General features: G+C 65.9%; 50 protein-coding genes and 1 pseudogene (1 of these 51 only partly in view). 25 read left to right on the top strand and 26 right to left on the bottom strand.

The window, feature by feature from the left end; translation table 11 throughout:
• On the bottom strand, positions 1–1,088 hold the start of the coding sequence (locus BM133_RS21960; RefSeq protein ID WP_093438392.1) for an autotransporter outer membrane beta-barrel domain-containing protein. 2,002 nt of this gene lie to the left of the window's left edge; only the first 1,088 of its 3,090 coding nucleotides appear in the window; its start codon is at positions 1,086–1,088; the stop codon falls past the left edge of the window.
• Between the two features lie 487 nt (positions 1,089–1,575).
• Between BM133_RS21960 and BM133_RS21955 the strand changes: the two genes are divergently transcribed.
• Positions 1,576–2,013, top strand: coding sequence for a JAB domain-containing protein (locus tag BM133_RS21955; protein ID WP_177224908.1), 438 nt, complete (start codon positions 1,576–1,578; stop codon positions 2,011–2,013).
• A gap of 61 nt (positions 2,014–2,074) precedes the next feature.
• Here the strand turns inward: BM133_RS21955 and BM133_RS21950 are convergent, their stop codons facing one another.
• The 7 genes from BM133_RS21950 to BM133_RS21925 all read right to left on the bottom strand — a co-directional run bounded on the left by BM133_RS21950 (position 2,075) and on the right by BM133_RS21925 (position 12,070).
• Positions 2,075–5,188, bottom strand: a complete 3,114-nt coding sequence (locus BM133_RS21950) for an AAA family ATPase (protein ID WP_093439336.1) — start codon at positions 5,186–5,188, stop codon at positions 2,075–2,077.
• Complete coding sequence (locus BM133_RS34720; RefSeq protein WP_143100178.1) at positions 5,185–7,035, bottom strand: hypothetical protein; 1,851 nt, start codon at positions 7,033–7,035, stop codon at positions 5,185–5,187. Before BM133_RS34720 ends, BM133_RS21950 begins: the two co-directional genes overlap by 4 nt.
• A gap of 343 nt (positions 7,036–7,378) precedes the next feature.
• Positions 7,379–8,389 (bottom strand): Bug family tripartite tricarboxylate transporter substrate binding protein, encoded by a 1,011-nt coding sequence (locus tag BM133_RS21945; protein ID WP_093438387.1) that lies wholly within the window; start codon positions 8,387–8,389, stop codon positions 7,379–7,381.
• An 87-nt stretch (positions 8,390–8,476) separates the two neighbouring features.
• Positions 8,477–9,466 carry a Bug family tripartite tricarboxylate transporter substrate binding protein gene (locus BM133_RS21940; RefSeq protein WP_093438384.1) on the bottom strand — a complete coding sequence of 330 codons (990 nt, stop codon included), beginning with the start codon at positions 9,464–9,466 and terminating at the stop codon, positions 8,477–8,479.
• On the bottom strand, positions 9,466–10,671 hold the full coding sequence (pcaF, locus tag BM133_RS21935; protein ID WP_093438382.1) for a 3-oxoadipyl-CoA thiolase: 1,206 nt from the start codon (positions 10,669–10,671) through the stop codon (positions 9,466–9,468). Before pcaF ends, BM133_RS21940 begins: the two co-directional genes overlap by 1 nt.
• Before the next feature lie 38 nt (positions 10,672–10,709).
• Positions 10,710–11,366 (bottom strand): 3-oxoacid CoA-transferase subunit B, encoded by a 657-nt coding sequence (locus BM133_RS21930; RefSeq protein WP_093438379.1) that lies wholly within the window; start codon positions 11,364–11,366, stop codon positions 10,710–10,712.
• Between the two features lie 2 nt (positions 11,367–11,368).
• Positions 11,369–12,070 (bottom strand): 3-oxoacid CoA-transferase subunit A, encoded by a 702-nt coding sequence (locus tag BM133_RS21925; RefSeq protein WP_093438377.1) that lies wholly within the window; start codon positions 12,068–12,070, stop codon positions 11,369–11,371.
• A 119-nt stretch (positions 12,071–12,189) separates the two neighbouring features.
• Between BM133_RS21925 and BM133_RS21920 the strand changes: the two genes are divergently transcribed.
• The gene (locus BM133_RS21920) at positions 12,190–12,975 is read left to right on the top strand and encodes an IclR family transcriptional regulator domain-containing protein (RefSeq protein WP_093438374.1); all 786 of its coding nucleotides are present in this window, start codon (positions 12,190–12,192) and stop codon (positions 12,973–12,975) included.
• Positions 12,976–12,984: 9 nt separating this feature from the next.
• On the opposite strand, the gene BM133_RS21915 is transcribed toward BM133_RS21920, so the two are convergent.
• Entirely contained in the window at positions 12,985–13,959 is a 975-nt protein-coding gene (locus BM133_RS21915; protein WP_256219310.1) for a LysR family transcriptional regulator, read from the bottom strand.
• A 74-nt stretch (positions 13,960–14,033) separates the two neighbouring features.
• Between BM133_RS21915 and BM133_RS21910 the strand changes: the two genes are divergently transcribed.
• Genes BM133_RS21910 through BM133_RS21880 form a run of 7 tightly spaced genes read left to right on the top strand, consistent with a single transcriptional unit; the run spans position 14,034 to position 20,311 of the window.
• A complete protein-coding gene (locus BM133_RS21910) occupies positions 14,034–14,615 on the top strand; it encodes a hypothetical protein (protein WP_093438369.1) in 582 nt (193 codons plus the stop codon).
• Positions 14,616–14,617: 2 nt separating this feature from the next.
• Complete coding sequence (locus BM133_RS21905) at positions 14,618–16,219, top strand: FAD-dependent monooxygenase (RefSeq protein WP_093438366.1); 1,602 nt, start codon at positions 14,618–14,620, stop codon at positions 16,217–16,219.
• Positions 16,220–16,233: 14 nt separating this feature from the next.
• Positions 16,234–16,647, top strand: coding sequence for a VOC family protein (locus BM133_RS21900; protein WP_143100177.1), 414 nt, complete (start codon positions 16,234–16,236; stop codon positions 16,645–16,647).
• Positions 16,644–17,435 carry an alpha/beta fold hydrolase gene (locus tag BM133_RS21895; protein ID WP_093438361.1) on the top strand — a complete coding sequence of 264 codons (792 nt, stop codon included), beginning with the start codon at positions 16,644–16,646 and terminating at the stop codon, positions 17,433–17,435. The genes BM133_RS21900 and BM133_RS21895 overlap by 4 nt, the downstream gene beginning before the upstream one ends.
• On the top strand, positions 17,432–18,250 hold the full coding sequence (locus BM133_RS21890; protein ID WP_093438359.1) for an ABC transporter ATP-binding protein: 819 nt from the start codon (positions 17,432–17,434) through the stop codon (positions 18,248–18,250). Before BM133_RS21895 ends, BM133_RS21890 begins: the two co-directional genes overlap by 4 nt.
• A gap of 13 nt (positions 18,251–18,263) precedes the next feature.
• Entirely contained in the window at positions 18,264–19,160 is an 897-nt protein-coding gene (locus tag BM133_RS21885; RefSeq protein ID WP_177224906.1) for an ABC transporter permease, read from the top strand.
• Positions 19,161–19,213: 53 nt separating this feature from the next.
• Positions 19,214–20,311, top strand: a complete 1,098-nt coding sequence (locus tag BM133_RS21880; RefSeq protein ID WP_093438353.1) for an ABC transporter substrate-binding protein — start codon at positions 19,214–19,216, stop codon at positions 20,309–20,311.
• Positions 20,312–20,344: 33 nt separating this feature from the next.
• Here the strand turns inward: BM133_RS21880 and BM133_RS21875 are convergent, their stop codons facing one another.
• The 10 genes from BM133_RS21875 to BM133_RS21830 all read right to left on the bottom strand — a co-directional run bounded on the left by BM133_RS21875 (position 20,345) and on the right by BM133_RS21830 (position 30,686).
• Entirely contained in the window at positions 20,345–21,349 is a 1,005-nt protein-coding gene (locus tag BM133_RS21875) for a Bug family tripartite tricarboxylate transporter substrate binding protein (protein WP_093438351.1), read from the bottom strand.
• Between the two features lie 343 nt (positions 21,350–21,692).
• Entirely contained in the window at positions 21,693–22,715 is a 1,023-nt protein-coding gene (locus BM133_RS21870) for a branched-chain amino acid ABC transporter permease (protein ID WP_256219309.1), read from the bottom strand.
• 5 nt (positions 22,716–22,720) lie between these two features.
• Complete coding sequence (locus BM133_RS21865; protein ID WP_093438346.1) at positions 22,721–23,584, bottom strand: branched-chain amino acid ABC transporter permease; 864 nt, start codon at positions 23,582–23,584, stop codon at positions 22,721–22,723.
• Positions 23,577–24,296 (bottom strand): ABC transporter ATP-binding protein, encoded by a 720-nt coding sequence (locus BM133_RS21860; protein WP_093438343.1) that lies wholly within the window; start codon positions 24,294–24,296, stop codon positions 23,577–23,579. The genes BM133_RS21865 and BM133_RS21860 overlap by 8 nt, the downstream gene beginning before the upstream one ends.
• On the bottom strand, positions 24,293–25,012 hold the full coding sequence (locus BM133_RS21855; RefSeq protein WP_093438340.1) for an ABC transporter ATP-binding protein: 720 nt from the start codon (positions 25,010–25,012) through the stop codon (positions 24,293–24,295). Before BM133_RS21855 ends, BM133_RS21860 begins: the two co-directional genes overlap by 4 nt.
• 1 nt (position 25,013) lies before the next feature.
• Positions 25,014–26,267 carry an ABC transporter substrate-binding protein gene (locus tag BM133_RS21850; protein ID WP_093438337.1) on the bottom strand — a complete coding sequence of 418 codons (1,254 nt, stop codon included), beginning with the start codon at positions 26,265–26,267 and terminating at the stop codon, positions 25,014–25,016.
• A gap of 54 nt (positions 26,268–26,321) precedes the next feature.
• Entirely contained in the window at positions 26,322–27,785 is a 1,464-nt protein-coding gene (locus tag BM133_RS21845) for an aldehyde dehydrogenase family protein (RefSeq protein WP_093439333.1), read from the bottom strand.
• A 133-nt stretch (positions 27,786–27,918) separates the two neighbouring features.
• Positions 27,919–28,926 (bottom strand): hydroxyquinol 1,2-dioxygenase, encoded by a 1,008-nt coding sequence (locus tag BM133_RS21840; RefSeq protein ID WP_093438335.1) that lies wholly within the window; start codon positions 28,924–28,926, stop codon positions 27,919–27,921.
• 29 nt (positions 28,927–28,955) lie between these two features.
• Positions 28,956–29,477 carry a cupin domain-containing protein gene (locus BM133_RS21835; RefSeq protein ID WP_093438332.1) on the bottom strand — a complete coding sequence of 174 codons (522 nt, stop codon included), beginning with the start codon at positions 29,475–29,477 and terminating at the stop codon, positions 28,956–28,958.
• Positions 29,478–29,723: 246 nt separating this feature from the next.
• Positions 29,724–30,686, bottom strand: a complete 963-nt coding sequence (locus BM133_RS21830) for a LysR family transcriptional regulator (protein ID WP_093439330.1) — start codon at positions 30,684–30,686, stop codon at positions 29,724–29,726.
• A 197-nt stretch (positions 30,687–30,883) separates the two neighbouring features.
• Here BM133_RS21830 and BM133_RS21825 point away from each other — a divergent pair, with 197 nt between their 5' ends.
• From BM133_RS21825 to BM133_RS21750, 16 genes are all read left to right on the top strand, one after another.
• Positions 30,884–31,981 (top strand): nuclear transport factor 2 family protein, encoded by a 1,098-nt coding sequence (locus BM133_RS21825; RefSeq protein WP_093438330.1) that lies wholly within the window; start codon positions 30,884–30,886, stop codon positions 31,979–31,981.
• The gene (locus tag BM133_RS21820) at positions 31,948–33,486 is read left to right on the top strand and encodes a L,D-transpeptidase family protein (RefSeq protein WP_093438327.1); all 1,539 of its coding nucleotides are present in this window, start codon (positions 31,948–31,950) and stop codon (positions 33,484–33,486) included. Before BM133_RS21825 ends, BM133_RS21820 begins: the two co-directional genes overlap by 34 nt.
• A gap of 424 nt (positions 33,487–33,910) precedes the next feature.
• Entirely contained in the window at positions 33,911–34,090 is a 180-nt protein-coding gene (locus BM133_RS21815) for a Flp family type IVb pilin (RefSeq protein ID WP_093438325.1), read from the top strand.
• An 11-nt stretch (positions 34,091–34,101) separates the two neighbouring features.
• Positions 34,102–34,599, top strand: coding sequence for an A24 family peptidase (locus tag BM133_RS21810; protein WP_093438322.1), 498 nt, complete (start codon positions 34,102–34,104; stop codon positions 34,597–34,599).
• A gap of 81 nt (positions 34,600–34,680) precedes the next feature.
• A complete protein-coding gene (gene cpaB, locus BM133_RS21805) occupies positions 34,681–35,676 on the top strand; it encodes a Flp pilus assembly protein CpaB (protein ID WP_093438319.1) in 996 nt (331 codons plus the stop codon).
• A 43-nt stretch (positions 35,677–35,719) separates the two neighbouring features.
• On the top strand, positions 35,720–37,156 hold the full coding sequence (locus tag BM133_RS21800; protein WP_093438317.1) for a type II and III secretion system protein family protein: 1,437 nt from the start codon (positions 35,720–35,722) through the stop codon (positions 37,154–37,156).
• Positions 37,157–37,188: 32 nt separating this feature from the next.
• The gene (locus BM133_RS21795; protein WP_093438314.1) at positions 37,189–38,481 is read left to right on the top strand and encodes a CpaE/TadZ family protein; all 1,293 of its coding nucleotides are present in this window, start codon (positions 37,189–37,191) and stop codon (positions 38,479–38,481) included.
• Positions 38,482–38,487: 6 nt separating this feature from the next.
• Positions 38,488–39,804 carry a TadA family conjugal transfer-associated ATPase gene (locus BM133_RS21790; RefSeq protein WP_093438312.1) on the top strand — a complete coding sequence of 439 codons (1,317 nt, stop codon included), beginning with the start codon at positions 38,488–38,490 and terminating at the stop codon, positions 39,802–39,804.
• Positions 39,791–40,789: a type II secretion system F family protein gene (locus BM133_RS21785; RefSeq protein WP_371286354.1), complete on the top strand. Its 999-nt coding sequence runs from the start codon at positions 39,791–39,793 to the stop codon at positions 40,787–40,789. Before BM133_RS21790 ends, BM133_RS21785 begins: the two co-directional genes overlap by 14 nt.
• On the top strand, positions 40,786–41,766 hold the full coding sequence (locus BM133_RS21780) for a type II secretion system F family protein (protein WP_093438309.1): 981 nt from the start codon (positions 40,786–40,788) through the stop codon (positions 41,764–41,766). Before BM133_RS21785 ends, BM133_RS21780 begins: the two co-directional genes overlap by 4 nt.
• A 17-nt stretch (positions 41,767–41,783) precedes the next feature.
• The gene (locus tag BM133_RS21775) at positions 41,784–42,716 is read left to right on the top strand and encodes a tetratricopeptide repeat protein (RefSeq protein ID WP_093439324.1); all 933 of its coding nucleotides are present in this window, start codon (positions 41,784–41,786) and stop codon (positions 42,714–42,716) included.
• Positions 42,713–43,150, top strand: coding sequence for a DUF3613 domain-containing protein (locus BM133_RS21770; RefSeq protein WP_093438306.1), 438 nt, complete (start codon positions 42,713–42,715; stop codon positions 43,148–43,150). Before BM133_RS21775 ends, BM133_RS21770 begins: the two co-directional genes overlap by 4 nt.
• A gap of 81 nt (positions 43,151–43,231) precedes the next feature.
• Positions 43,232–43,660: a TadE/TadG family type IV pilus assembly protein gene (locus BM133_RS21765; RefSeq protein WP_256219306.1), complete on the top strand. Its 429-nt coding sequence runs from the start codon at positions 43,232–43,234 to the stop codon at positions 43,658–43,660.
• Positions 43,657–44,130 (top strand): TadE/TadG family type IV pilus assembly protein, encoded by a 474-nt coding sequence (locus tag BM133_RS21760; protein ID WP_177224905.1) that lies wholly within the window; start codon positions 43,657–43,659, stop codon positions 44,128–44,130. Before BM133_RS21765 ends, BM133_RS21760 begins: the two co-directional genes overlap by 4 nt.
• A gap of 16 nt (positions 44,131–44,146) precedes the next feature.
• Entirely contained in the window at positions 44,147–46,177 is a 2,031-nt protein-coding gene (locus BM133_RS21755) for a pilus assembly protein TadG-related protein (protein WP_093438301.1), read from the top strand.
• An 18-nt stretch (positions 46,178–46,195) separates the two neighbouring features.
• The gene (locus BM133_RS21750; RefSeq protein ID WP_093438298.1) at positions 46,196–47,626 is read left to right on the top strand and encodes a sigma 54-interacting transcriptional regulator; all 1,431 of its coding nucleotides are present in this window, start codon (positions 46,196–46,198) and stop codon (positions 47,624–47,626) included.
• Between the two features lie 214 nt (positions 47,627–47,840).
• Here the strand turns inward: BM133_RS21750 and BM133_RS21745 are convergent, their stop codons facing one another.
• The 7 genes and pseudogenes from BM133_RS21745 to BM133_RS21715 all read right to left on the bottom strand — a co-directional run.
• Complete coding sequence (locus tag BM133_RS21745) at positions 47,841–49,433, bottom strand: TolC family protein (protein WP_093438295.1); 1,593 nt, start codon at positions 49,431–49,433, stop codon at positions 47,841–47,843.
• Entirely contained in the window at positions 49,430–50,752 is a 1,323-nt protein-coding gene (locus BM133_RS21740) for an HlyD family type I secretion periplasmic adaptor subunit (protein ID WP_256219305.1), read from the bottom strand. The genes BM133_RS21745 and BM133_RS21740 overlap by 4 nt, the downstream gene beginning before the upstream one ends.
• A gap of 30 nt (positions 50,753–50,782) precedes the next feature.
• Positions 50,783–52,597 carry a peptidase domain-containing ABC transporter gene (locus tag BM133_RS21735; RefSeq protein WP_093438293.1) on the bottom strand — a complete coding sequence of 605 codons (1,815 nt, stop codon included), beginning with the start codon at positions 52,595–52,597 and terminating at the stop codon, positions 50,783–50,785.
• A gap of 91 nt (positions 52,598–52,688) precedes the next feature.
• Positions 52,689–52,967: a hypothetical protein gene (locus BM133_RS21730; protein WP_093438290.1), complete on the bottom strand. Its 279-nt coding sequence runs from the start codon at positions 52,965–52,967 to the stop codon at positions 52,689–52,691.
• A complete protein-coding gene (locus BM133_RS21725) occupies positions 52,964–56,047 on the bottom strand; it encodes a glutamate ligase domain-containing protein (protein WP_093438288.1) in 3,084 nt (1,027 codons plus the stop codon). Before BM133_RS21725 ends, BM133_RS21730 begins: the two co-directional genes overlap by 4 nt.
• A gap of 109 nt (positions 56,048–56,156) precedes the next feature.
• Positions 56,157–56,660 carry a peptidoglycan-associated lipoprotein Pal gene (gene pal / locus BM133_RS21720; protein ID WP_093438284.1) on the bottom strand — a complete coding sequence of 168 codons (504 nt, stop codon included), beginning with the start codon at positions 56,658–56,660 and terminating at the stop codon, positions 56,157–56,159.
• A gap of 89 nt (positions 56,661–56,749) precedes the next feature.
• Positions 56,750–57,468: pseudogene (locus tag BM133_RS21715) on the bottom strand (hypothetical protein); the annotation flags it as partial.

Below are 57,468 nucleotides of genomic sequence, written 5' to 3'. Positions count from 1 at the left end.
CCGCCCGTCCCACCGGCGATCGAGCCCGTGTTGGTGATGCTCGCGCCCGTGCCGGTCGATGCGAGGCCCGCCCCGCCATCGCCGCCGCTGCCCGGCGAACCGGTGCCGCCCGCGCCGCCGCCGGCCGCGCCGCCAGCGCCCCCGGCGCCGCCCGCGATCGCGCTGCTGTTGCCGAAGGTGACGGCCACGCCCGCGAGCGTCGCGCCGATGCCGCCCGCGCCGCCGCCGCCGCCCGAGGCGTTCGCGCGCGAGCCCGGCAGTTCGGACCCGCCGGCGCCGCCCGCACCGCCCGCGATGGGGCCGGTGCTGTTCACGGTGAGCCCCGCGCTGGTCGAGTTCAGGTAGAACCCGCCGCCCCCGCTGCCGCCCCCGCCGCCCTGCGAAAAGCCGTTGCCGCCCTGCCCGCCCGCGCCGCCCGTGGAAGCGCCCGTGGCCGTGTAGTTGCCGAGCGGGCCGCTGAGGATCGAGCCATACCCGCCCGCGCCGCCGCCGCCGGCTGCCCAGTAACCGTCGCCGCCCGCGCCACCGGCGCCGCCCGTGTAGCTGTCGGCCGAGTTGGAAATGTTGTTCGCGACGGACGCGCCCTGGAAGCCCCCGCCCCCGCCGCCGCCGTAGCCGTCGCCCACGCCCGGCCCGCCGGTCTGCGCCTGGCCCGCGCCGCCGGCGTCGCCCTGGAACGCACCCGGCCCGGCCGGCGTGCTCGCCGCGCCCGCCGCGCCGCCGGTGCCCGGCGTGGCGCCGCCGAAGCCGCCGATGGTGGCGTTGGCTCCCGCCGTGACGCCGCCCGGCGTCGACGCCCCACCCGCGCCGCCGAACGCGTTGACCGAGGTGTCGTTGAACCCGCCGACGCCCCCCGTGCCGTCGCTGCCGCCGGCGCCCGCATTCAGCGTCGTATCGCCGACCGGCTGGCCACCCGCGCCGCCGGCCGCGAGCACCGGCACGACACAGGCCAGCAGCGCCGCCGCCGCTGCCACGGCGCGCACGCCGCCCGTGCTGGACGAGCGCGAATGGCCGCGCGAGATTTCCGGCGCCGCCACCCAGGTGGCCAGCGCGGGATTCCAAAGGGTCCGGAAGATCTTGTTGTTCATGGCTTCAACGTGTTTTGCGGTCATTGATCGGGCCGGGCGCCCGAATACAGCAGCAATTGCTTGCTCCTCCACCGCACGCCGTTGATTTCTCACTTGCAAGTCAAAAATGTAAGTACGCGTACCGGTTACGCATATACCCGGGCGGGAGTACCCCAAATGCGCCGGATTTTTGTGGCGTGGTACCGCTTTGCCTCTTGGGGGAGCGGGTTGGGGATGGGGTACCCAGCAGCGGCGTCGGGAAGTAACAAGTGCTTCTGCGGGCTTGCAGTCGCGCGGCCTTGGGAAGCTGGCCCTGTGACGCAGGCAGCAGTTCTTTCAGACCTGCTCGTTGGGCTCGAAACGCTCAACTGTGTCGAGAAAAATCCGGGAACCGCGCGGGTGCCGCTCGCCCGCTCGGACCAGCGTCCGATGCGCTTGGTTTTGGGTGGTGTGCATCACAATCTCGCGCACTATCAAACGCGGACACCGCACGACGGAGGAAATGACGATGGCTTATCTGAAAGAACTCAAGGTCACGTTCACGAGGAAGCGCGTGGACGACGACCTGCTGAACAAACCCGTCGAGAGCCCCGGGCAGGTGTTCGCGTTGTTCAAGGACATGCAGGACGAGACCAAGGAGAAGGTCGTCGTGCTGCATTTGAATCCGCAACTGGAGATTCTTTCTTATGAGGTGGCGGCTATTGGGTCGGCCACTGCGACGCTGATGGAGCCGGTGGAGCTGTATCGCAACGCAATGCTCGCGCGAGCCAGCTCGCTAATCGTTGTACACAACCACCCCTCGGGGAACAGCAAACCCTCTCCCGCCGACATCAGCATCGCCGCGCGACTCCACGAACTCGGGACAATTCATGCAATGCCTCTACAGGACTTCATCATCATTGGCGACGAGCAGTACTGCAGCTTCCGCGAGGCCGGATATCTCTGACGCTCTTTCCGCCGAAAAATCGAAATACATTATTCACTTCTTTTTCGCTGCCGCCCAGCGATCATGCACGGCTCAATTCAAGGGTATGAAGCTCGTCGCCCAAAAAACCAAATTTATGTGCGAACAGACCCGCAATTTTTTCGTCTGCGGTAGCGAAAAACACCTGTCGGTTTGAGTGAATTACGAGATTGCGCAGGTAATCCAAAAATGAAAGTGCATTGAAATCATCTATATGAGATATTGGATCATCTAAAAGCAGCACTTTGGGTCCATTTTTTAACTGCGCGTTCATCGCAAGAAAAATGGAAAGTGCGTATGCCGCACGCTGCCCAGTACTAACCTTTGCCAGAGAAATTGGGCCGCCGTTATCGCGTCGTGCAAGAGGTTCTTTGGGGTCAGGTGCTATCCTGTATTCCATCGGAGAGTGTATTCGACCAAATATTTTATCCGCAACGGAATGTGTTGCGATAATCATGTCTCGAGTTGCGGTGTCTAGCGAATGATTTTCCAAAACTTCGCGCAACGCCTCTATCGCATTCACCAATCGCAGTGAAATTGTCGACTTTTCACTTAACGATGCTTTTAGTTGAGATATCGCGCTGCGAAGAGTCAAAAGCTTGGCGCCAGATAACAATTCAACTTCCAGAAGAGAGAGTACCGACTCAACACTCAAAATTGCGGCTTCCAACGATATATGTAAGTCTCGAATATCTGTCAGATCGCTAATTTCAAGGGAATTCTTGGCCAGAACGCACCCCTCCAGAGCGGCTAAAATTGCACGCTCTCGAGATGAGCCAATTTCAATAGCGTCGCTTATCGAAATATTATTCAACCCCATCTGAAAGAGCACCTCATTCATTTCATCTTCTGTATCAGCGATGCTTGAGTTCAGGGCATTTAATACCTCCCCCGAATTTTGCAAAAGCTCGCGAATTCTCACCAATTCAGCCGCAAGATCAAGAGAAAATGCCTCTTTCAAGTAGTTTTCGTCTCTTTCGATTGAGCAAAGCCTTATGAGTTTTTCAAGCGTAAGTCCGTTTTTTTCATAACTCGATATTCTCGATTTCAATTCACTTTGAAGCCTTGTAAAATCTTGGTGTTGTGCTTTATAAGAAGAAGCAAGCCGTATCGCTTCAACAACCAGCGTTTTATCGCTCCGAATCTGTAATGCCTCAAGAAAAGCTCCCAGCCGATCGACTTGCACTTCAAGCGCATTAAAATTTTCGCACTCATTTTTCAGCGTACTTAGCTGACGTTGCAATTCAAGTCCTTGTGATTCTGAGTGACTGGCGGCAAGGCTTTCAATGCGCGAAAGTAGCTCTCCAGCTTTGAATTGCGAGCCGCAAACAGGGCAAACATCAGCAGAGTGAGTATGCTCCACTGTTGCTAGCGCCAAATTCCGAAGTTGCGTCAGCAAATCCGCTAGCATCGTCTGCCGGGCGGATACTTCGGATAAGCGGCGAGCGGTTTCGGTCGTCGAAATTCGAGCTTGAGTTAGGCGTAAAACAATCTTTTCCTTCGCAACAGAAATAGTGAGCTCGTGAAATCCGGCTAAATTTTCAAGAGAGTAGCTCTCCGGCAGCGAGGATATTGGTTTTAGCATTACCCCCAGTCCTCTCTCTACACTCTCGAGTTCGATTGTTTGCTTGACTAAATCCTCAGCGGCCTCTGCGGATATTTCCCTAATCTCCTGCTCTGCTGCCTGCAGTTCGAGCCAGCGTGACACGGAAATTCGGCGACTACGCTCTGTTGCTTCGATATCCCAATTCAGCGCCCGCACTTTTTCCAGTCCCTGGAGCAGCGTCTTGGCATTTTGCTCAAGCAGCGGCATTGTAATAGGTTCATCCAACCAATCCAGTTGGCGAACAACCCCCAATAGCGAAGTCAACTCTGCTAAATGATCGGCAAGCGCACGATCAACATCTTCTTTTTTATCGATCGAGGTTCGCCAGCCGAGCCGTTTTAAGTCTCTTGTTAAAATTGCAAAGGCAGCTCCCGACTGCGTCGGCGTCAGCTCCAGAGTTTCAAGCTCCAGTTCCTTTGCTTTTTTTTCAGCAACCTGCGCAGCACGCTCCGCATCAGTCAATCTCTTACTATCCATCAAGGATTTGCACACCGATTCTATTCTCCGCCACAGCAGCGTAGCCTCGTGTCCGCTAAGAAGTTCGGCCAAGCTATTTGTGTTGCTCTGAACGCCTCCTTCATCGGTATCTGGCAAAATCGATAATTCGGCCGCGGCGTCGGTGTTCAAGAAGTTGAAGCGAGCAAATTGGTTTGGTAAATTATTCCGCCGACTCGCATCATCGCCGCCATACCAAAGCCGTTGCCTAGTTTTAAAATCCGTCAGCACTTGGCTTGATGCCGTGGCAATTTCGCTGCCTGACGCAAGGGTGGCATTCACTTTTAAATACTGATCACCGCTAGAGCGTCGATTTGCACCGCAAAACAAAAACTCAATACCCTCAAGAAGTGATGTTTTGCCTACCCCATTAGCGCCAAAAATAAGATTGGCCCGACCCAGTCGAATTGGCTCCGTTTTTTTCGGAAATGTGCGAAATTTTGAGAGGTCAATATTTTTCAAGTGCGATGAGACAAGGAGGCTGCTCTTGTCCATTCCAGACACTTTGGTGCTTCGATTGCTACGCTTAGGTGCCGACGAGCAGATTATTCGGACGGTGTCAGCAATAGTTCGATCCGTATCAAGGACGATTTGCAAGCCGGCATTACTCAGTTTGTTCGCCCAAACTTGAATGACATCTCCATTTGCCACTATATTGGGAGATGAAGCAACAGAATCAAGCTGCTCTAGTGTTTGGTCAAAGTCCGCTTCACAGATCACGTACTTACGAGCGTAAGCTCTATCCGCTTCAATTCTTATTTTTGCATTGACTAGCGCCTGGCTATTTTCTAAATTATTCTCAAGAACAAAATAAAGATAATTATTCCAACGAAGATCGGCTGAGGCTTTTTCATCGAAATAGGCATGTCCCAGCACGTCGTCCAGATATAAAGATAGCCGAGCCTCTGTATCTGGAAGCTTTCCGTTTAAATCAAAAATATAGGCTGCAACATCTTTTCCCTTAGATCTACGAATGCTACGAAAGACCCCTTCAGCCAATTCATCAACATTCGAAAATTTACTCTCAAGTTGCCCGCGGACGCGTACTAAGTTCATAATTTTCTTTCAACGTCGGGGATGGAACGTCGCGGCGCTGGAATGGCAATATCCACCGGAGATATGCCTGCTGGCGAAGTGAAAGAGGAGAATTTCGGACTACGGTATGCCACTATATCGGACCCATCGTGACAAACAATGCAGAGCCGTTCTGCCTTTGAGTAGTGACGCTTTCGATACTCTCGAAACTCATCTTTATTTAATACCCTGTCTGGCTCGGGCACCGTCCCAATCAATGTCTGCCGAACACGCTGATCTAGCCGTTCAAGGATGGCAGGGTCACCGACTTGACCCGCATAAATTAGCGTTGCTAGCATGCCATTAGTCGCTACAACATTACGATTTGGGTAATCTTGAGACCACCTCAACCGAAATCCATTTCGCAAAAATTCAACCTCCCCAGGCCATGGATGATTTGCCTGACGTAGCGCGGCCAAGGCGCGAGCGGCTCCAATTCGATTGGAGCGAAAGGAGGCCCCTTCCGGGTCTTGGGTAACGGTTACCCGCCGAACAATTTCCTCTTGACACAGCTGCATCGAGTCGACTCTTTCGGCGTCATACCAATTACTCTTTGGACCGAACTCACCAGCAGAGATAGCTAATACTCGTTCTACAGCAACCGGTCCTGCTTGATATATTTGTTCGAGGTCGTCGAGCGCAACCCCAGCTGCGACACGTGCCAGCAAAGCTTCAAACCCATCAACTGGTTTTTCCGAGGCACTCGAACTAATCCATTGAGCCTTTTCTGACGACCAATGAAAAGTTTCAAGCACCCTCGGTCCTGTAAGATGTGATTTTGGTTTCACCACGCCATGATGAAAAACCTTTGTAGCCTCTACCAGAAATACCCGTGGCTCGTAGTGGAATTGCAGTGCGTGCGCTTTTATTGATTCATGCCGAGTGTAATACAGGCCATTCCGATGGTTTTCCGTAATTTTTGAATCGGATAAATCTAATTCTTTAGGAGCAAGATACCATGCTGAGCCGCCGATATTTTTCCATTCACTCTCGACCGAGCCGTCCGAATTAATGACATTGATGTTTTGAGCCCAATTCAAACACAGCAATTCAGTGCGCCCACCAAATTCAAACAAACTACGCCGATAGGGCTTATATACGGGATGCCGAGGATTATTATTCAACTGCGGATGGATAAGCAGAAGGCCGTCATAGTAGGTTTTAATTTGCTGAGACGTCAACTCAAAGACGTCGGAGCAAATAAGCGTCATCAGCCGCAGCTCACCGGGTGTCCTACCGAATATGTAGACCTGACTTCCCGGTAGCATTCCCCGGGCTTCTATGTTGTGCGAGTCTCCCGAAGTCGCTGTTTTGTATTGAACGAGCAGTACTAGGTGGTTTACTCCATCCTTGTCATTCGTTCGAAACACGTATACCAACGGGTTTCGATAACGTTGCGTAGTTATCGGGGAAATCGACACTCCCTCGTCAATGAAAATTGCTTTATTCCCTAGGCGTTCGCGGTAAGTAGCCAAGGCATTCAATGGAAGACTTTCGCATCCAAGAGCCCATAATTTCCCCACCTGCGGTCCGCCTCCGTTTTCTATTATCCCGATGAGTACCTCCCAAGGAACGCTGTATTCCGGACAAACAACTAAGTCCGGACGCGCCTCCATAGCTGACTCGATAGATAAAAACCCTCCGATGCTTGCCGCCGCCAAATCTACATCCGCATGACCAATTGCTCTTTCAGATATTGCTATCCGCCCTTCCGGCTGCAGAAGCAAGACCGTGTAGAGCGTATCGTCGGCCTTCAACACATTGAGGTCGGGATGCGAGAGCACTGATGGATGGTGCGCCAGAGCTTCCTCGACGGGGACGATATTCAACGAATCCTCCTAGCGGTTTATCTGCTATTGACGCCGTATTTGAGCACGGCGAGGCCTATTCGCAAAACTTCTCGAACATTTGGTCGGAGTAAATTCATATGAATGGGGCGCGTGTTGAGGTACTTCCAATAGAACACCTATTTCCCAGTTGCGTCTATTTATACCCTTTTTATGGGATGCTTTTTTCCGTCCAATAGCCTAGGGACTTTATATCGGAACCGTTTATCGATACGAAACCCCGTCTTGTGCCGCGCTTATTGCAAGCGGACACCGCAAAACAAAAAGGCCCCAGCACTTCAACTGGGGCCTATGGCGATTTGTGCGGGTTGCCCACGCAGCCTGATCAGTCCAGCGAAACATTCGCCTTCTTGATCACATCCCCAAACCGCTGCGTCTCACTCGCCACGAACTGATCAAACTGCGGCCGAGTCGTCGGAAACGGCTCATACCCGAAGCTCTTGAACTTCTCCAGCACATCGGGTTCCGCCAGCCCCTTCTCGATATCGCGCTTGATCTTCTCGGTCACCGAGGCGGGCAGGCCCTTGGGCACGGCAATCGCGTTCCAGCCGATCACCTCGAAGCCCTTGGGGCCGCCCGATTCGGCAACGGTCGGCACGTCGGGGAAGGCCGCGTTGCGCTGGGGCGCGGCCACGGCCAGGAAGCGCAGCTTGTTCGCGCGCTGCAGCGGGCCGGCGGTGGCGCTGCTGCCCAATGCAAAGGCCAGCTCGCCGGTCGCGACGGACGTGTAGAGCTGCGTGGTTTCCTTGTAGATGATGTGTTCCATCTGCGTGCCGGTGGCCGACTCGAACAGCTCCGAGCCCAGGTGCACCGGGTTGCCGACCGACCACGAGCCGTAGTCCAGCTTGCCGGGGTTGGCCTTGGCGTCGGCGATGAGGTCGCCCACGGTCTTGTACTTGCTGTTGGTGGCGACGGTGAAGAAGAAGTAGGTCTTGAAGAGCGGCAGCAGCGTGTCGAAATCCTTCGCGCTGTCGTAGGGCAGCTTCTTGAAGAGCGCCGGGTACGCGGCCAGGTGCACGTTGTCCAGAACGATGATGTCGTGGCCGTCCTTGGCGCCGCGCTTGAAGGCGTCGATGGCGATGAAGCCGTTGCCGCCCGGGCGGTTTTCCACCACCACCGGCTGGCCCCAGGCGCGCGAGAGCTTGTCGGCCACCAGGCGAGCGACGCCGTCCGGGCCGCCGCCGACCGGGAACGGCGTGATGATGCGCACGGGCTTGGTCGGGAAGGCGGCCTGCGCGGATGCAGTGACAGGTGCCAGCGCGGCGGTGGCCAGTGCAAGTGCCGTGGCGGCTGCGGCAAGACCGATGCTGCGACGCGTTGCGTTTGTGTTCTTCATCCTCTGATCCTCTTCTTTCGGTTCTCTTGGTTTTGAAACTTTGTCCGGCTGTCTGTCCATCCGGACCACCCTGCGGGCTCTGGGCGACTACTGCGCCGTCGCGCCCGAGCTCTTGACGATCGCCGCCCACATCGCGCTCTCCCGCGAGATGAGCGCCGCGTATTCGGCGGGCCCGCCGAGCAAAGGCACGGCGCCTTCCACGTCCAGGCGCGACTGGAATTCTTTCTCCCCCGCCACCTTCAGCATCTGCGCGGCCAGCTCTTTCACGAACGCATCGGGCGTGCCGCGCGGCGCGAGGATGCCGTAGGTGAGCGTGCTCTCGAAGCCCGCGAGTTCGCGCAGGCTGGCCGCAGCTTCGGCCACGGTGGGCACGTCGGGCAACGAAGGCAGGCGCTTGTCGCCGGTGACGGCAATGGCGCGCAGCCGCCCGCTTTTCACGAGCGCGAGCGCGGGCGGGATGACGCTGAACATCATCTGCACCTGCCCGCCCGCCAGATCGGTGAGCGCGGGGTTGGTGCCCTTGTAGGGAATGTGATTGAGCCTGGTGCCGGTGCGCTGCGCGAAGAGCTCGCCGGAGAGATGCCCGCCGGTGCCGCTGCCGCTGGATGCGTAGTCGAGCATGCCGGGCCGCGCCTTCGCCTCGGCCACGAGGTCGGCCACGCTGCGCACCTTCGATGCGGCGGGCACCACGAGCACGAGCGCCGACGAAGCGAACATCGCGACGGGCACGAGGTCCTTGCGCGCATCGAACTTCAGGCCCTTGTAGAGCGCGGGGTTGATCGACACGGTGCCCGTGTGCCCGAGCAAGAGCGTGCTGCCGTCGGGCGTGCTGCGCGCCACCTGCTCGGCGCCGAGGTTGCCGCCCGCGCCGGGCTTGTTGTCGACGATGACGCCGGACTTGCGCAACTCGCCCAGGCCCTTGGCCATCTGCCGCGCGAACACGTCGTTGCCGCCGCCGGCCGCGAAGGGCACGACGATGCGGAGGGGCTTGGCATCTGCCTGCGCATAAGCAGGCAAGCCCGCTGCCGCGAGCAGGCCGAGCAGCAGCTCGCGTCGCGCGAGGCCGACCATCACCATCAGACGCGTTCCAGGATCACGGCAATGCCCTGCCCCACGCCGATGCACATCGTGCACAACGCGTAGCGGCCGCCGCCCTTGTGCAGCTGGTTCACCGCGGTGGTGGCCAGGCGCGCGCCGCTGGCGCCGAGCGGGTGGCCGAGCGCGATGGCGCCGCCGTTGATGTTCACGCGCGCGTCGTCGTCCTTCAGGCCCAGGAGGCGCAGCACGGCGAGGCCTTGCGCGGCGAAGGCTTCGTTCAGTTCGATGACGTCCATCTGGTCGATGGTGAGGCCGGTGAGCGCCAGCACCTTCTGCGTGGCGGGCGCCGGGCCGATGCCCATCACGCGCGGCGCGACGCCGGCGGTGGCCATGCCGACCACGCGGGCGCGGGGCGTCAAGCCATGCTTGGCGGCGCTGGCTTCGTCGGCCAGCAGCAGCGCGCAGGCGCCGTCGTTCACGCCGCTGGCATTGCCCGCGGTCACGGTGCCGTCGGGGCGCACGATGGGCTTGAGCTTGGCCAGCGCCTCCAGCGTGGTGTCACGCGGATGCTCGTCCTTGTTGACGATGATCGCGTCGCCCTTTTTCTGGGGCACGGTGACGGGCACGATCTCCGCATCGAAGAAGCCGGACTTCTGCGAGGCCACGGCGCGCAGCTGCGAGTTGAGCGCCATCAGGTCTTGCGCCTCGCGCTCGATCTTGTAGTCGGTGGCCACGTTCTCGGCGGTCTCGGGCATCGAGTCGACGCCGTACTGCGCCTTCATGAGCTTGTTGACGAAGCGCCAGCCGATGGTGGTGTCGTACACCGCGTTGTTGCGGCTGAAGGCGCTCTCGGCCTTGGGCATGACGAAGGGCGCGCGGCTCATGCTCTCGACGCCGCCGGCGATCATGAGGCCGGCTTCACCGGCGCGGATGGCGCGCGCCGCGGTGCCCACTGCATCGAGGCCCGAGCCGCACAGGCGGTTGATGGTGCCGCCGCCGATCTCCAGCGGCAGGCCCGCGAGCAGCGCCGACATGCGCGCGACGTTGCGGTTGTCTTCGCCGGCCTGGTTGGCGCAGCCGTAGAGCACGTCGCTCACGGCCTGCCAATCGACGCTCTTGTTGCGTTCCATCAGCGCGCGCAGGGGCACTGCGCCCAGGTCGTCGGTGCGCACGCTGCTGAGCGAGCCGCCGTAGCGGCCGAAGGGGGTGCGAACGGCGTCGCAGATGAAGGCGTGGTTGGTCATGTCTGTTGTCTCTGAATGAATGGAAGGGGTCAGGCGGCCTAGTTCGAGATGGGCAGGCCGACGAGCTTCTCTAGCTCTTCGCGCGTGAGGCCCTCGACGAGGTCCACGAGCTTCAGGCCCTCGGGCGTGCATTCGAGCGTGGCGAGGTCGGAGTACACGCGCTTCACGCAGCCGATGCCGGTGAGCGGATAGGTGCATGCCTGCACCAGCTTGCTCGTGCCCTGCTTGGTGAGCAGGTCCATCATCACCCACGTCTGCTTGGCGCCGATGGCCAGGTCCATCGCGCCGCCTACTGCGGGAATGGCGTCTTTCTCGCCGGTGTGCCAGTTGGCCAGGTCACCCGTGGCCGACACCTGGAACGCGCCGAGCACGCAGATGTCGAGGTGCCCGCCGCGCATCATCGCGAAGCTGTCGGCGTGGTGAAAGAACGAGCCGCCCGGCAGCAGCGTGACGGGCTGCTTGCCGGCGTTGATGAGGTCGTAGTCTTCTTCGCCGGCCTCGGGCGCGGGGCCCATGCCGAGGATGCCGTTCTCGCTCTGCAGGATGACCTCGCGGCCCTCCGGCAAATGGTTGGCCACGAGCGTGGGCTGGCCGATGCCCAGGTTGACGACGGCGCCGTCGAAGATGTCCTGCGCGACGCGGGCGGCCAGTTGGTCCTTGGTGCGGCGTGTGTAGGTGGTGGTCGGGGTGGTCATGGTCATGCTGCCTTCTTGAAGCCGCCCGCCTGGGTGGCGACGCGTTCGATGCGCACCACCTGGTGCACGAAGATGCCCGGGGTCACGACGGTCTCGGGGTCCAGGGTGCCGAGCTCGGCGATGTCGTGCACGGTGGCCACCGTCTTCTTCGAGGCCATGGCCATCACCGGGCCGAAGTTGCGCGCGGCCTTGCGATACACCAGGTTGCCCCAGCGGTCGCCGCGCTCGGCCTTGATGAGCGCCACGTCGCCGTGGATGGGGTACTCCAGCACGTACTGCTTGCCGTCGATCTCGCGCGTCTCGCGGTTGCCCGCGAGCTGCGTGCCGTAGCCGGTCGGGCAGAAGAAGGCGCCGATGCCGGCGCCCGCGGCGCGGATGCGCTCGGCCAGATTGCCCTGGGGCACGAGTTCGAGTTCGAGCTTGCCGCTGCGATAGAGCCCGTCGAACACCTGGCTGTCGGCCTGGCGCGGGAAGCTGCAGATGATCTTGCGCACGCGGCCGGCTTTCAGCAGCGCGGCCAGGCCGGTGTCGCCGTTGCCGGCGTTGTTGTTGACCACGGTGAGGTCCTTGGCGCCCTGCTCGACGAGGCCGTCGATGAGTTCGCCGGGAATGCCGGCGGTGCCGAAACCGCCGATGAGAACCGTGGCGCCGTCGGGGATGCCCGCGAGGGCATCGGCGACCGAGCGCGCGATCTTGTTGATCATGAAGCTTGTCTCCGGGTGGATCGAAAGAGGGATCGAAAACGGGATAGGAAGAGGCGACTCAAAATGTTCGTATACAGAACATTTGTTCGTATAATGAATTCTAGAGAGAATCGCCCCCCATGACAACCATCACGAAACCACCTGAAACACCCGCCCCCGGCGACAGCTATGTGCAGTCGTTCGCACGCGGCCTGCAGGTGATCCGCTCGTTCAGCGAGAGCGCGCCGCGCCAGACGCTGAGCGAAGTCGCCGCAGGCAGCGGCCTCACGCGGGCGGGCGCGCGGCGCATCCTGCTCACGCTGCAGACGCTCGGCTATGTGGTGACCGACGGCAAGCTCTTCACGCTCACCCCGCGCATCCTGGACCTGGGGTTCGCGTACCTCTCGTCGATGCCGATCTGGAACCGCGCCGAGCCGGTGATGGAGGCGCTGGTGCAAGAGGTGCAGGAGTCGTGCTCGGCCGCGGTGCTGGATGCGACCGACATCGTCTATGTGCTGCGCGTGCCGACCAAGAAGATCATGCACATCAGCCTGGGCGTGGGCTCGCGCCTGCCGGCTTATTGCACCTCGCTCGGCCGACTGCTGCTGGCCGACCTGGAAGACGACGAGGTGCGCGCCCGGCTCGAAGCCTCGGACATCGCGCCGCTCACCAAGCACACGGTGACCGACATCGATGCGCTCATGGCCAAGGTGGCGCAGGCACGCAGGCAGCAGTGGTGCCTGGTGAACCAGGAGCTCGAAGAGGGCCTCATCTCGGTGGCCGCGCCCATCGTCAGCAAGCAGGGCCGCATGGTGGCCGCGCTCAACATCAGCGGGCAGGCGAACCGAACGAGCGCGAAGGTGATGCAGGAGACGATGCTGCCCGCGCTGATCGATGCGGCCAGGCAGGTGTCGCGCCTGCTCTGAGCTTTCGCTTCAGCGGCGCGTGGCGCGCTGCATCTCGCGCGCGGTCTTGCCCACTGCGGCCCGCAGCGACTGCACCATCGGGTGCCCCTCCAGCTCCTTGGAGGTGAAGAAGCTCACCGGCGGCAGGCTCCAGCTCAGGCGATAGGGCAGCGCGGCCCAGTGCCCCGCGCGCTCCATGTCGGCCACCACGTCGCGCGCCAGGATCGTGATCGCATTCGGCTCGGTGCGCAGCACCATCTCCATGCTGCGGATCGAGGTGCTCTCCAGCATCGGCACCGGCGGCTGCACGCCGGCGCCCACGAAGATGGCGTTGTAGGTGCGGCGCATGGGCGTGTTGGGCGGCGGCAGTATCCAGTCGAGCTGCGCGAGGCGCGCCCAGTCCAGCGGGCCGCGCGAGAGCCGCTTGACGCTCTTGGCGGCCACCACGAGGCAGGGCTCCTGCTGGTAGATCGCCTCCTGCACGAGGCCCGTTGCGTCGCCGTCGTACGAGCGGCCGATGGCGCAATCCAGCTCGCGCGCGACGAGGCTCGCGACCAGTTCGTCGGTCGTGCCCTCGCGCGTCATCACCGCCATGCGCGGCGTGCGGTCCAGGAGGTGCGTGAGCGCGGCGGAGAGCAGCTGCTGCGGCACCTGCTGCGTAAGGCCCAGCCGCAAGCGCCCGCTGCGCCCCGCCTCCAGCGAGGTGAGCACGCGCGCAGTCGCCTCCAGCTCCGCGAGCCAGCGCTGCGCGTAGTGCAGCACCGCCTCGCCCGACGGCGTGGGCACGAGGCCGCGGCTGGTGCGCTCGAAGAGCCGGCTGCCGAAGATGTCTTCGGCCTCGCGCAGCGCCTTGGTGATGGCGGGCTGGCTCACCCGCATTTCGGCGGCCACGCGGCCGAGCGTGCGGTGGCGGTCGATGGCCTGCAGGAGCGACAGTTGCTTGAGCTTCAAGCGGGAGAGCAGCGCGTGCTGCAGGTCGGCGGCGGGGTCGCGGGCGGTCGGCAAGGTCATAACTCCCAGGTTATCGAGTCATCAGAATTTAATGCACTTCGGGCAATTGCGAAGCCTAGACTTTCTTCATGCCCATCGCCACCGCATCGAAGTCCATGGCCTTCACCAACGAGTTGCTGAATGAGTTTCTGGACGCGCTCGCCGAAGCCTCCGACGCCGGCACGGCGCTGCGCGAAGTGGACCGCATGCGGCGCCTCGTCGCAGGCGACGGCATCTTCAGCATCCAGCAGAACGTGACGACCGCGCACGACCCGGCCGGCGAGATCCGGCTGCGGCGCTTCTATTCGTCCGAGGCCGAACGCCATCCGGTGGGCGGCGGCAAGCGCAAGACGCTCACGCCGTGGACCGAGTGCCTCTTCCTGCAGGGCCGCGTGTTCATCGGCGAGGGCGCGCAAACGCTGGCGCAGCATTTCGACGACTTCGAACAGATGCACGCGCATGGATTGCAGCGCGTGATCAACGTGCCGCTGCTGCGCGGCGACGTCTGCTACGCCACGTTCAATGTGTTCGGTACGCAGCCCGAGTGGCAGCCGCACGAGGTGCTGAGCATCCGCCTGCTGGCACTGGCCGCCGCGCGCTGGGTGCCGGCGGCGCCGGGGCTCGCGTACCGCTTCACCGATATGTCCTTCACTTCGCCGATGGAGAGCTGACCATGACCGCAAAGATTCCTGTCGTGATCGTCGGAGGCGGCCCCGTGGGGCTGTCGATGGCCATCCTTTTGCAGCGCTTCGGCATCGAGTTCGTGCTGCTCGAACGCAGCCCGACGACCACCGACCATCCCAAGGCGCGCGGCACCTACACGCGCACGATGGAGATCTTCCGGCAGTGGGGCATCGACGAACTGATGAAGCGGCACGCGCTGCCCGATGGCTCGGATTTCTTCGCGTTCTGCGAATCGATGACCGGCCACGAGTGGGGCCGCACCAACCCCGAGCCCAACGTCGGCCACTCGCCGTGCTGGAAGATCATCCAGTCGCAGGACACGGTCGAGGTCGAGCTGCTGGACCATGCGCGCAAGAGCCAGGTCGGCCGGTTCCTCTTCGGCCACGAGTTCGTGCAGTACGAGGAAGGCGCGGACGGCATCGCGGTGAGCGCCCGCAAGGTGGACACGGGCGAGACGCTCGATTGGCAAGCCCAGTACCTGATCGCCGCGGACGGCGCCACCAGCGCGGTGCGCCGGCAGGCCGGCATCGAGATGCGCGGGCCGGCCACGATCGCGGTGATGGCCAACGAGTTCTGGCAGGCCGACCTCTCGCATGTGCGCGATGCGAAGACCTGCGCGGGCTGGCGCGTCTTTGCGAAGGAATCGCCCTACCCGATCACCACCGTGCTCAACACGAACGGCAAGGACCGGTGGCTCAACCTCCTGCCCGTGGGGCGCGAGGTGGACGAGCGCATCGGCGAGCGCAACGACGAAGAAGTGGTGCAGCTCGCACGCACCGTCTCGGGCGTTGCGAACCTGGACGTGAAGGTCATCAACCGCTCGGTGTGGCGCATGAGCCGGCAGGTGGCCGCGAACTTCCGCCGGGGCCGCGTGCTGCTGGTGGGCGACTCGGCGCACCGCTTTCCGCCCAACGGCGGCTACGGCATGAACTCGGGCATCCAGGACGCGCACAACCTCGCGTGGAAGCTGGCCTTCGTGCTCACCGGCCGCGCCGGCCCGCGCCTCCTGGACAGCTACGAGCAGGAGCGGCGCCCCGTTGCCGAGTCGAACGCCGACTTCAGCCTGCACAACGCGACGCGCTTCACCCGCTGCGACGAGGCGCTGCGTTCGGGCAACAAGGACCGCATCGACTTCTGGATTCGCGACAGCGACAACCACATCCACAGCATCGGCCAGTCGCTGGGCTTTTGCTACGACGAGGGCGCGGTCGTGCCCGACGGCACCGGCAAGCATCTGCTGCGCGCACGCTGGTACGAACCCACCGACCGGCCGGGCGCGCGCTTTCCGCACCTGTGGCTGGACCTCGCGCGGCGCCGCACCACGCTCGACTGGTTCGATCGCGAGTTCGTGCTGGTCGCGGGGCCGAAGGCCGACGGATGGATGGAGGCGGCGCGTGCCGTGTCGGGCAAGAACGGCCGCACGGTGCAGGCGCACCAGCTCGACGATGCGCACGAGAAAGACGGCCTGCTGCTCGGCCCGCGCGGCGCGGTGCTGGTGCGGCCCGATGGGCACGTGGCCTTCCGCATGCCGTGGACGCCATCGGACCCGGCCGCCGAACTCTCGGCCGTGCTCGCGCGGCTGTTGGACTGATGTGGACTGATGCCATGCCCGTCACCGCACTGCACCACTACACGATCCGCTGCACGCCCGACGAACTGCCCGCGCTGGTCGATTTCTACACGCGCGTGATGCGGCTCGAAGCCGGTGCGCGGCCGGAGATTCCCGCGCCCGGCGCCTGGCTCTATGCGGAGGGGCAACCGATCGTTCATCTGTTCGCGCACCTCGCGACGCCCGATGTGCCGAGGCAGCCGGTCACGGGCCATGTCGACCACATCTCGTTCCGCTCGCGTGGATTGCACGAGATGCGCGCGCACCTCGATGCGCAGGGCGTGCCGTACCTCGAGGCGCCGATTCCCGGATGGGACATCCACCAGCTGTTCCTGAACGACCCGCGCGGGCTGAAGATCGAGATGACCTTCTGGCTCGATGAGGAAGCGCAAGAAGGAGGTGCGGCATGACCGACTTCGTGCAGGCCGGCGAGGTGCGCGTCGCCTTCGAGCGCGCAGGCCAGGGCCCGGCCCTCGTGCTGATGCACGGCGCGGAAGCCACGCGCGGCATGTTCGCGGCGCTGGTGCCGCATCTGTCGAAGCACTTCACCGTGATCTCCTACGACCAGCGCGATTGCGGCGACACCGAAGGCCCCGAGCGCGCGGCGACGCTCGCGGACCTGGCCGGCGACGCGCACCTGTTCATCAAGGCGATGGGGTTCAAGCGCGCGCATGTGTTCGGCTCGTCGTTCGGCGGGCGCGTCGCGCAGGCGCTGGCGCTGCTGCATCCGCGCGCGATCGATCACCTGGCGCTCGCCAGCACCTGGCCGCTGCCGCGGCCCTACGAGGAGCTGTGCCCCGAGGCGCGGCGCCTGGCCGAACTGCGCGAAGGGCTGCCGGGCACGGCCGAGGAACTGGCGACGTGGTTCTTTCCCGAGGCGTACCTGCAGCAGCGGCCCGAACTGCGGCGCGTGTTCGCGAACGCGAAGCCCTCATCGGCGCGTTCGCGGCGGCGCACGGCCACGGTGGCAACCGCGCTGGAGAACGGCGTGGCGGACATCGTCGCGCCGACGCTGGTGCTGGCCGGCGAACTCGACCGCGTGGTGCCGCCTGCTGTGACGCTCGCGATGGCCGGGCGCATCCACGGCGCCGATGCGGTGCTGCTGCCGGCCATCGGGCATGTGGCGGCCTTGCAGGCGCCGGAGGTGCTGGCGCATCACCTCATCCGCTTCCTCAAGCCCGAAGGAGCCAAGGCATGAACACCACGCTTCTGCAAGCCGTTCCGAAGGCGAAGGGCGAAGGCAGCGCCGACTACATCCGCATCGAAGGGCTCTCCAAGCACTTCGGCGCAGGCCGCGAAGGCGTGCTCGCGCTCAGCGGCATCGACTGCGCGATCCGCCAGGGCAGCTTCGTCACGATCGTCGGGCCGAGCGGCTGCGGCAAGAGCACGCTGCTGCGCATCCTGGCGGGCCTGCTGGACTACGAGGTCGGGCAGGTCGTGCTCGACGGCCAGCCGATCCACGGCACGCGGCGCGACATCGGCGTGGTGTTCCAGAGCTCGATCCTGCTGCCCTGGCGCACCATCATCGAGAACGTGATGCTGCCGGCCGAGGTGCTCGGGCTGGACATGAAAAAGGCGCGCGAACGCGCCATGCAGCTCTTGCACATGGTGCGGCTCGACGGCTTCGAAAACAAGCTGCCGCGCCAGCTGAGCGGCGGCATGCAGCAGCGCGCCTCGATCGCACGGGCGCTGCTGCACGACCCCAAGATCCTCTTGATGGACGAGCCCTTCGGCGCACTAGACGCGATGACGCGCGAGCGCATGAACCTGGAGCTGCAGCGCATCTGGATGGAAAGCGGCAAGACCGTGGTGCTGATCACGCACTCGATTCCCGAAGCGGTGTTCCTCGGCGACAAGGTGTTTGTGATGTCGCCGCGCCCCGGCACGCTGGAGCGCGTGCTGCCCATCGACCTGCCGCGGCCGCGCACGATGCAGGTGATGTCCGACCCGGTCTTCGCCTCGGCCACCGCGAGCATCCGCGAGCGCTTCTCGCATGCAGCCTCGTTCGATTGAGAGGAACCCCATCATGAAGACCGCCATGCTTGCCGCGCCGCTGTCGGCGTCCGATGAAGCCATCGCCGCGTCCGCGGAGAAATCGGCCGATGCGCCGCCAAGGAGACGCATGAATCCGCTCGCCTCCACGCGTGTGCAATCGATGCTGTTGCTTGTCACGCTGCTCGGTTCGTGGGAAGGCGCGGTGCGGTTCTTCAACGTACCCAGGCACCTGGTGCCGCCGTTCAGCGATGTCGCAGTGGCGCTCTGGCGGGGCCTGGCAACCGGGCCGATGGCCAAGGACGGCTTCTGGTACCACGGCGGCGTGACGCTCGCGGAGATCGTGCTCGGGTTCGGCATCGGCAGCGGCGTCGGGCTGGCCATCGGCATCGTGGTGTCGCAGATGCCGCGGCTCGAAGCGCTGCTGGAGCCCTACGTGGCCGCGCTGCAGAGCGTGCCGAAGGTGGCGGTGGCGCCGATCATCGTGGTGTGGCTGGGTTTCGGCATCAGCTCCAAGGTGGTGATCATCTGCATGCTCACCTTCTTTCCGGTGCTGGTCACCAGCATCGCGGGCTTCAAGGCGGTGGACGCGGACCGCATCGACCTGCTCCGCTCGCTCTCGGCCACGCGCTGGCAGATCTTTCGCAAGGCCAAGTTTCCGAGCGCCCTGCCCTTCATCTTCGCGGGCCTGAACATGGCGGCCGCCTTCAGCGTGGTGGGCGCGGTGGTGGGCGAATTCGTCGGCGCGCAGGCGGGGCTCGGCGTGCTGATCCTGCAGATGGAAGCGCAGGCCGACAGCGGCGGCAGCTTTGCAGTCTGCATCGTGCTCTCGGTGATCGGCATCGCGCTCTCGGCGCTGCTGCGGCGGCTGCAAAAGCGGGCGCTGCACTGGATGCCGGCCGATACGTCGCAGCGCACCGTGAGCGTCTGAATCCGCCCGCGTGCGGCGGGCGTTTCCAGCCGCGCATTCTCGAGGAGCAAGCCATGTGGAGACGACGTGATTTCGGCCTGGGCATCGGTGCCCTGGGCCTGGCCGGCGCGCTGCCGGCCCTGGCGCAGAAGCTGCGCGTGATGAAGGTGGCGAACACGGCGGCGGTGAACGATCCGCAGCAGTGCTTCACGACCGCGGGCCAGCACCCGAAGCTGAACTTCTACAAGCCGGGCGGCGTGGACATCGAGTACGTCAACATGTCCAGCATGACGCAGGCGATGCAGAGCCTGCGTTCGGGCCACGTGGACTTCGGGCCCGCCATACCCGGCATCCTGCTGCCCGCGATGGCCAAGGACCCGACGCTGGACCTGGTGAGCGTCTACAAGTGGCTGCCGCGCAATGCCAACGTGATCGTGGTGAAGCCAGGGAGCGGCATCAAGTCGGCGGCGGACCTCGCGGGCAAGCGCATCGGCGTTCGCAGCCTGGGGGATACGGGCATCACCGTCACCAAGACCATGCTCGCCGAGCTGGGGCTCAAGGACGACAAGTGCGAATACATCGCCATCGGCGACGGCGCGCCCGCGGGTGCGGCCATCGACAACGACCGCGTCGATGCGATGGTGGCCTTCGACACGGCTGCGGCGCGCATCGAGCTGGTGGGCACCAAGCTGCGCTATGTGCCGCTCACGCCGAAATTCGCGCAACTGGGGGGCGGCTGGATCTGCGTGCCGCGCAAGTCGCTGAAGGAAGATCGCGCGGCGCTGGTGGCCTTGTTCCGCGGCATCGCGAAGTCGACGATCTTCTCGCACCACAACCTGGACGCCGGCATCGACCTGCACTGGGCCGTGTACCCCGAGAGCCGGCCCAAGGGCCGCAGCGAGGACGAGGCACGCAAGGAGCTGGCGTTCATCCTCAAGGACCGCAGGAACAGCTGGATGCCCCGCCCCGACGATCCCGACCAGCGCATGGGCGCATCGTCGCTCGCCGAGTGGACGGCCAACATCGCGATGGCCGCCGACAGCAGCAAGACCCCCCGGCTGGGCGAGGAACTGGGCGACGTGAACCGCCTGTACACCAACGCGCTGATCGACGAGATCAACGCGTTCGACAAAGAGGCGGTGGTGGAGATGGCCAAGGCGTTCAAGGCCTAGGCCGGCGCCCCGGCGACGGGCCGAAGCAGCCCCTCAACCTTCCGAGTGGATGCCCTTCATGATGATCACGCCGCCCAGGCGCGCCGTGTCCGCGCGCATGCGGCGGGCCAGCGCCTCGGGCGTGCCGGGCTGCGCCTGCCAGCCGGTCTTGAGCAGGGCCTGCGCCACGTCGGGCAGGCTGGTCACTTCGGCCAGCGCCGCGCTGAGCTTGGCGACCGCGTTCTTGTTCATGCCCGCGGGTGCGGCCAGCGCGGTCCAGATCTCCAGGTCGGCGCCGCGCACGTCGGCATCGCGGATGGTGGGCAACTCACTGGCCAGCGGGCTGCGCTCGGGCGATGTCACGCCGATCGCCTTCAGCTTGCCCGACGCCAGGTGCGGCAGGGCCAGGCCCGGCGGCAGCAGCGCGAGCTGGATCTCGCCAGCGAGCAGGCCGGCGATCACCTGCGGGTTGCCGGTGTAGGGCTTGTGCTGCGCGGTGATGGCGGCGCGGCTCTTGAGCAGTTCCATGCCCAGGTGCCCCACGGTGCCCACGCCCGGCGTGCCGTACTTGCCGCCGGTGCCCAGGTTGCGCACCCACAGCAGCAGGTCGGCCGGCGTCTTGCCGGTGGCGTTGCCGGAGACGGCGAGCACCAGCGGCGCGGTGCCGACCATGCCGACGGGGGCGAAGTCTTTCTCGGGGTCGAACGGGATCGTGGGGTTGAGCAGCTTGGCAATGGTGAGGTTGCCGTTGATCAGCGCGCCGATGGTGTGGTCGTCGGTCGCCTTGGCCACCTGGTCGGCCACGAGGTTGCCGCTCGCGCCGGGCTTGTTCTCGACCGTGACAGGCTGGCGCAGGATCTTCGAAAGCGGCTCGGCGATGGCGCGGGCCGCGAGGTCGGGCGAGGCGCCGGCGGGAAAGCCCACGAGGATGCGCACGGGCTTGGTGGGCCATGCGGCCTCGGCGGCCGGCTTCGGCTGGGACCATGCGCCGGGCGCGAAAAGGGAAGTGGCAACGGCCGCGGCGCCACCTTCGAGCAAGCGGCGTTTGGTGATCATCAAGGGAGACTCCAGAGCGATGAAAGAAGTGATGAAATGTCACCACATTGTTTCAAACGTTACAGGATCGTGCTGCACTGCGCAAGTCCGAAGGAGGTTCGCGCGGGGCCATTGGCAGCCGCGCGATCGCGCGCCGCAGGTGGCGTTGCGGCGCAGCCACCAGAGGGAATTTCAGCACCGACGATCGAGTTTCTTCACACCAGGGATCGCCTTCGTTTTCTGTTGTTCGTGGGCGCCATCGCGGCGCTGATCCTGCGCGTCGCGGCCTGGGTCGTGAGCAGCATGGAGGCGTAGTCGTTCTTCGACCACGACCCCTGCAAGGACCGGACGAAGATCGAATACACCATCAATCCCGTGAAGAAGTAGCCGGGGCCGGCGCGCGCAACAGCCTGCGCTGCGTCGGAAAAAGCGACCAGCCCCAGCGCTGCTGCGCGTAGCCCCAGAGGCCCTGTTTGAAGAACAGCGTGACGAGGATCGCGAGCAGCCCGAGCCCCAGCAGGTACCACGTGCCGTAGTCGCTCAGGAACTTGTTGAGCGCCCAGAAGATGAGCGCGCCCACCAGCGGCCCTTCGATGCGCCCGATGCCGCCGATGACCACCATGAAGATGGCGAAGGCCGTCCAGTTGACGCTGAAGGCCGCATCGGGGCTGATGCGCAGGTTGCCCACGAAGTACAGCGCACCCGCCAGGCCCGCGCCGAAGGCCGCGACCACGTACACCGCGAGCTTCATGCGTGCGACCGGAATGCCCTGCGACTCGGCCGCCACTTCGTTGTCGCGAATCGCCAGGAGCGCGAGCCCGCGCTTGCTGCGCAGGAACAGGTACACCAGCGCGATGGCCGCGACCACGCAGGCCAGCGCCATCCAGTAGGTGGTGCGCTCGCGCGTGGCCTTCTCGATGCCGCGCAGCGCGGTGAGCGTGGTGCCCGAGCCGCCGCCCACCGCCGACACGTTGGCAAAGCTCAGGCGGAACACCTCGGCGATGACCCAGGTGCCGATGGCGAAGTAGCCGCCCGACAGGCGAAACGCGACGAACGACACGGGCACCGCAACGAGCCCCGCGGCCAGCGCGCCCAGTGGTATCGCAACGAAGGGATTGATGTCCGCGAAGTTGCCCAGCATCAGCATCACGTAGCCGCCGAAGCCAAAGAAGGCCTGCTGCCCGATGCTCACCATGCCGCCGTAGCCGGCCAGCAGGTTCCACATCATCGCGAAGATGAAGTAGCAGCCGATCTCGACGAACTCGCGCATCCAGCTCGATTCGCCCCAGAACGGCAGGCTCGCGGCGATGAGCACGAGTGCGATGCCGGCAGTGAGCGCGGTGCGGCTTGCGGCGGTGGCGCGCTCGACGGCAATGAAGGGTGGGGGCATGTTCGTCATCCACGTGTCTTTGGAAAGAGCCCCTGCGGCCGCAGCACCAGCACGACCAGGAACACGATGTGCCCGGCCCAGATGCCCCAGCCCGGATCGAGCCTGAAGCCGATCTGCTGGGTGATGCCAAGGATCATCGCGCCGGCCAGCGTGCCCCAGAACGAGCCCATGCCGCCGATGATCACGGCCTCGAAGGCGAAGAGCAGCAGCAGCGGCCCGTCCGAAGGCGACACCGTCGTGCGCATGCCCTGCAGCGCGCCGGCGATGGCGATCAGCACGAAGGCGATGGCGGTCGCGAAGGCGTAGACCTTCTTTGCATCCAGGCCCATGAGCTCGGCGATCTCGCGGTCGTCCGATACCGCGCGAAACGACCGCCCCAGCGCCGTGCGCGCAAAGAGCCATTGCAGCGCGCCGGTCGCGACGACCGCGATGGCCAGCACGATCAGCGGCAGCACGCCCAGCGAGAGCGAATCGCCGAGCGCCACGCCCTGCGTGCTGAGCCCGTTGGTTTCGATGGCGCGCGGGTCGGCCGAGAACAGTTCGAGCAGCAGGTTCTGGATGACGATCGACAGGCCGAAGGTGACCACCAGCGAAGGCAGTGGGTCCTTGCCCAGCGTGCCGTTGAGCACGTAGCGCTGCAGCGCGTAGCCGAAGCCGAATGCCGCCGGCAGCACCGCGAGCACGACGAGCCACGGCACCGCATCGCCCGTGAGCGACACGCCCGCGATCACCGCGAACGCGCCGAGGATGATGAAGTCGCCCTGCGCCGTGTTGGTGAGCCGCATGACGCCGAACATCAGCGACTGGCCGAGCGCGAACAATGTGTAGAGGCCGCCGAGCAGCACGCCCTGTACGAGAGTCTCAAGCATGGGCCGCCTCGATGCCGAAGTAGGCCTGTGAGATCTGCTCGCGCGTGAGGTCGGCGGACTTTCCTTCGAGCGACACGCGGCCTTCCTGGAAACAGTAGATGCGCTGCGACACCTGGCGCGCCATCGTCACGTCCTGCTCGACGATGACCACCGTCATGCCCTCGCCCGTGATGGTCGGCATGGCCGCGTAGATCTCGCGGATGACGATGGGCGCGAGGCCCAGCGAGAGCTCGTCGCACAAGAGCACCTCGGGGTTGCTCATGAGCGCGCGGCCGAGCGCGACCATCTGCTGCTGGCCGCCCGAGAGCGAGGTGCCGGGGTGGTGGCGCTTCTCGGCGAGGATGGGGAACAGGGCGTAGAGGCGCTGCAGGTTCCACGGGCCCTTGCGCTTCGCTGTGGCGCCCATGAGCAGGTTCTCTTCGACGCTGAGGCTGGGGAAGAGGCGACGGCCTTCGGGGACCATCGCTAGGCCTCGGCGGACGATCTCGCCGGGCGGCAAGCCACCGATGGGTTCGCCCTTGAAATGGATCGCTTCGCGGGGCGCGCGCACGAGGCCGGTCAGGCTCTTGAGGAACGTCGATTTGCCCGCGCCGTTGGCGCCGATGATGGCGACGAGTTCGCCGGCGGCGAGCGAGAAATCGATGCCGAAGAGCGCCTGCGCATCGCCGTAGAAGGCTTTCAGGCTGTGCGTGGCGAGCAGATGCGCGCTCATGCTTCCATTCCCATGTACACCCGTCGCACTTCCGGGTCGTTCATCACCGCGCGCGGTTCGCCCTCCGCCAGCTTCTGCCCGAAGTTGATGACGAACAACCGGTCCGCGAGCGACAGCAGCGCATGCACCACGTGCTCGATCCAGATCATCGTCACGCCGCGCGCCTTGATGCGCTTGAGTTCGTCGACCAGCACCGCGGCCTCGGGCTCCGTGAGCCCGCCTGCGATCTCGTCGAGCAGCAGCAACTGCGGCTTCGTCGCCAGCGCGCGTGCGAGCTCGAGGCGCTTGCGGTCGAGCAATGTGAGCCCGCCCGCCGGCTTGTTCGCATGCGCCATCAGGCCGGTCTGCTCCAGCACCTCATGCGCCGTGCGCCACGCCTCGCGCTCGGTCTGCTGCCCGCCGAAGCAGGCGGCCGTCACGAGGTTCTCGAACACGCTCATGTTCCCGAACGGCTGCGGCACCTGGTAGCTGCGGCCGATGCCCGCATGGCAGCGCTGGTGCGGCTTGAGCCGCGTCACGTCGCGGCCCGCGTATTCCACGCGCCCCGCATCGACGCGCACATCGCCCGAGATCAGGTTGAACAGCGTGGTCTTGCCCGCGCCGTTCGGCCCGAGGATGCCCAGCGTCTCGCCCTCGGTCACCGAGAGCGAGATGTCGTCGGTGACCTTGAGCGCGCCATAAGCCTTGCTCACGGCATGCAGTGCCAGCAGCGCCATGTCAGAGCAGCCGCAGCGTGCCGCCGGTCGGAATGCTCTTGGCCGCGTCGTTGTTCACGATGGTGAGCTCGACCTTGTACTTCTTGCCCTTGCCCCACTGGCCGAGCACGAGCGGCGTCTTGCTCACGTTCTTGAACGGCCCTTGCCCGCCCCACTTCACCGGGCCGACCACCGAATCGATCGAGGTCGATGCGACGGCATCGCGCACGTCGCCCGCCTTGAGCGACTTCGCGCGCGACAGCGCATTCGCCGCCACCTCGAACAGCGCATGCGCGAAGCCGATGGGCTGCGTCCACTGCTTCTTCGCGCCGGCTTCATAGGCTTCGGCCAGGGCCTTTGCGCTCTGCTGCGTGAGGCTCGAGGTGAACGGATGCGACGGGCTCCACCACACCTCGGTCGAGAGGCCGTCGCCCAGGTCGCCGAGCGCCTCGATCGCGCCGGGGAACAAGAGCGCCTTGCCCAGCGTGATGACCTTGGGCTTGAAGCCCTGCTGCCGCGCCTGCGTGAGGAAGGTCTTGGCATCGGGCGGAATCACCACGCCGGTGACGATCTCCACGCCCTCTTTCTTGAACGCCGCGATCTGCGCGCTGAAGTCCTGCGTGCCGTTCTGGAAGCGGCCCGGGTCGGTGAGCGTGAAGCCCATCTGCGCGAGCGGCTTGGGAAAGCCCAACTCCTTGTCGCCCCACGCGTTGCCGTCGCCATCGTTCGGGAACAGGCCGCCGACCTTCTTGTTGGTGGCGAGCGTCTTCCAGCCGTTGGTGTAGTTGGCAATGACATCTTCCAGCCCCCAGAACACGTGGTACGTCCAGTTGAAGCCCTTGGCCGGATCGCCCTTGCGGCCGAAGAACCACGGCTGCCACGGCACCACGCTGGAGATGCAGGGCACCTCGTTGAGCTCGCAGGCATCGCTCACCGGGTTGGCGGTTTCGGGCGTGCCTGCCGTGAGCACGAGCGCGACCTTGTCCTTCAGGATCAGGTCGTTGGCCACCTCGCCCGCGCGGTTGGGGTTGGACTGGCTGTCCTTCAGCACGATCTGCACCGCATACTTTTTTCCGCCGACGCTGATGCCTTCCTTGAAGGCGGTCTTCATCTGCTCGATGACCCATTTGTCGGCCTCGCCGAAAGGCGCGAGCGGGCCGGTCTGCGGCGAGACGTAGCCGATCTTCAGCGTGTCGGCCGCGAACACCAGAGGTGCCGCGCCCGAGGCCACGAGTGCGGCGGTGGCCTGCGTGAATTGCCTGCGATTGAATGTCATGGTTGTCTCCGTCTTTTGTATGTAGGTCGTTGCCGCGGGGCCAAGGGTCAGGAGTCAGCGCGCGAAGTGCGGCGGTATCTGCGCGTCGACGTTCACCCACACGCTTTTCACCTGGGTGTATTCGCGCATCGCGTCGAAACCCATCTCGCGGCCGTAGCCGCTCTGGCCGACGCCGCCGAAGGGCGAGCCGGGGTTCACGCGCTTGTAGCTGTTGATCCACACCATGCCGGCGTGCAGGTCGCGCGCCACCTTGTGGGCGCGCTGCAGGTCGCGGGTCCACAGGCCGCTGCCCAGGCCGTAGTCGGTGCCGTTGGCGATCTGCATCGCCTCTTCGTCGTTCTTGAAGGTGAGCACGGTGACGAAGGGGCCGAAGACTTCTTCCTGCGCGACGCGGTCCTTGTACGACTTCGCGCGCATCACGGTGGGCTCGACGTAGCAGCCCTTCGCAAGATCGCCGCCGGGCGACCTGCCGCCCGCGAGCAGTTCGCCGCCCTCGCCTTGCGCCACTTCGACATAGCTCAGCACGCGCTCGCGGTGCTGCGCGCTCGTGAGCGGGCCCATCTCGGTGTTCTCGTCGAGCGGGTTTCCGAGGCGGATGGATTTCGCGAGCGGAATGAACTGTTCGAGGAACGCGTCGGCAATCTTCTCGTGCAGCATGAGCCGCGAGCCCGCGATGCAGGCCTGCCCCTGGTTGTGGAAGATGGCCCACGCGCTGCCGTTGACGGCGGCCTGCAGGTTCGCATCCTCGAACACGATGTTGGGGCCCTTGCCCCCGAGTTCGAGCTGTACCTTCTTCAGGTTGCCCGCGCTGGCCTGCACGATGCGCCGGCCCGTGGCGGTGCTGCCGGTGAAGGCGATCTTCGCGATCTCCGGATGCTCGGCGATGTACTGGCCCGCGACGCTCCCCAGCCCCGGCAGCATGTTGACCACGCCGGGCGGCAGGCCCGCCTCGGCCATCAGCTCGGCGATGCGCAGCGACGAGAGCGGCGTGATCTCGGCCGGCTTCATCACGATGCAGTTGCCAGCGGCAAGCGCGGGCGCCATCTTCCAGCTGGTGAACATGAGCGGGAAGTTCCACGGCACGATCTGCCCCACGATGCCCACGGGCTCGCGCAGCGTGTAGTTGAGAAAGCCCTCTTCGACCGGAATGGTCTCGCCCTGGAACTTGTCGGCCATGCCGCCGAAGTAGCGAAAACATGCGGCGGTGCGCGGCACGTCGAGCCGGCGCGAATCGCGGATCGGGTGGCCGGTGTCCAGCGATTCGAGACGCGCGAGCTCTTCGCCGTTGGCCTCGATGAGGTCCGCGAGTTTCAGCAGGATGCGGCCGCGGTCGGCTGCGGCCATGCGGCTCCATTTCGGGAACGCGCGCTTTGCCGCTGTGACGGCTTTATCGACGTCGGCCTTGCCCGCGAGCGCGACATCGACGATGGGCGTGTTGTCGTGCGGGTTCAGCGTGGCGAGGGTCTCGCCGGATTCGGCGTCGACGAAGCGGCCGTCGATGAAGAGCTGGTGGCGGATGGGCAGAGCAGACATGGGCGTTCCTCTCCCTCCCCCTTTGGGGGAGGGTTGGGTGGGGGCATCTTCAAAGAGGGCGCGGGCCTGGAGAGCCCCCACCCCTGCCCTCCCCCAGAGGGGGAGGGAGAAAGGCAGTTCAGAACTGAACGGGGATCTCGGGCGACTCGCCCTTCTGGATCTCGAAGACCAGGCTCGGCGAGCCGTTCTCCCACACCAGCAGCATCGAGCGCTTGGGGCTGAAGCCCTGGTGGCGGCAGTACGCGGGCATGGCGGCCATGTCGCCGGCCTTCATGATCACGCGGGCCATGGGCCGGCCGGTGTTCTTGTCGCCGCAGTCCCAGTGGATCTCGTCGGTCATCTGGAAGAACCACTCGACGCGGTCGTTGCCGTGGATGATCGGCAGGATGTGCTCCTCGGTCGTCGGGCACATGTAGCTGTGCTTCACCACCGAGGTGAAGCTCGGGTTCCAGGTGACCTGCGAACGGCTCAAAAAGCCGAAGAGATTGAAGGCGTGCACCTCGTTCTCGAAGCCGGACTCGGGGTGCAGCTCGGGCTCGGCCTGCGGCACGTCGGCGAAGGCGCGGTTGATCGGCGCGCCGCGCGCATCGCTGCGCAAATCGAGGTCGCCCTTCAGCCCCACGCAGCGCTTGGCGAGCTCGCGCGCCCGGGTGATCCTGGCGGTGTTGTTGCCGCTCTTGCGGCCGTAGGGCGAGCCGGTTTCCTGCGGCGCGCTGAAGGGGTCGAACGCCTCGTTGGTCCAGTCGTCCAGCATCGCCTCGAAGGTGGCGCGGATCTGCGCGGTCGGGAAGTTCTCCAGCAGGTCGATGCCCGCGTCCTTCATCGTGCCGTTGAAGCTGCCGGCGTAGAGGTCGACCGAGTCGTAGTGGTTGACGGTGCCGAACACGTTGTCGAAATTCACCCAGCCGTAGAAGAAGCCCCAGGCCACGTCGCGCATCAGCGCGCGCAGGTAGTTGCCGGCGTCCAGCGTGTGGCTCATGGGGCGGCCGTCGCGGGTCTTCCAGCCGATGTGCACGAAATATTCGTCGCGGCGAAAGCGGAAGCTGCCGAGCGAAAAGTCCTTGTAGCCGAGCGTGGCGTCGGGCTGCGATGCGATCACGCGGGCGAGTTCTGCGGGGGCGTTCATGGTGTGTGGCTCCTGGGTGCGTGCTGCGTTCAATGCGACTGGCAGATGTCGGCCCACTTCTCGACCGAGAGCTCGCCCTTGCAGCTTTGCAGGACGATCACGCCCGGCTCGCCGGCGGTGCGGAACTGGTAGGCGCTGTTCTTCGGCAAGAGGCCCTGGTGGCCGCGCGAGAGCTTCATCCAGCCCATCTTCTTTCCCTGGGGGTCGCCCTTCACGAGCACGGCGCCGTTCTTCTCCTTGTCGGCCACCGTCTGGGCGGCATCGAGCTGCACGAGGTGCACTTCGACCTCGCCATCCATCACGAGCGCGAACTCGTCGTGCGCGCAGGTGAACCAGGGCGAGGTGCCTTCGGCGCGCAGCGTCTCGAGCACGTAGATCTGGTTCTGGCCGAACACGACCTTCTCGTAGGGCTGGCTCGTGCTGGCGATCTCGAAGCAGTTGGAGAACGCGTAGTGGCGCACGTCGTCGTCGATGGGCTCGACGTGGCCTTTTTCGAAATGCTTGAGCGATCCGAAGCGGGTCTTGTAGGCGGGGGAAGCGGGGGCGGTCATGGCTTGTCTCCTTGTCATCCTTGGATGAGCGAACTCTAGGAGTCATGCCGTCCCGCCGGTAGGGACCAGTTTGGAAGAGGATTATTCGGAGTCTCCGAACAATCGGCCGGGTTTACCCCCTCCATGCAGCCCGGCCGCCCGTTCCAGGGACACCGCGGAACCGGCTACGCCGGGGCCGCAGGTGTCGCCCCCGGCGAGGGGGAAGGAGAAGCGACACGAAGTGCGCGAAGCCTGGGGGAGTAGCTGTCACCCGCTGGAGCGGCTGAATTCGATGAGCTCCGCCGGGATCATTCCGCGCTCGATCAGCGTGGCGTCCCAAGGCGGCACGCGCGTGAAGCGCGTGGCGATGTGCTCGATGAACAGGCGCAGCTTGAGCGCATTGCGCGAGGTGCCCGCGTACACCGCGCTCAGCGAGAACGACGAGAGCTGGTGCTCCGCCAACACCACGCGCAGCTCGCCGCGCGCAATGGCATCGCCCGCCACCAGCGTCGGCAGGCAGACGATGCCCGCGTGCTCCAGCGCGTATTCGCGCAGCAGGTGAACGCTGTTCGTGAGCAGCGCCGCGGCGAGGTAGATGGTGGTCTGCTCGCCGTTGTGGTGAAAGGTCCAGCGGTCGCGCGTGGGGTAGCCCGAATAGAGGCCCAGCTTGTGGCGATGCAGTTCGCGCGGCGTGGCCGGCGTGCCGTGCGCCTCGAGGTAGGCGGGCGTGGCGCACAGCAGCCGCCGCACCGGGAAGAGCGGGCGCGACACCAGCTCCTGCGAGGCCGCGGGAAAGATCTGCAAGGCGCAATCGACACCGGCCTTGACCGGATCGACCACCGCATCGCTCACGATCAGCTCCAGGTGGATGTCGGGATAGGTGGTGTGGAACTCATGCAGCAGCGAGGCGAAGCGGCCCAGCACCATGCCGGTCAGCGCATGGACGCGCAGCGTGCCCGAGGGCGTGCCGCGCGCATCGCGCATCTGGTCGACGATGTCGTTGGCGCGGCCGACCAGCTCGGTGCAGTCGCGCAGGAAGGCCTGGCCCATGTCGCTGAGCCGGACCACCCGCGTGCTGCGGTGGAACAGCGGCGCGCCGAGGAACTCTTCCAGCTGCTTCACGCGCGTGGTGACCACCGAATTGGCCACCCGCAACTGGCGCGCGGCTTCCGCAAAGCTCTGGGTCTGCGCGACGCGAACGAAGGTTTCGATGCTTTGGAGGCGGTCCACGGCGGCACTGTACTGCGCGGGCCTGCTTTTTGCGTCCGGCAGCGGGGCGGTCGGCCGCCCATGGGGAAAGCCCGGGGCCGGGCCGTTGCGGGCAAGACGAAAGACCGTCATCCCTGTGTCTGAAGGTTAACTGGCCCACTTACAATCCTTGCCGCCAACCCGCTGCGTTATCCACCCCCTACGAGGTCTTGTCCGCAATGCCCAAGAGCCCCCGGCCTCGCGCCCGCTTCAGTTTTTCCCCCACCGTGCGCGCACTGCTGCTGGCCGTTGCCGCCTGCGGCGTGGCGCTCCCGGCATTGGCCGCGGTCGAGCATGAAGACGTCGACCGCCTCATGCAGGCCGGCAAGCTGGACGAAGCCATGGCCAAGGCCGATGCATTCCTGAAAGACAAGCCGCGCGATCCGCAGATGCGCTTCCTGAAGGGCGTGATCCAGCTGGACACCGGCAAGCGCGCCGAGGCCATCGCCGCCTTCACCCAGCTCACGCTGGACGCCCCCGAGCTGCCCGAGCCGTACAACAACCTGGCGGTGATCTACGCGGGCCAGAACCAGTTCGACAAGGCCCGCAGCGCGCTGGAAAGCGCCATTCGCACCAACCCCAGCTACGCCACCGCCCAGGAAAACCTCGGCGACGTGTACGCGCGGCTCGCGAGCCAGGCCTACAGCAAGGCGCTGCAACTGGACCAGAACAACACCGCGGTGCAGCCCAAGCTGGCCGTGATCCGCACGCTCTTCACGCCGACGCCGCCGGGCGCCAAGCCCACGGTGCTGGTCGCCGCGGCCGCGCCGGAGCGGCCCGCACCTGCAGCGAAGGCACCGCCGGCGCCTGTACCGACGCCGGCTCCCGCCCCCGCACCGGCCGCCAAGGTAGCCGCCGCCCCCGCACCCGTTGCGGCCCCGGCCAAGGCGCCCGAAGCTGCGCCGGCGCCCGCACCGGCCCCCGCTGCCGCATCGGCCTCCACCGCCGAGATCGAATCCGCCGTCCGCGGCTGGGCCTCGGCCTGGGCCGGCCAGGACATGGAGCGCTACCTGGCCGCCTACGGCCCCGACTTCACCCCCGGCGGCGGCCAGAGCCGCAAGGCCTGGGAAGAAGATCGACGTGCGCGCATCGTGGGCAAGTCCAGCATCAGCGTGAACATCGAGAACCTGGTGATCAAGGTCGACGGCCAGAACGCCACGGCCAAATTCCGCCAGATCTATCGCGCGGACAGCCTCAACATCTCGAGCCGGAAGACGCTGGACATGCAGCGCTCGGGCAACCAATGGCACATTCGCAAGGAAAGCGTCGGCGGCTAGTGACAGACATCGTCCGGCGCGGCCGGCTTCAGAATCCTCCGTTCCCGCGCCGCGGGAACCTGCTCGCAGCGCTGGTGACCGCATCGGCACTGATGCTGGCGGCGCCCGGCGCCGCCTTCGCATCGAACAAGCAGGCCGGCGCAAAAACCGGCAGCAGCGCCAAGGCCGGCAAGAACGCCAACATGGGCGCCGACAAGGCCGCCGGCAACCGCCGCGCCGCGCATGCGGCGGGCAGCCGGTCTTCCCTCAGGGAAGCGAGGGAAGCCAGGGGCAGCGCCGGCAAGTCGGCACAGGCCAAGGGCAGGAAGGCATCGCTGGCCGAGAGCCGGAGCGCTTCCGCCGCCGCGGCCACCAAACCCGGCCGCAGGTCAGCGCCCGCCGCCTCCATCCAGGAGGCCGGCAGCGCCGAGGCCCGGCTGATTTCCGTCTACGAAATGTTCGGCCGCGGCCAGGCCCGCCCCGCGCTGGCCAAGGCCCGCGACCTGGTGCGGGACTATCCGAACTTCCAGCTCGCACAGCTCGTGTACGGCGACCTGCTCGCCGCGCAGGTGCCGCCCACGAATTCGCTCCCGGACAACGCGGGCATCGCACGCCTTCGCGGCAATCCGGCCATGGCCGAGCTGCACGAGGAATCGCGCCGCCGCCTGCAGGCCCTGCGCGAGCGCCCGCCCGCGGGTACCGTGCCCTCGCAGTTCCTGTCGCTCTCCACGCGCAGCCGCTACGCGATCGCGGTGGACGCCTCGCGCTCGCGGCTGTACCTGCTGGAGAACTCCGACAAGGGGTTGAAGCTGGTGGCCGACTACTACATCTCGGTGGGCAAGTCGGGCACCGACAAGGTCACCGAGGGCGATGCGCGCACGCCGCTGGGCGTGTACTACATCACCAGCAGCCTCGATCCGAAGTCGCTGAAAGACTTCTACGGCGCGGGCGCCCTGCCCATCAACTACCCGAACCCGTACGACGTGCGGCGCGGCAAGACCGGCGGCGGCATCTGGCTGCACGGCACCCCGCCCCAGCAGTTCGCACGGGCGCCGCTGGCCAGCGACGGGTGCGTGGTCATGGCCAACCCCGACCTGAAGCAGTTGCTGCGCAAGGTGCAGATCGGCGCCACGCCGGTGGTCACCGCGCGCAGCCTGCAATGGATATCGCCGCCGCAGGCTGAAAAAGAAGCCCAGACATTTACCAGCGCAATTACCGCCTGGAAAGATACAAGGGCCAGTGGAAATGAAGCGCAATTGAAGAAATTCTATTTGCCGGATTTCCAGCGCAACAGCAAAAAACCGATCGACGGAATTTCGGCACCCCACGACGAAGTGGAATATGCACAAGGTAAACGCGTGCAGTTCAAGGACATGTCGTACCTGCACTGGCGCGACGGCGACGACACCATGATCGCTACCTTCGGGGAAGTCTTCGAAGGCGAAAAGAGCGGACGTACCCGGCGCCAGTACTGGCTGCGGCAGGGTACCGAGTGGAAGCTCTTCCACGAAGAAATCCTCGGTTGACCCTCGGTTGAGGCCCTCTCGGTGACGAGGGCACCCCCCGGATCTGTGATTTTTTGCTCAGCTGTAGCACCTATTTTGGGTGTTACAACTCGCCTTTTGGGACCCCGTGCTACGTAACACGTAACACGTTTGTTCCCGTAACACCCCCCTTCCGCGCGTCCCGGCACCGTAACACCCCCTCCCATCTTCATGGGAGTTTCGGCCCGGTTTACAGAGGGAAAAATACGTCTCTAGATTGTTAACCAACCTGACCAGGATCGTTCTGGTCTGGGTGGCAGGGGGCTGGCCGCCATCCTGCTATGTACTTCTCCAATATCACACGAAGGACCTCACTCCCTCGGGTTTGTCTTGTTGATACACGGAGTTACGCTGTATAACATCCACACTGCCAGTCGTTGTTCAACACTTCCTCAAGGGGTAAATCATGCTTAGTTCTATTACTCGTTTTCTGCGCGACGAAGAAGGCGCAACCGCAATTGAATATGGAATTATTGCGGGGCTTATTTCAATTGCGATCGTGACTGTTTTGACAGGTACGGACGGATTGGGCGCCCGGCTTGCAGCGGTTTTCACGAGTATTTCGACCTCACTCGCCGCCATCTGAAAATCCAGGCAATGGCACTGGGATGCCTGCTCTGGCTTCTTTTCGTCACCGTCTATGACTTCCGACAACGCCGCGTCCCGAATTGGCTTGTGCTTGCAGGAGCCTCTGTGGCTCTCGCAGCACTCGCCCTCGGAGCGCAGCCGTTCGGAATCGACTGGACTCAAGCGCTTCTCGGCGCAGGCGCCGGCTTCGGCTTCCTCCTGCTTTTCTATGCTTTCGGTCTCATGGGAGCAGGCGACGTGAAATTCGCAGGCGCTCTCGGACTCTGGGTCGGCTTGACCGCCCTGGGTCCCATCTGGATCGTCGCCAGCCTCCTGGCCGGCGCACACGGCGCGTTGTGGTTCGTTCTGCAACGCTGGCCCCTTTCTCCGCGGCTCGCACGGATCCTGTCGGGCCCGGCTTCCGCAGCCAACGGCAGCGCCTCGCGCCGCCGGGCTCGCTTCATTCCTTATGCGGCCTATCTCGCCATGGCCACGGCGGCATGGATGGCTTGGGGGCGACAGAGCTAGCAGTTTCCTGCCTCTGTCACCGCAGGCTATTCATTCCTCACTTTTCATGATTGCTTGCTCTCACTCCTCAGCCCGCCGCCCATGATCAATCTCACAAAAATCCTCGCAGCCGTCCTGGTGCTCATTGCCATCGCGCTGGGCGGCTATGCCTGGATGCTGAGCCGGCAGGCGCCCCCGCCCATTGCAGCGGCGACCGGCCCCACCACCGCTTCCACCAAGACGCAGCAGGCGCTGGTCTACCCGGTCGTGGTGGCGGCCAAGCCCCTGCCCGCGGGCCAGGCCATTCCCGCCGACGCTTTGCGCGTGGAACGCCTGACGATCAATCCCGCAGGCGCCTTCCAGGACGTGACCGTCGCCGCCGGCCGCGTCCCCGTGCTGGATCTCGCCGAAGGCACGCCGGTAATGGAAAACCAGCTGGTCTCGGGACTCGCCCTGCGCATCGCCGAAGGCGAGCGCGCCGTCGCGGTGAAGGCCGACGAGGTCATGGGCGTGGGCAACAAGCTGCAGCCCGGCGACTTCGTCGATGTCTTCATCACGCTCAAGTCCGACGGCAAGGATGTGGACCGCAGCCAGGCGCGCCTGCTGTTGTCGCGCAAGCGGGTGCTCGCATTCGGCAACGCGTCCGTCGACGGGTTGCCGTCCAAGTCGGCCGACAAGACCGGCGCGCAGCAGGCGCAGCGCGCCGAACCGGCCCGCACCGCGGTGCTCGCCGTGCCCGTGGACGAAGTGAACCGCCTGACCATCGGCGACGCCAGCGGCAGGCTGCTGCTGGCCTTGCGCAATCCGACCGACTTGTCGGAGCCGGACCCCAAGCTCTTCGCCGACCTGCCGACCGCCCTGCAGCCCGCGGTGGCCAAGGCAGGCGAGCCGCGCCGCGCGCCGCTCGAAGGCCTGGACCGCGCCCAGGCCGGCCTCACAGCGGCCGATCTGGTCACCGGCGGCAAGGGCCCTACCGTCCGGCCGCAAGGGGCCGAAGTGCGGGCCGCCAGCGGCGCCGCGCGCGCCGCCGGCCCCGCCCGCACAGGGCTGCAGGTCGAGGTCATTCGCGGCGAGCGCAGCGAAACCGTGAACTACTGATTGCCGATTGCGCAGCACGACACCCGTCATCCAGGAAAAACAAATGCACAACACGCCCAGCGAGCCGACGACCAGCGCCACTCGCAGCCCCGGGGAAGTTTCATCGCGGCTGCTGCGGCCGTCCCTGATCGCCCTGTGCGCGATGGCGCAAGCCGTCTGGCCGCTGGCATCCACCGCCGCCGACGCGCAGGCGGGGCACTCGCAGAAAGCGCAACCACAGCCGCTGCAAACGATGCAACTGCTGCAGCTGCAACAACCGCGCACGCTCACCCTGGGCGCCGGCACGCAGCAGGAGCTGCTGATCGACAAGGGCATCGACCGCATGGCGATCGGCGATGAAGCCGTTGCCGGCGTCGCCATCACGCGCAAGACACCCAACTCGCCGGCCGCCCGGCTGATCGTGACGGGCAAGGCCGCCGGGCGCACCACGCTCATGGTCTGGGAAAAAGGCAACAGCGCCGCCACGACCTACACGCTCGAGGTGCGCCGCCGGTCCTCCACGCTCGCCGGCACCATGGACAGCATGCCCGCGCACCAGCAGGCACGCGAAGCCGCGCTGGCCAGCACCGCCGACAAGGCCGAGCTGGTCGACCGCTCGGTGGTCAACGTGCGAAGCAACACCGTGCAGGTCGAGGTGAAGGTGGTGGAGTTCAACCGCAGCGTGCTCAAGCAGGCGGGCCTGAACATCTTCAGCACCCGCACCAACGCGAACGGCTTCAGCTTCGGCGTGTTCACGCCCTCGTCGCTGCAATCGGCCACCTTTGCGTCCAACGGCGGCATCGCCACCGAGCAGAACAATCCGCTGGCGCAGGCCTTCAGCCTGCTGTTCAATTTCAGCAAGGCCGGCATCGGCCTGAACGTCGGTTTTCTCGAAGGCAACGGCATGGCCCGCGTGCTCGCCGAACCGACGCTGGTTGCCATGTCGGGCCAGAGCGCCAGCTTCCTGTCGGGCGGCGAACTGCCGGTGCCGGTGCCGCAGGGCCTGGGCACCACCAGCATCGAATACAAGCCCTTCGGCATCGGCCTCACGCTGACGCCCACGGTGCTCTCGAACGAACGCATCGTGCTCAAGGTGGCGCCCGAGGCCAGCGACCTGGACTACACGAACTCGCTGAGCATCAACGGCGTGGCGGTTCCGGCCATCACCACGCGGCGCGCGGACACCACGGTCGAACTGGGCGACGGAGAGAGCTTCATCATCGGCGGCCTCGTGAGCCGCACCACCACCTCCAACGCGGACAAGGTGCCGCTGCTGGGCGACCTGCCGATCCTGGGGTCCTTCTTCAAGCAGAACAAGTACCAGATGAACGAGAAGGAACTCGTGATCATGGTCACGCCGCATCTGGTGAAGCCGATCGCGCGCGGCACCGACCTGGCGCCCTACCTGCCCGGCTCGGCCGAGCAACGCGACGGTGCCGTGTGGCGTTCGTATTTCCTCGGCGGCGCGGCCGATACAGCGGTCCCGGGCTTCTCGCGTTGACAGCGAAAGCCTCATCCTCGCCAGGCAGCACCATGAACGCTCCACGCGACAACCTTCCTGAAGTGGGCGCAGAAACCTACCTGTTCGCATCGGGCAACGGCAGCCACATCACCTGGCTCACCGACGCGCTCTCCCGCCTGGGCTCGGTGGTGGTGCTCGGCCCGGACACCAAGTCGATCGACGAGCGCATCGCGCTGCTCGGCCCGGTGGCGGTGTTCATCGATTTCTCGCTCGACCAGAGCGAGACCGCCGGCCCGCTGCATCAACGCCTGAAACGCGACTGGCCCGCGTTGCCCGTGCTCGCCACCGGCGTTTCGTCCGAGCCTGCCGCCATGCTCGCGGCGCTGCGCGCGGGCGTGGACGATTTCGTCGACATGTCGGCCGCCCCCGCGGATGCGGTGAGCACGCTGCGAACGCTGATCGAGCGGCGCAGTTCCCAGCAGGTGAGCACGCGCGGACGCACCCTGGCGCTGCTCGGCGCACGCGCAGGCCTGGGCGTCACCACGCTGGCCACCAGCCTCGCGCTGACGCTGAACGACGTGCTCGCGCAAGCACAGACACAGGCACAGGCGGCCGCGCGCGGCCCGGCACGCGCGGCGCGCCACGGCGTGGCGCTGCTCGACCTGGGCCTGCCGGCGCGCGACGGACTGCTCTACCTCGACACGCAAAGCGGCTTCAGCTTTGTCGACGGCGTGCGCAACCTGCGCCGGCTCGACCAGACGCTGCTGCACACGGCACTCGCGCATCACAGCAGCGGCGTCGCGGTGCTGCCGCTGCCAGCGAGCCTGGCGCAGGTGCGCGAGATCTCGCATGCCGACTCGGTGGCGCTCATCAAGCGCCTGGCCGATTTCTTCGATTTCCAGATCGCCGACCTGGGCGGCTTCTCCACCATCGACTTCGTGGCGCAGACCGTGCGCGAAGCGCAGCGCACCTGGGTGGTCTGCGACCAGAGCATCGGCGCGATCGTGTCCACCGCCAACCTGCTGAAAGACCTGCGCACGCGCGAGGTCGACACGACGCATCTCTCGCTGGTGGTGAACAAGTTCGACAGCCACGTGGACCTCACCGCCAAGGACATCGCAGAGCGCCTGGAGCTGCCGCTGCATCACGTGATTCCCGCGCGCAGCGCACCGTTGCTGTCGGCCGCGAGCCGCGGCGAAATGCTGGTGCGCACCGCGCGCAACGACCCCTATTCGCAGGCCGTCTCGGGACTGGCCCGAGGCCTGCAACAGGAATTCATGTCTCCAACAGGCCAACCGCCGGCCAAAGATCCTCGCTGGAGCGCGTTGATTTCGCGCTTCCGCAAGAGCCCAAGTGAAGGTTGAGCCCACATGTCCAACGATATCGAATTTGCCGACGACGACCAGGCGTTCATCAGTTCGCAGCAGTTCCAGGACATCAAGAGCTGGACGCACGATCACCTGTTGAGCCGCATCGAGGAACTGGGCGCGGAGTTCGGCCGGTGGTCGCGCGCCTCGATCCAGCAGTTCGTCGAGCTGGAGGTGGACAGCTTCGTTCGCCTTCGCCGCGTGCCGATCAACGACCGCGAGATGCAGCTCATCTCCGACGCGTTGACCAAGGAGCTCGCGGGCTTCGGTCCGCTGGAAGACCTGCTCAACGATCCGGCGGTGGAAGACATCCTGATCAACGGCTACCAGAACGTGTATGTCTCCCGCCACGGCATGCTGGAGCGCGAGACAGTGCGCTTCGCCGATGCGGAGCACGTGATGCGCATCGTGCGCCGCATCCTCGCGCCGCTGGGTCGCCGGCTGGATGAATCCAACCCGATGGTCGATGCGCGCCTGCCGGACGGCGGCCGCATCAACGTGATCATCGAGCCGCTGGCCATCGACGGTCTCTCGGTCTCGATCCGCAAGTTCAGGAAGGAACCGCTCACGCCGGCCGACCTGGTGAAGCTGGGCACTTTCGATGCGGGCATGGCGCAGCTGCTGGAAATCGCCGTGCGCGCGCGCTGCAACATCCTGGTGAGCGGCGGCACCAGCTCGGGCAAGACCTCGCTGCTGAATGCGCTCGCCAGCTACATCCCGGCGCGCGAGCGCGTCATCACCATCGAGGACACCGCCGAACTCTCGTTGGGCACCAGCCACGTCGTGCGGCTGGAGAGCCGCCCGGGCGGCTTCGACGGCACGGGTGTCATCTCCATTCGCGACCTCTTGCGCAACAGCCTGCGCATGCGGCCCGACCGGATCATCGTGGGCGAAGTGCGCGGCGCCGAAGTCATCGAGATGATGCAGGCCATGAACACCGGCCACGAAGGCTCGATGGGCACCATCCACGCCAGCTCGCCGCGCGAATGCCTCTACCGGCTGGAAATGCTCGCGGGCTTCGCGGGCTACCAGGGCAGCGAGGTGAGCCTGCGCCGGCAGATCGCCAATGCCATCGACTTCATCGTGCAGATCGGCCGGCTCTCGGGCGGCCAGCGGCGCATCATTTCGCTGAGCGAAGTCACCGGCGTCAACGACAACATCGTCGCGATGCAGGAGCTGTACCGCTACGAGCCCGTCGTCTCGCCCGACGGCGAGGAGCGCGACCGCTGGGTGTCGCTGGGCATCGCGCCGCATTCGCCCAAGATCACGCGCTTTCGCCAATCGATGACGCGCGCAGCGCAGGGAGATGCCCGTGCGTGAAGGCCTGGTCATCGTGGCTGTCATCGCGCTGCTGGCAGCAGCCGCGGGACTGCTGCTGTGGCAGTGGGCGAAGAAGCGGCAGGTGCGGCAAGCCGCGGAGCGCCACCTGCGCCAGCAGATCCTTGCCAGCAGTTCGCCAGCCACGCCGGTGCCGATGCCCGTGCGGGACATGCCCGCGAGCGAGTTGCCATCGGGCCTGACCACCGACCCCTGGCTGGAAACCGAAGCAACGTCGAAGGCCACCGTCCACACCGGCGTGCTCGACAAGGTGTTGCCCGGCTGGCTGGTGGGCGTCATCGCGCCGCGCACCGTCGTGCTGGGGCTGGCAGTCATCGCGGTGCTCTGCCTGGTGGCAGGCGCCATCGGCGGCTGGCTCGCCGCCTTCGGCGTGCTGCTTTTGATGCTGCTCGTCGCGACCTTCGTGCTCTGGCTCCAGGTGCAGAAATTCCGCCGCAAGCTGGTGAGCCAGTTGCCCGCGTACATCGACGCCATGGTGCGACTGATCACCATCGGCAACTCCACGCAGGCGGCCTTCCAGCTGGCCATTTCCACCACAGAGACGCCGCTGCGCGGGCACCTGGAACGCTCGGCCGCGCTGGTGCGCGCGGGCGTGGACCTGGACCGTGCGCTGCACCAGACGGCCGCCAACGTGCGCGTCGAGGAGCTGTTCCTGCTGGCCTCCATCCTGGGCCTGGGCGTGCGCTACGGCGGCCGTGCCGACCTGCTGCTGGAGCGCGTGGCCAACTTCATGCGCGACCGCGAACAGGCGGAGCACGAACTCATCGCGATGTCCGCGGAGACCCGGCTCTCGGCCTGGATCCTGGGGCTGCTGCCGGTGGGCGTCGGGGCGTTCCTCATCATGAGCAACCCGAGCTATTTCCTTGGCATGTGGAACGACGGCACGGGCCGCACCCTCATCTTCTCCGCGCTGGGCCTGCAGTTGACGGGTGCCGCACTTCTCTACCGCCTGGCGAGGCTGGCATGACGTTCACGCCCAACCAGCTGGCCATCTTCGCCCTCGTGCTGCTGGCCGCGGGCCTGATGGTCGGCGCCGGCGCACTGCTTGCGGCCGAACTGCGGCGCACGCGCAGCGGGCAGGTCATCGGCCGTGCCATCCGCCAGGCCGGCACGACGCCGGTCGACGCCAGGGCAGACGACAGGTCCGGCCCCGAGACCGTGCCCGATGCCGACACGCCGGCGCACGCCGATCTCGAGCTGCCCTTCCACTGGCTCGATTCGCGGCTGGGCCGGGCGCTGGTGGCGGACGAGGACAGGAACCTCATCGACCAGTGCGGCCTGCCCTCCAAGCGCACGCAGTTGATCTTCCTGGTCACGCGCATCCTGCTCGCGCTGGTGCTGCCGTTCCTGGTCTACGTGGTCTGGGGCGAAAACCATGCGCAGCAGCGCACGGTGGCCTTCGTGCTGGCGGCCTCCTTCGTGGTCGGCTTCATGGCACCCAAGTGGGTGCTCGGCCGCATCGCCGCCGGGCGGCGCGAACGCGCGGCGCAGGAGCTGCCGCTTTTCATCGACCTGCTTCGGCTGTTGCAGGGCGTGGGCCTCAGCCTGGACCAGAGCCTGCAGATCATGGCCACGGACTTCCAGCACGTGCTGAAGGTGCTCGGCCACGAGCTGACGCTGGCCAACAACCAGTACAGCCGCGGCCGCACGCGGGAGCATTCGCTGCAGCGCCTGGCCACCCTGCACAAGAACGAGAACCTGCGTGGCCTCGTGTCCCTGCTGGTGCAGGTGGACCGCCACGGCGGCGCGGTGCAGGAGCCGCTGCGCATCTTCAGCGACCGGCTGCGCGAGCACCGGCGCTCGGAGATGAAGGAGCGCATCGGAAAGATCACCGTGAAGATGACCGGCGTCATGGTGACCACGCTGCTGCCGGCGCTGGTCATCGTGACCGCGGGACCGGGTTTCATCGCGATATTCCGTTCACTGGGAGCCGTCACCAAATGAAAACCCACGCCATTTCCATGCGGTCCCGTCGCGCAGGCCGCAAGCTGGCCTGCGCCGCCGCCGCGCTCGCTGCCCTGGCGCTCGGCGGATGCGGCACCCTCAAGGACCAGTACGCGGCCAGCAACGACGCGCAGCAGCGTGCGGTCGCAGAAGCGGCCGCCGACACGAAGGCCGGCGCCGCCATCGACACCAAGGCCACGTACCTGCGGCTGGTCGAGCAGATGCAGAACGAAGGCCTGTGGTTCGCGTCGCTCGCCCACATCGATGCACTGGAGCAGCGCTGGGGCGTGTCGCCCGAATCCACGCGCGCACGCGCCGATGCATTGCGCCAGACCGGCCAGGCCGCCCCGAGCGAGGCCGCCTACAAGCGCCTCATGGGCACGCCGCTGGAGAGCGCAGGCTACCGGGGCCTGGGCCTCCTGGCGGGTGCGCGCGGCAGCTATCCCGAGGCCGTGCAGTTGCTCCAGCAGGCCCAGCGCCAGACCCCGACCGATGCCTTGCTGCTGAGCGACCTGGGCTATGCCAACCTGCGCGCGGGTCAGGTCGCCGATGCCCGGTTGCCGCTGATGCAGGCGCTGCAACTGAGCCCGAACAACACCCAGGCCCAGGCCAACCTCGCGCTCTACCTGGAAGCCACCGACCAGAGCGAGCAGGCGAACCGGCTGATGGAAGCCAACCGCATGCCTGCGGCCACGCGCGCCGCCGTGCGGGAGGCCGCGCAGCAGCTGCGCACCGGCGCCCCGCTCGCGGCAACCGGCGCCGCTCCCTTGGCCGTCCGCCCGCTGTCGAGCGGCACGACGCTGGCACGAGACGATGTGGCGCCCCCGCCCCTGGCACTCAAGGCATCGCGCTGGGCCGGCATGGGCGGCGTGCGCACCGCCAGCCAGTTGAACCCGTCCACCGCGGATTCCGCGGCGTCACCCAATCCGACCGCACGAGTCACCCCATGAAAAAAGAACACGCCTTTCGCTTCGCTGCACGCTCGTCCGCATTCGGCGTGAGCGTCGCGCTGATGGTCTTCGCGCCCGCCGCGCTGGCGCAGGAAGCAAAGCCCGCCGCGCCGGTGACCCAGGCCCAGCCCCCGGCAGCGCCTGCGAACACCCAGGCGTCCGCGCCCGTGCCGCCCCAGGATCAGGAAGAAATGGCCGAGGGAGAAGACTTCGTCTATGAACCTCTGCAAGTCGGCGATGCGACGCAGGGCCTGCTCGCCTGGCAGCGCAGCGGGGAGATCGCCTCCACCACGCCGCGCCCCATCGCGGGCAGCGTTGCGAACCGCAGCTACGAGCGGTACCTCAAGAGCTTCGAGTTTCCGATTCCGGAGCGCATGAACTCGTCGGTCAAGTCATCGTCGGGTTCGGGCAGCGGCGCCACCGCGCCCAGGTAATCCCGCGACAGCGCCCGGCACGCCCGCCACACCACCATGAAAACGCCAGGCACCCGCCCCGCAGCACGCCGCCAACGCGGCGTGTACGCGATCGAGTTCGCGATGGTGTTCCTGATTTTCTTCGCGGTGCTCTATGGCGCTATCTGCTACGGAATGCTGTTCGCGTTTCGCCTGGGCGTGCAGAACGCGGCGGAAGACGGCGCGCGTGCGGCGCTGCGCTACCAGTCCACGCTGCAGGGTCGGCAAGACCATGCGCAAGCCGTCGCGCAACAGGCCATCGTATGGCTGCCAACCGTGGTGACACGCAATGTCCAAGCCACTGTCTGCGGCGTCGTGAGCAACGTCTGTGGAACCCCGGCCTGCGGCCCGGACTGGAACGCGCGCTGCCAGATGGTGGTCACCGTCACGGCGTCGAACATGAACGGCCTGCTGCCGCCGCTGCCTGCTTTCGCGATGCCGAACATCATCATCGGCAAGGCCAGCATGCTCCTGGATGGAAGATCGCCATGAACGCCGGCCGCATGACAAGCAAAGAGCGTGGCGTGGCAGCGGTCGAGTTCGCGCTCGTCTTCGTCGTGCTTTTCAGCGTCCTGTACGCGGTCGCGACGTTCGGTGCCGTCTTCTACACGCAGCAGGCGGTCACCCGCGCTGCGGAGGAAGGCGCACGGGTCGCGGGCATGGTGACCGCCCCGGTCGGCAACGACGCGCGCGTCACGGATGCCGTCTACGGCGCACTGGCCAACTCGCTCGTGGTTCCTGCTTCTTTCAATGCCAGCGTGACGACCCGGCGCGCCTGGATCGCCTCCAGGGTGGTGGTGACCGCACTGCCGAGCGGTGCCGGTGCAACGGCCGGCTATGTGGTGACCGTGAGCTATCCGTACAGCGAAAACCGCCTGCTGCCGACGATGCCGTTGCTGGACCTCAGCACATGGGTGCCCGATCAACTACGAAGCCGATCGACCATCGCGCTTCGGTCCTGAAGGAGAGTTCACCATCATGGACACGGCACCCCGAAACTCTCTTCGCCGCGCAGCCGGACATGCGCCTGGGGCGCGCGGCAGGCGCGCACGCGGCTCCATCGTCATCAACACGGCCATCGCACTGAGCCTGGTCGTCATTACGCTCCTTGGAACCCAGATCGGCTACCTGATGCTGATGAAGCGGGAGCTTCAGAAGACTGCGGATCTGGCAGCGCTTTCCGGAGCCCAGTCCTTGCTGCCGCTCAGCTGCGTCGACGCCAGGACCGCCGCGGTCGCGAATGCCGCCCAGAACATGCCGCCGATGCTGCCGCCCCTGGCAGCAGCGGATGTCGAATGCGGCAACTGGGATCCCCAGACGCGCGAAGCGCCCCAGTATTTCGGCGCCCCCAACGCGGGCCAGGCCTTCAACGCGGTGCGCGTGAGGCTTTCAAGAACCCCCGCGTTGCTCCTGCCGAATCTTTCGGGCGGTCTGCCCTACACGATCACGGTGCAGGCACTGGCGGCGCAGCGCAGTCCTCTGGCCGTGCTGTCGATCCGCAGCACGCTTCTCACCGTGGACTCGGCACGATCGACACTGCTGAACAGCGTGATCGGCGGAATGCTCGGAGGCAGCCTGGCGGTCGGTGTCGTGGGATGGCAGGGAATGGTCGACACCAATCTCAAACTGCTGACGTTCCTGGATCAGCTGGGCATCGAGCTGGGTCTGGGGGTCGGAAAGTACGACCAGGTTCTGGGCACCGATGTGAGCGTTGGCGTGCTCATCAAGGCGATGATCAAGGCGCTGGAGCAAGGCGGCAATACGGCAAGCGCGGCGATCCAGGCACTCGGCCTCATTCAGCTTGCCGCAGAGGTCTCGCCTACCGTGGTGAAGCTCGGGGACGTCCTGGGCGTGCAGACCGGCTCGAATGCCGCCGGGCTCAATGTGGACCTGCAGGTGTTTCAATTGCTCCAGGGCGTCGTCCAGGTTGCGAACGGCAAGAATGCATTGGTGGCGAGCGTCCCGCTCACAGTGCCCGGCGTGCTGAACATCACGACCAACGTGCGGGTGATCGAACCTCCGCAGGTCTCCGCCATCGGCAACCCCGCGTTGGCAAAGCTCAACCCGACCGGCCCCGATCAGATCTACGTGCGGACGGCGCAGATCCGGACGCTGATTTCGGTAGAGCTTCCGGTGTTGAGCGGAATCTCGAATCTGTTGAATGCGGTGACGACACTGGTGTCGCCCGTAACGACCTTGTTGAACGACATCCTGGGATTCAAGCTGAACATTCTTGGCGATGTTCTCGCGTGCCTTATCGGCTGCACGAAGGACGTCACCGACGTCGATATCCTTCCGGCACCCACCCGGCTGGACATCAATCTCGATGCAGGTGGCGGCGAGTCGCGTGTGACCGACTTCAGCTGCCCCTCCGATGCCAAGACCTTGACCACGCAGACGACCACTTCGGCCGCCAAGTTGCGCATCGGCAAGATGGGCACTTCAGCGGAGGATGCAAAGACCAAGGTTTTCTCGTCCAGTGCGGTGCCTGTCGTCGACCCTGTTCCCGTGATCGACATCGGCTCCATGAAGTGCACGCGGCTGCTGCTCGGCCTGATCCCCGTGGCCTGCGACGAGGCGCATCGCAAAGCCTTCTATGGCGGTGGCCTCGGCCTCAAGGCGAACGTACCCGTTGCCGAGTCGAGTGCGCCGCAGACATTTTCGAATCCGCCAGACCTGGCGGACCCGGAGACTCCGACACCGTATCTTTCGGTGTCGTCGGCGAACATCGTCAACAGCCTGAGCGCCACTGCCGGTGGGCTCAATCTCCTGATCCCCATTGCGGCAACGGGAAGTGCCAACGGCGGTTTGCAAAACGTCCTCACCGCGTTGACCAATGTCCTGGGCACCGTCATCGGCGTCTTGCAGGGCGTGATCTCCAATGTCCTCACGCCGTTGCTCGGCACTCTGGTCGACAGCCTGCTCAGCGACGTCCTGGGCGCGAACCTGGCGCAAACCGAAGTGGGCGCACGACTGACCTGCGCAGGCGGCGCAGAGCTTGTTTACTGAAATGCTTGATCCCTTCCAATGAGTTCCCCCTCCAACTTCGACGAACTCGACCTCTTTGTCTGGGAAGGCAAAGCCGACATCCTCGACCGCATCGCGCGGTGCATGGCGAGCTTCGACGTGGAAGTCACCCGGGCCGACGGGCTGCCGCCTCCGCAGCAGGAGCGCGGCGTCGCGGCGCGGCCTTCCGTCGCGATCATCAGCGTCACGGTCATCGACAGCGGCGGCCTCGCGCACGCCACCGAATTCCTGCAGGGCATGCCGGTCATCTGGGTCGCCGCGGGTTCGCGCGAGCGCGATTCGCGCACCTACCCGCCCGAGTACCTGCACGTGCTGCCCTACGACTTCACCTGCGCCGAGCTGCGCACGATGGTCGCCAAGCTGGTGCGGCAACTGCGCGCGCGCGATGTCGCCCCGCAGGCGCCCGATGTGCTGGTGGCGCATTCCGAAGCCATGCAGGCGCTGCTCGCCGAAGTGGGCGCCTTCGCCGACTGCAACCACCCGGTGCTGGTGCGCGGCGAAACCGGCGTGGGCAAGGAACGCATCGCGCAGCAGCTGCACCTGGGCCACCAGTCGTACAGCAAGGGCGCCTTCGTGGCGGTGAACTGCGGTGCGATTCCCGATGGGCTCTTCGAGTCGCTGTTCTTCGGTCACACCAAGGGCTCGTTCACGGGCGCCGTGCATGCGCACCGCGGCTACTTCGAGCAGGCCACCGGGGGCACGCTGTTCCTCGATGAAATCGGCGACCTGCCGCGCTACCAGCAAGTGAAACTGCTGCGCGTGCTGGAAGACAACGCGGTCACGCGGCTGGGCGCCACCTCGCCGATCCGGGTCGACTTCCGGCTCGTGGCGGCGACCAACCGCAACCTGCGCGAGATGGTGGCGAGCGGCGAATTCCGCGCCGACCTGTTCTACCGGCTCGCGGTGATCGAGCTGCACGTGCCCAGCCTCGAAGAGCGCGGCGAGGTCGACAAGATCGCGATCTTCAAGGCGCTCCTGAGCAACGTGCTCGGCGACGAACTCGAGACGCTGGGCGAAACGCCGCACTGGCTCAGCGATGCGGTGGCCGAGACCTATTTCCCCGGCAACGTGCGCCAGCTGCGCAACCTCGCGGAGCGCGTGGGCGTGATCGCGCGGCAACTGCACGGCTGGGACCAGAACCTGATCCAGCGCGCCATCGCGCTCACGCGCGGCACGCCGACACCGGCCGTCCTGGCCGAGAGGAACGGCGGGGGCGGTGGCAATGGCGGCGGTGTCGCGCTCGACAGCAACGGCGACCGCAAGGGCTGGAACAGCAGCGAGCGCAACCGCATCATCGCCGCGCTGGAGATCAACGACTGGAAGCGCCAGGACACCGCGCAGCACCTGGGCATCAGCCGCAAGGTGCTGTGGGAAAAGATGCGCAAATACCAGATCCTCGACGGAGAACCAGGCATCCCCGAAGACGCGTGACCGAGGGCGCGATCGTCGATCGCAGGGTCCATGGCAGCGTGCCCTCGTGGGCAGGGCATCGGGTGCTCCCCGCAGCGAAATCAAGGAGGAGGCCGCAGGCCGGGGGACATTCGCGGAGGGGAGTACCCGGTGGCCTGCGCACGCGCCCTGAACGGCCCGCCGCGAAAGCCCACCTCGGCAGACCGCTGCACGGTCGCAGCCCTCAGCGCTGCCCTCAGCGCGGCATCAGGCGGGGCGTGCGGCGCAGCGACGGGTTGTTGGCCGCCGCACTCGGCGAGCGCTCGACGACTGGCTCGTTCGGGCAGGCCGCGTTGCTCGAGATGCACAGTGCCGAGAGCAATCCGTCTTCGGTGAGCATGGAACGGTTGGGCGGGCCGAACATGCGGTCGATCCAGCTGTTCATGACATCGGGTTCGACGCGCAGTTCGCCGGTGGTGCGGGCCAAGCGCAGCTCGGAGATGCGCAGGTCGAAGACGCCATCGACATAGTCGAACAGCAGCGTGTAGTAGTCCAGCTGCGCATCGAGCACCTTGGGCAGGGTCTCGCGGCCGAACTCCATCAGGCGGCGGCGGCCGCGAAAGGCCTGGCCGGAGGTGCTCACGGCTTCCATGAGCTGCTTCTCGCGCTCGCGTCCCGACACGGTGCGGGCCCACGAGGCCGAGGTGAGTTCGAACAGGTTGTTCTTCACGCCTTCGAGCTTGGCTTCCTGGTTGGCGACCTCGGCCAGCGCGCTCTTCAGGCGCAGCTGCCGGTCGAAGCCGTTGCCGAAGTTCCAGTTGAGTTCGAAGGCCGCGCGCGTCGGGTCCTGCGGCGACACGCCGCGCGGGTCCTTGCTCTTCACGACCACGGCGTCCAGCGTCGGGTAGAGGCTGGATTCCTGCTGGTCGACCAGGGCTCTCGCGCGGTCGATGCGGCCCTGCGCCTCGGCGATCTCGGTGCTGCGGCTCTCCGCGCGGCGCAGTGCCTCTTCCTGCGACGCGATGCGCCACTGCGCGGGCGCCGCGAGCACGGGCAGCGACTCGGTGTTGGGCGAGAACTTGAAGTAGTTGCGGAACTTGGCGAGCGCCTCGTCGCGCTGGGCCTCGAAGTCCGATTCGCGCGCGGCCACCAGGGCGCGCCGGGAGGCGGCCATGTTCAGGTCGTTGTCGCCCGAGACGCCGAGCGCGACGCGGCGGGCCTCGGCCTTGGACAGGTCCGCCACCACCTCGGTGGCCTTGTGCGCGATCTGCTTCTTCAGGTCGAAGCGCTGCACCTGCAGGTACGCGGTGAGCGCGTCCAGCACCACCTTCTGCGAGGTGGTGATGACGGCCTCGTCGTCCGCCTTGTTGCCGGCTTCGGCCGCGCGCTGCGCGGCGCTCATGGCACCGCCGTCGACGAGGCTCACGCGCGCTTCGGCGGTGAGCACGGTGTAGCTCTGGGTCTTGGCGTTGTCCGCGCCGCTGTTGTAGTTGCCGGACGAGGTGCCCAGCTTGAAGCGCGGGTAGCGCGCCTGTTTGGCGGCATCGACGCCGTAGCTGCTGGTGGTGGCGGCGGCCTGGGCCGTCTGCACCTCGGGGTATTCCTGCGAGAGCGCGACCAGCGCCTGCTTCACGCGCTGGGCGTAGCTTGCGGCGCCGATGGACGGCGTGGACAGGCGCCGTGCGAGCGAGAGCGTCGGCAGCGGCACGTTCGACACCTCCGACACCTCCGGCACTCCCGGCTCCTGTGCCAAGGCGGCCGACGGGAGCGCGAAGCTCGCGCACAGTGCTGCGCACAGCACACCGGTGCCCGTGCTGCGGCGCCGGCCTGTAGCGGTGCTGCCCTTCATGGTTCGCGGAAGGCTTCGCGCCGCAACTTGAGCACCGGACGAAGGATGTACCAGATGAACGGGTCGGTGCCCACGCGCAGGTCGACCTCGGACTCCATGCCGGCGGTGATGCGGTTCTCTTCGCGGCCCACGTGCGACTGCGACATGCTGATCAGCAGGCGGTAGTAGGGCGCACCTTGCGAGATGGCCGCGTCGCGGTCGGCATCGGCCGCCACCAGCATCACCTTGCCTTCGACGGCGCCGTAGCGCAGGTAGTCGTAGGCGGTGATCTTCACGCGGGCCGACTGGCCGATTTCCACGAAGCCGCGATCGTTCGGATTCAGGCGCGCCTCCACCATGATCTCGTCCTTGTCGGGCACCACTTCCAGGATGGCTTCGCCGGGCTTGACCACCCAGCCCGGGCTGGAGTTGCGCAGGCCCTTGACGATGCCGTCCGAAGGCGCCTTCACCACGGTGCGCGAGCGCTGCGTGCGGGCGCGCGCCAGGTCTTCGCTCAGGCTGGCGAACTGGCGCTCGACGGTGGCCAGTTCGTCCGACGCGCGGCGGCGGTAGCGGCCTTCGGCCTCGGCCATCTTGGCCTGCGATTCGGTGATGGCGGCGTTGGCGGACACCACGCCCTGGCGCGCCACCGCGAGCTCGCTGCGCACGCCCTCGGCCTGGCGGCGCTTCTCGAGCACCTCGACCTGGCCGACCAGCTTTTCGCTGAGCAACTGCTCGGAGATTTCCAGTTCCTTTTGCATCAGCACCAGCCGGTCGTTGAGGCCCTTCACCTTGGCCTGCTGCTCCAGCTGCTTGCTGCGCGCCTGCTCCAGGCCCGACACCGCGCCGGCCATGACGCCGCGCTGTTCGAGCGCGCGCGCCTGGTAGGCACCCAGCTCGCCTTCGAACACGTCTTCATCCAGGTCGGTGGCGAAGGACTGGCGGCTGAGCGGCTGGCCGCGGCTCTCGGCGATGAGGCGCACGCGGGTGGCCTGCGTGGCGGCATAGCGGGCGCTGAGTTCTTCCAGGTTCAGGCCGCTGCCGCCCAGGTCGATCTCGACCAGCGACTGGCCCTGCTTGACCTTCTCGCCTTCCTTCACCAGCACGGAACTGACGATGCCGCCTTCCAGATGCTGGATGGACTTGACGCGGTCCGAAGGGATCACGCGACCCGGCGCGACGACCACGGTTTCCATCGGAAAGCCCAGCCCGATGAGGGCCAGCACGCCGATGGCGCCACCGATGATCCACTGGCGCCGCCGCCCCTGCGGCGAGGTCCGCGCCGCGCGCTTCTGGTCTTCATCCTGAAGAATCTGCGGCAGATCTGATTTCAAGTTCACTGTCCCCAATCACTCGTCACGAGAAAAGCATCACGCCATGGAGCGGGAGGCCGCGGCCCCCGCGTTGTCTTCGTCGCCCACCGCCACCAGCGGCTTCTTCACGCCGAAGAGCTTGGGCACCATGACCGCGGCGGAGCCCACTTCGACGTCGCCCTGCCCCGTCACGTGGTAGACCGCAGAGGCGGCCGAGACGATGCGCAGCGAGTGCGTGACCACCACCACGGTGCGCACCTTGGCCACCGCCAGCAGCGTGGCGAGCAGGTTGCGCTCGCTTTGAAAATCCAGGTCGTTGCTGGGCTCGTCCAGCACCAGCACCGAGGGCTTGCGCAGGAAGCTCATGGCCAGCGCGAGCTTGCGGCGCTCGCCCACCGAGACGCCGGTGCCGCCCTCGCCGACCATGGTGCGGTAGCCGTCGGGCAGGCGCGAGATGAAGTCGTGCGCGCCCGAGAGCTTGCAGGCCGAGACGATCTGCTCGTCGCTCTGGCCGGGCGCCGCGCGGCGCATGGTGTCGATCAGCGAGCCGCCGAACCAGTAGACCTCCTGCGAGAGATAGCTGATCCAGCGCGAGAGCTCTTCGCGGCCGAACTGCGACAGGTCGTACTCGCCGATGCTGATGATGCCGCGCGTGGGCGCATAGAGCCCCGAGAGGAGCTTGACCAGCGTCGACTTGCCCGCGCCGTTGCGCCCGACGATCACGTGCAGCCCGCCCGGGCCGATGTCCAGGTCGACGCTCTCCAGCACCGGCTGCTGCGCGGTCTCGGTGAAGCTGAAGCTCACGTCCTTGAGGGTGATGCGGCCCAGAGGCTGCGGCAGCGTCATGCCCGTGGGGGCCTTCTCGACCTGCTCGCCCAGCACGGTTTCCAGGCGCTTGGCGGCTTCCTTGGCGGTGGCCAGCGAGCGCCAGTTCGACACGAGCCCGGCCACCGGCTGCAGCGCCTTGAGCGCCAGCATGTTGGAGGCCACCAGGCCGCCCACCGTCATCCACTGCTCCATCACCGAGATGGCGCCCACGGTCACCACGACCACCGAGAAGACGGTGAGCAGCACCGTGGTGCCGTCGCGCGCGGTCTCGATCTGGCCGTTCTTGCTGAAGCTCTCGGTGAGCCAGGCGTTGTAGGTCTGGCGCCACATGTCGCTGATGGGGCCGTCGTTGGCCTGCGTCTTGAGCGTTTCGCGCGCGTTGCAGATCTCCGAGGTCATGCGGTCCAGGCCGCGGCCACGCTGCACTTCCTCCACGCGTCCGGCGCGCACTTCGTCGGCCCACCACCAGGCCAGGAACGACATGATCGCCAGGAACGCGGCCACCACCGGCAGCACCGGCAAGGCGACGATGCCGATCACCACGAGCGCGAAGACGGCCATCGGCAGGTCGAAGATCGATTGCGCAAGGCCGCCGGTGACGGTGCCGCGCACCGAGCCCACGTCGCGAAAGTACTGCTGCCACACCGAGGCCGGGCGCGCTTCGAGCGCGCGCAGCGGGCGGGCCAGCATCGACTGCAAGAGCGCGCCCGAGACGCCGTGGTCGATGATCGCGCCCGCGTTGCGCAGCATGCGCGAGCGCCGCGTGCGCAGCCAGAACTCGATGCACAGGAAGAACAGGATGCCGCTCACCAGCGCCGCCAGCGTCGAGGTGCCGCTGCGCGAAAGCACGCGGTCGTACACCTGCAGCAGGAAGATGGAAGGCAGCAGCCCGAAGAGGCTGATGGGCAGCGAGCGCCACGCGGCGCTCTTCACGAGCGGGTAGGCCGCACGGAACGCCGTGTTCAGTGCATTCGCGTAAGGACTGGCACCCGGCTCGTCCGGCGTTTCGGCAACCAGTTGGCTGGGCAAGAGAAACTTGATCATGAGAAAGGGCCGATCCGTCGTGCAATGACGCGTGCGTCATTATCGACTGTTACCCAACTGTTACAAGGCAAAAATTCGCGCTCTGTGCACCTCAGCATCGGGGCACGCGTGCCTTCGTCGGATCGACCTGTCGCTCACTTCCCGCGTTGCGCTGCAACGGCGTCGGCGTGGCCGTGCAGCCCGCCTGCCGGTCCACCGTCGCCTCCCCTCTCACTGCGGGCAAACCCTCTGCGAGCACCAATGCGATGTTGGCGCACAACAGCATGCACAGCACCCAGGCGAAGAGCAGCTGCAGCCAGCCCAGCCACCAGCGTCGCGGCGCCTCCACGTCGCGTTCGTAGGGCATGTGGATCAATGCGTTCCATCTCATGGCAGTGCTTTCAAAACCCGGGCAAGCCGGGACAGGCCGACGCCCGCGGAACTCTTGGCCAGCACCCAGTCGCCCGGTTGCAGCAGACCGCCCAATGCGGTCGACAGGTCCGACACGTCCACGAACCAGTGCGAACGGACCTTGGTACGGATGCGCGCGTGCAGCGCCCGCATGAGCGGACCGCACAGCAGCACCCGGTCGGGCTGCGACGCCAGCAACTCTTCCTCCAGGTCGAGGTGATGGCGTTGCGCCGCGGGACCCAGCTCCTGCATGTCGCCAAGGATGGCGACACGTCGCGCAGGTTCGCAGGGGGCTTGTGACAGCAATTCGAGCGCCGCCCGCATCGAGCTGGGGTTGGCGTCATAGGTTTCATCGATCAGCTTGAAGCTTCCGCCGCCGATGTGAATGGTGTGCAGCGCACCGCGTCCGCCCGGCGGCTCGAAGTGCGCGAAGGGCTCGACCGCCGCGGCCAGCGGCAGGCGCAGCGCCTGCAGCGCGCCGAGCGCGGCAACGGCGCTCGCGCCCATGTGGCGCCCGGGCGCATTGAGCCGCAGCTGGAAGGGCTCGCCCGCCACCTGCGCCTGCACCTCGCCGTGGTCGAAGGCCAGCAGGCGCACGTCGGCATCCTTGTGCTCGCCATAGGTCACGATCTGCAGCTGGTGCGCCATCGCGGCTTCGGCGAAGGTCGCGAACTCGGGCATGTCGCGGTTGAGCACCACGTTGTCGCCGGCGGCCATGCCCTGGAAGATCCGGCTGTCCATGCGCGCGGCCGCTTCGGAGGGGCCGCGGTGCTTCTGCGATGCGGCCGAGAGCCCGGTCACCACCACCAGCGAAGGCCGCACCAGTTGCGACGAGGCCGGCATGTGCGAGGTGCCCATCTCCAGCACCCAGTAGGCCGCGTGCCGCGGCATGCAGGTGAGGTTCCACGCGATGCCCGAGGGCAGGCTGATGTTGCCTTCGGGCTGGCCGACCTCGCCCCACACGGTGAGCGCGCCGGCCATCATGGCGGCCACGGTGCTGCTGCCGGTGCCGTGGCCCAGCACGCCGCACACGCGGCCGGTGAATTCGGTGCGCGCATGTTCTCCAAGTTGCAGCACGGCTTGCAGCACGTTCGGCACCTTGAGCACCGGCACGCGCTTGTCCAGGTGCGGCTTGGGGTCGGTGCACAGCACGGCCGCGGCCGGCTGCAAGACGCCCTTGAGCGTGACGGCCGCCAGCGGCGTCTTGGACGGACGCGTCTGGTTCTCGAACACCACGCGGCCCTTGCGCATGAAGGAGCGTTGCGTCACGCCGGTGGCGCGCCAGCCGTCTTCGGGGCGCACCACCCATTCGCCGCTGGTGACGCGCGCCATTTCGCTGGCGGTCCAGGCGGCACCGTCGTCCCTCGGATTGCCGGCCGCGCTGCCCGCGCCCAGCGGCACGCGGCGCTCCAGCAGGTAGCGGTGGTAGCTCGCGAAGCCCGAGACGTACTGCTCGACATCGTCGATGCGCACGCGGAACGCGTGGTGGCGAATGAAGAAGGAACCCACGACGGTGGACGGCCGCCGGAAGTACATCGCCATCTCGGGCCAGAAAAAGCCGTTGAGCAGGTAGTGGGCGCGGTAGTCGAGCGCGCGGTAGAACTTCTCGGTGTCCAGCTCGTCCAGCAGGTGCCGCATCGCGGGCATGCCTTCCAGGCGCTGGAGCATCTGCTGCGCGGCGAGCATGAGCCCGAGCAAGGTCGGGAAGGTGGTCTTGCGGTCGAGCACGAAGTCCAGGTAACCCGCGACGTTCTGCAGCCCGAAGCGGAAGTATTTTTCCTGCGGGCTCCAGTGCGTGAGCTCGTTGACGCAGCAGCTCAACCAGTGGTCGTGCGCCTGCCAGTGCTGGCTCGCGATGAAATGATCGAAGGCCTTCTCCACCGCCGCCAGCCAGCGCGCATCGCGCGTGAGGCCATAGAGGCGCATGAGGCCGTAGGCTGCCTCGCCGTCGTAGTAGATGACGCGCGAGGCTTGCTTGACTGCCAGGTCGGTGGCGTGCAGCACGTGGTTGAAGCGGCCGGTGGCCGGGTCCTGCAGCGACACGATGCCCAGCGCCAGCTTTTCCAGGAGCGGCAGCCAGCGGCGCGTGTCCATGAGCTCGCAGTACTTCACCAGCGCGAGCACGCAGGCCGCGTTGCCGCCCAGCTTGATCTCCCCGCCGGTGTCCACCAGGAATGCCACCTCGCGGCCGTCGGCCAGCTGGTAGTCGCGGATCAGCCAGTTGGTGAGGTGGTCGAGCGCGCGGTCGATGGCCGCGCGCAGGGTTTCGTCGCGCGTGACCTCCCACGCCTCGAGCATGGCGTGGATCGCGCTCGCATGGCGCATCGCGTCGTAGGTGGGGATGCGGCGGTCGAAGCACGGGAAGTAGCCGTACACGAAGAGCCCGTCGCTCTGCACCTGGCGCGCGAGATACGCGGAGCCGCTGCGCACGAGATCCATGGCCGACTGCGGGTTGAGCGCCGGCAGCTGGCGGCGGCCCGCATCGAGCCCCGTGCCGATGAGCTTGTGCACCACGCCGTCGGGCTGGCAGAACACGCCCACGGTCGCCAGCAGGTAGACCGGGTGGTCCGTCGGCATGTCCAGCGCGAGCGAGCGCTGGAAACGCGCCTGGCCGTAGGCCTCGAAGTTGCGCGGGTTCATCACCGCATGCGCGATGGTCGAGTCGCCCGCCAGCATTGCGTTGGCGTTGAGCTCCTGCTCGGTGAAGGCGGTCTCGAAATCCTTGTCGAAGGCCAGACCGAGGCGAAAGTAGTTGCGCTTGACGGCCGTGAGCTGCGTCTTGAACTGCGCCCAGTCCATCGGGCTTGCGCCCTCGACCCAGTCGATGCGAAGCCAGGGCGAGACCACGCCGTGGTCGCGCACCCAGCCTTCGACGAGGTCGGCGCCTTCGCGCCATGCGGTCTCGAATTCGGCGGCCCGCGCATGCACGACGTGCGCGCGCTGCGAGCCGTCGCTCACCGAGAAGAACAGCGTGAACGCGGGGTAAGGGGCAGGCAGCGCCGCGCACACCGACGCCAGGCGTTCGTGGCAGGCGTGGAGCTGGTCTGAAAAGGACATCATTCGGCCCCGATCGAGTGCGGGAGACCGGTCGCGTCCGTCATCTGCTCTCGCTTGGACGGAATCGCTGACCGGAGACTGTTGCCTTCGACGTCATCGCTTGGGCTCCGGTTCAGCGGTAGCTGAATTCGGCGCGGCGATTGAGCTGGTAGCCCTCCTCGGTGGTTTCCAGGGACGCGGGCTTCTCGATGCCCCAGCTGATGGCCTCGACGCGCTCGGCCGGCACGCCCATCTGCGTGAGCGCCCGTTGCACCGACTCCGAACGGCGCTGCCCCAGCGCGAGGTTGTATTCGCGGCCGCCGCGCGAGTCGGTGTGGCCTTCGATGACCACGCGGCTCGTCGCGCGGTTCTTCAGGAAGCTCGCATGCGCTTCCACGATGCGCTGGTCCTGCGTGCGGATGTTGTATTTGTCAAAGTCGAAATACACGATCTTCGGAACGCCCGCCGGTCCGTTCTGCAACGGCGCGGGGGGCGGCGGTTCCACCTTGGCCACCGCGGCCGCGCCCTTGTTCGAGTAGTAGTAGGTCGCATCGTCGCGACCGCTCTTGGGCGTACTGCAGGCTGCAAGGCTTGCCCCGAGCGCAACGATGGCCAATATCCGGAAATTCTTTTTCATAGCAATCCTTTCGCGGGACAGGCCGGTGGCCGGCCTGTCCCTGTCTGCGGTTTCCCTCTTCCCTCTCTCCTTCGCTCTTGTCTTCTTGATCAGCCCAGCAGACCGTGCAGGACGTTGGTCACCGGCGACAGCGTGTGTTCGACCAGGCTGGTGATCGGGGTCACGACGTCGGTCACCAGCGGGGTGACTGCGTGGTCGACGGTGTTCACCACCGTGTCGACCACCGGAGCCACCGTGCCCGTTGCGCCGGCCAGGATGTCGGTCACCGGTGCCAGTGCGCCGGAAGCGGCACCCGTCACGGTGGCGACGATCGGTGCGACGGTGTCCGTCAGGCCGCCTGCCACACCGGAGATCGGCTCCAGGATGTTGGCGACCGGACCGTCGCTGCCCAGGAGGCCGCCGAGCAATCCACCCACCAGACCGTCCTGACCCAGCAGGCTGCCGACCAGGCCGTCGTTGCCGAGGACGCCGCCCAGGAGGCCACCGTCGCCGCCAAGCACGCCGCCCAGGAGGCCGTCGCTGCCCAGCAGGCCGCCGACCAGACCGTCGCCACCGAGGACACCGCCGAGCAGACCGCCGTCACCGCCGAGCACGCCGCCCAGGAGGCCGTCGTTGCCCAGCAGGCTGCCGACCAGGCCGTCGTCACCGAGGACGCCGCCGAGCAGGCCACCGTCACCGCCGAGCACGCCGCCCAGGAGGCCGTCGTTGCCCAGCAGGCCACCGACCAGACCGTCGCTACCGAGGACACCGCCGAGCAGGCCACCGTCACCGCCGAGGACGCCGCCCAGGAGGCCGTCGTCACCCAGGA

The organism is Variovorax sp. 770b2, assembly GCF_900115685.1.
GTDB lineage: Bacteria > Pseudomonadota > Gammaproteobacteria > Burkholderiales > Burkholderiaceae_C > Variovorax.
The sequence above is the reverse complement of the archived record's forward strand: the minus strand, read 5'-3'. Positions and strand labels throughout refer to the sequence as shown.

Coding starts and splice junctions, on each gene's coding strand:
- BM133_RS21955 (WP_177224908.1), top strand. CDS start 1,576: ATGGCTTATCTGAAAGAACTCAAGGTCACGTTCACGAGGAAGCGCGTG.
- BM133_RS21950 (WP_093439336.1), bottom strand. CDS start 5,188: ATGAACTTAGTACGCGTCCGCGGGCAACTTGAGAGTAAATTTTCGAAT.
- BM133_RS21945 (WP_093438387.1), bottom strand. CDS start 8,389: ATGAAGAACACAAACGCAACGCGTCGCAGCATCGGTCTTGCCGCAGCC.
- BM133_RS21940 (WP_093438384.1), bottom strand. CDS start 9,466: ATGGTGATGGTCGGCCTCGCGCGACGCGAGCTGCTGCTCGGCCTGCTC.
- pcaF (WP_093438382.1), bottom strand. CDS start 10,671: ATGACCAACCACGCCTTCATCTGCGACGCCGTTCGCACCCCCTTCGGC.
- BM133_RS21930 (WP_093438379.1), bottom strand. CDS start 11,366: ATGACCACCCCGACCACCACCTACACACGCCGCACCAAGGACCAACTG.
- BM133_RS21925 (WP_093438377.1), bottom strand. CDS start 12,070: ATGATCAACAAGATCGCGCGCTCGGTCGCCGATGCCCTCGCGGGCATC.
- BM133_RS21920 (WP_093438374.1), top strand. CDS start 12,190: ATGACAACCATCACGAAACCACCTGAAACACCCGCCCCCGGCGACAGC.
- BM133_RS21910 (WP_093438369.1), top strand. CDS start 14,034: ATGCCCATCGCCACCGCATCGAAGTCCATGGCCTTCACCAACGAGTTG.
- BM133_RS21905 (WP_093438366.1), top strand. CDS start 14,618: ATGACCGCAAAGATTCCTGTCGTGATCGTCGGAGGCGGCCCCGTGGGG.
- BM133_RS21900 (WP_143100177.1), top strand. CDS start 16,234: ATGCCCGTCACCGCACTGCACCACTACACGATCCGCTGCACGCCCGAC.
- BM133_RS21895 (WP_093438361.1), top strand. CDS start 16,644: ATGACCGACTTCGTGCAGGCCGGCGAGGTGCGCGTCGCCTTCGAGCGC.
- BM133_RS21890 (WP_093438359.1), top strand. CDS start 17,432: ATGAACACCACGCTTCTGCAAGCCGTTCCGAAGGCGAAGGGCGAAGGC.
- BM133_RS21885 (WP_177224906.1), top strand. CDS start 18,264: ATGAAGACCGCCATGCTTGCCGCGCCGCTGTCGGCGTCCGATGAAGCC.
- BM133_RS21880 (WP_093438353.1), top strand. CDS start 19,214: ATGTGGAGACGACGTGATTTCGGCCTGGGCATCGGTGCCCTGGGCCTG.
- BM133_RS21870 (WP_256219309.1), bottom strand. CDS start 22,715: ATGCCCCCACCCTTCATTGCCGTCGAGCGCGCCACCGCCGCAAGCCGC.
- BM133_RS21865 (WP_093438346.1), bottom strand. CDS start 23,584: ATGCTTGAGACTCTCGTACAGGGCGTGCTGCTCGGCGGCCTCTACACA.
- BM133_RS21860 (WP_093438343.1), bottom strand. CDS start 24,296: ATGAGCGCGCATCTGCTCGCCACGCACAGCCTGAAAGCCTTCTACGGC.
- BM133_RS21855 (WP_093438340.1), bottom strand. CDS start 25,012: ATGGCGCTGCTGGCACTGCATGCCGTGAGCAAGGCTTATGGCGCGCTC.
- BM133_RS21850 (WP_093438337.1), bottom strand. CDS start 26,267: ATGACATTCAATCGCAGGCAATTCACGCAGGCCACCGCCGCACTCGTG.
- BM133_RS21840 (WP_093438335.1), bottom strand. CDS start 28,926: ATGAACGCCCCCGCAGAACTCGCCCGCGTGATCGCATCGCAGCCCGAC.
- BM133_RS21835 (WP_093438332.1), bottom strand. CDS start 29,477: ATGACCGCCCCCGCTTCCCCCGCCTACAAGACCCGCTTCGGATCGCTC.
- BM133_RS21825 (WP_093438330.1), top strand. CDS start 30,884: ATGCCCAAGAGCCCCCGGCCTCGCGCCCGCTTCAGTTTTTCCCCCACC.
- BM133_RS21820 (WP_093438327.1), top strand. CDS start 31,948: ATGGCACATTCGCAAGGAAAGCGTCGGCGGCTAGTGACAGACATCGTC.
- BM133_RS21815 (WP_093438325.1), top strand. CDS start 33,911: ATGCTTAGTTCTATTACTCGTTTTCTGCGCGACGAAGAAGGCGCAACC.
- BM133_RS21810 (WP_093438322.1), top strand. CDS start 34,102: ATGGCACTGGGATGCCTGCTCTGGCTTCTTTTCGTCACCGTCTATGAC.
- cpaB (WP_093438319.1), top strand. CDS start 34,681: ATGATCAATCTCACAAAAATCCTCGCAGCCGTCCTGGTGCTCATTGCC.
- BM133_RS21800 (WP_093438317.1), top strand. CDS start 35,720: ATGCACAACACGCCCAGCGAGCCGACGACCAGCGCCACTCGCAGCCCC.
- BM133_RS21795 (WP_093438314.1), top strand. CDS start 37,189: ATGAACGCTCCACGCGACAACCTTCCTGAAGTGGGCGCAGAAACCTAC.
- BM133_RS21790 (WP_093438312.1), top strand. CDS start 38,488: ATGTCCAACGATATCGAATTTGCCGACGACGACCAGGCGTTCATCAGT.
- BM133_RS21785 (WP_371286354.1), top strand. CDS start 39,791: ATGCCCGTGCGTGAAGGCCTGGTCATCGTGGCTGTCATCGCGCTGCTG.
- BM133_RS21780 (WP_093438309.1), top strand. CDS start 40,786: ATGACGTTCACGCCCAACCAGCTGGCCATCTTCGCCCTCGTGCTGCTG.
- BM133_RS21775 (WP_093439324.1), top strand. CDS start 41,784: ATGCGGTCCCGTCGCGCAGGCCGCAAGCTGGCCTGCGCCGCCGCCGCG.
- BM133_RS21770 (WP_093438306.1), top strand. CDS start 42,713: ATGAAAAAAGAACACGCCTTTCGCTTCGCTGCACGCTCGTCCGCATTC.
- BM133_RS21760 (WP_177224905.1), top strand. CDS start 43,657: ATGAACGCCGGCCGCATGACAAGCAAAGAGCGTGGCGTGGCAGCGGTC.
- BM133_RS21755 (WP_093438301.1), top strand. CDS start 44,147: ATGGACACGGCACCCCGAAACTCTCTTCGCCGCGCAGCCGGACATGCG.
- BM133_RS21750 (WP_093438298.1), top strand. CDS start 46,196: ATGAGTTCCCCCTCCAACTTCGACGAACTCGACCTCTTTGTCTGGGAA.
- BM133_RS21745 (WP_093438295.1), bottom strand. CDS start 49,433: ATGAAGGGCAGCACCGCTACAGGCCGGCGCCGCAGCACGGGCACCGGT.
- BM133_RS21735 (WP_093438293.1), bottom strand. CDS start 52,597: ATGATCAAGTTTCTCTTGCCCAGCCAACTGGTTGCCGAAACGCCGGAC.
- BM133_RS21730 (WP_093438290.1), bottom strand. CDS start 52,967: ATGAGATGGAACGCATTGATCCACATGCCCTACGAACGCGACGTGGAG.
- BM133_RS21725 (WP_093438288.1), bottom strand. CDS start 56,047: ATGATGTCCTTTTCAGACCAGCTCCACGCCTGCCACGAACGCCTGGCG.
- pal (WP_093438284.1), bottom strand. CDS start 56,660: ATGAAAAAGAATTTCCGGATATTGGCCATCGTTGCGCTCGGGGCAAGC.